The organism is Bacteroides timonensis, assembly GCF_000513195.1.
GTDB classification, from domain to species: Bacteria; Bacteroidota; Bacteroidia; order Bacteroidales; family Bacteroidaceae; genus Bacteroides; species Bacteroides timonensis.
Genome location: NZ_CBVI010000052.1, coordinates 1 through 55,653 on the forward strand (window position 1 = coordinate 1; position 55,653 = coordinate 55,653).

Genomic DNA, 55,653 nt, shown 5'->3' on the forward strand with positions numbered 1-55,653 from the left:
ACTCATGATATATGTATCCGTTGAATAGAACATATAACTTTGGTGCAAGTGTTACATTTTAAGTAAAAGGAGATTATCGTATGAAAAAGCTAAGAAATATATTGATGTGTGTTGCTATAGGAGGTCTGTTTGTAGGATGCCAGGATTTGGATATTCCTCCTAAGAATATTCTGTCGGGAGAAGATATATATAATGAAGGTGGTATTACAGCCTATATGGCAGGTTTGTATAGTCAGTTGCCGATGGAAGATTTTAATATGTCAAATGATGGTGATTACAATGGTTTTTATAACTGGAATTGCATTATTTGGGATATGCTCAGCACGGGTGAAACTGTAAATCGTAACAATACAGGTATTTATATTCCCCAAAAGGGATATTGGAGTATGGGTTACAAAACGATTCGCCAGGCTAATGATCTGATTGCTAATCTGCCTGCATATGTGGGAAAGCTGAAAGGTGCTGAATCATGGATTGCTGAAGCAAAGTTTATTCGGGCTTATGTTTATTTTGCGATGGTAAAACGCTATGGCGGTGTACCTATTTTGGAAACACCACAGGAAATGACTGATGATGAGAAGGCATTGTGGGTAGCGCGTAGTAGTCATGAAGAGTGTATAGACTTTATTCTTTCAGATTTAGATTATGCCATTGAGAATTTAGGTAAAACCAAAGTGGCAGGCCGTGCAAATAATACTTATGTAGCAGCAGCTTTCAAGTCGCGTGTTGCTTTGTATGCTGGCTCTGTTGCCCGTTATGGACAAACATTTAATTATTCAGGAAGTGAAAGTGGCAAAATGCTTACTGGTATTCCTGCAGGGAGAGCCAATGATTATTTTATGCAGGCTTATAAAGCATCCAAGATTGTAGAAGAAGGTGGTTATAAATTATATGAAGGTAACTCTGATAAAGAAGCCAACTTCCGTGAGATATTTGCGAATGCTGATAAGAGTGATGAATCTATTCTTATCCGTCAGTATAGTAAAAATGACTTTGTTCATAGTTTTGATGCTGTATATTGTCCGCCTCGTATGACAGCAACTTATGGTGACCGTTATAATGTAACATTGGATTGGGTAGAACTGTTTGATGGTCTGCCTATTGATCCTGCAACAGGATACTTGAAAACAACGGATGACGATGGTAATTATATTGTTTACAATGATGTTAAAGACTTATTAGACAATGCAGAACCTCGTTTAAGGGGCTCTATCTTATTACCTGGACATACTTATAAAGGAGTTGAACTGGATATTCGTTTTGGTATAATAAAGGAGGAAATTGATCCGTCTACACCTATTGCCAAGTTTATAAAGGATGATGGACAGACTACCGCCAATTATACAAGTAATGATTGGTTCAAGAATAACGTTTTGACAACAGCCGAGAATATAAAAGAACAAAAGCCTTATGAGACTTCTACAGGTGCGAAACTTAATAAGAGTGGAATGGATGGTCCGGCTAATGGTGGAACGAGTAATACATTGACAGGCTTTCATGGGGCTAAATGGTTGAATTTGAACTGGACTATTGCCGAAACACAGTTGCATAGTTCCACACAATCTTGGATTGATATTCGTTATGCCGAAATATTATTGAATCGTGCCGAAGCTGCATTGGAACTTTACCAGAATGGTGTTACTAGTATCGATGAAAAAGATCTGCAACAGGATGCTTACGAATGTATCAATAAGATACGCTCAAGAGCTGGTGCTGAGTTGCTGACCAGCCCTGCAGAATTATCCAATGTATCACGTGATGGTATTGAACGTGGACAAGGTATCCGTTCGTTTGTATTTGCTCCGAATGAAGGTATGCATATCATTCGTGTAGAACGTTATAAAGAATTGGCTTTCGAGCATAAAATTTATTGGGATCTGCGTCGTTGGTTTACTTTCGATTCACAGATTTATCAATATCGCCGCAGAATGCTGTCTCCATTCTTGTTTGCCAAAGGAGCAACAGTAAATGAAGCTGGCAATCCGGTGGGTAAGTATATTTTTGACACCCGTGTTTGTGAAAGAGCTAATAACTCATTGACATTTGCTACTAAAAATTACTATGATAAGATTCCTGATGGTGAACGTAAGGTAAATCCGTTACTTGAGCAAAATAATCAGTATTAATTAGAAAAAGGAAAATAGTATGAAAAAGATATTTAATTTGCTGTTAGTTACTGCATTAGTTTTAGGCTTTTCATCGTGTGAAAAGGATAATTATGATGCACCGGAAGCAGGTGTCTTCGGGCAGGTCGTAGACCATAATGGTAAACCTCTGCAAACAGCTATGGGACAGGGAAGTATGAAGATACAGATTACGGAATTGAGTTATGCGGGTGGTGATGAATCGATTGTTGTGACGAATCAGAACCTCAATATGAGGCAGGACGGTTCATATTCCAATTCTAAACTGTTTGCAGGTACTTACCGTATGATTCCGTTGGAAGGCGCATTTTATCCTTATGATGCAGAAGGAGAAACGGTGGAACTGAAGAACGGGAAAATGGCAGAACGTAACTTTACTGTTACTCCTTATCTGGAAGTAGAATGGGTTACAGAACCTTACTTGACTTCTGATAATTTTTTGAAATGTGCAGTGAAATTTAAGAGAATAGCAAAAGAAGGAATTGCTATGCCTGATGTAAACAACATACAATTGTATATTTCGCATACGCAGTATTGTGGAACAGAATCTGACGGAAATTATACTCCCGGTTCTGTGAAAATAACTAATGATCAGGAGGGCACAACTATCGAGTTAACTTCTAAAGCTGCTATTAAATATTCCAATACTTATTGGGTAAGAGTAGGTGCGTGCTGTAACGACACTTACAAGAAGTATAACTTTACTGATATCAAGAAAATCGATCTGAAATTGAATTGATTAAATAAGTAGGTAGGTAAGTAAGGAGGGTATTTGTTTCCGTAATAAGTGCTCTCCTTCTTTTTTGAACAAAATTTTAATACTGCTTTTGGTCAGAAGCTCTTTTGTGATATACCCAGTTCGTACTTTCTTCGCTTCTATACGCAACTAAGAATAGCGAAGCAGGTACGAAGCAAGTACTAGGAGGGTATATACATGATACGAAGCGGCTCATTTTGTTCTATTTGTCGGTTACAAATCTGATAAAGGGATATGCATCTTGTATCGAAGCTGATTATCATGGCAACATAACATAATTTAAAAGTTTATTGGATGGTTTGTAATGGTACCAGCTACGATTAATTGCTTTTTAATGTCTAATTAATTATTTATTTCACTTTCTGTTAATGAGTCGAAGCTACATTTGCAGAAAATAATACTATATTGTAATATCATGAAGAATTTCTATACAGCCTTTTGGATTGTCGCATGCCTTTTGATTTCATTATCCGGATATGCGCAATCTGAATGGAAAAATAATTTTTCCGATCAGGGAGAAATACTGAAAACAGTGGGACGGGGTGAATGTAGCATTGCAGACGGGGTGTTCCGTTCAAAAGGCTCTTATGCTTGTTTCGGTGATCCTGCGTGGAAGAACTATACTATGTCCTTTAAAGCTCGTGCTCCCCAAGAAGCGGAACAAGTTCAAATCTGGGCAGGATTTCGTGCCAATAATCGTTTTGATCGTTATGTAGTTGGTATAAAAGGCGGATTGCAAGATGATTTATACCTGATGCGCATGGGATATATGGGTACGGATGAATTTATGGGCGTTCGTCCGTTAGGATTTCATCCGGTACCGGGTCAATGGTATCAGTTAAAGGTAGAAGTCTGTGGTAGCCGTATTCGCGTTTTCTTGAATGATGAGAAGGAACCACGGATGGATATCACAGATAAAAACAGCAACTTGGCACCTTCCGGTCCTGTGACTTTGGGAGGCGGTTGGATTGAAACAGAGTTTGACGACCTCGTTGTTACTCCGTTGGAAGAAGATGCATTGAAAAATGTGAAAGTTGCAGAATATCGCAAGGTGGCAACACCGCAAGAGAAAGAAAGCAAGCGCCAGCTTGAAAGAGCAAATTATGCGCCTGTGAAAGTGAATAGACTGGAGGAAGGACGCACGGATATTTCACTGGATGGTAATTGGCTCTTTATGCCCGGATATCAGTTGGACGATAAGGAGAAAGCGGTATCCACGGCTACGGACGATAAGAATTGGCATGTAATGTCTGTGCCTAATTTCTGGAACCCGATTCGTATCTGGCTACATGGGGAAACCATGCCTTCACCTACGGGACCTCAGCCCAAAGGTGTTTCAGATACCTATTACCAGCAGGAAACCGATCGTTGCGAGGGTTATACATTTGATTATAGAAAAACGAACGCTGCCTGGTATCGTCAGTGGATAGAGCTACCGGCTGGTGTTGAAGGCAAAAATATGACTCTGACTTTTGATGCTGTTTCAAAGGTAGCAGAGATTTATATTAATGGAGAGCTGGCAGGTTCGCATATCGGCATGTATGGTGAAATACAGGTTGATGGAAGTAAGTTACTGAAGCCCGGCAAAAATCTGGTAGTAGTAAAAGTGACCCGTAAGGCGGATGGAAGTGCTTCTGAAAACGGTAGTGCTGCTATTGATTTCTTCTATTCTTCTGTTCGCGAAAGTGAAAAAGAAGGCGGAAAGGTTGCCGTGAAGAATAACATCCTGAAAGATATAGCACATGGATTTTATGGTGATGAGCCTGCAGGTATCTGGCAGCCGGTAAAACTTACTATCACCAACCTGGTGAAGGTGGAAGATGTCTTTATTAAACCTACTCTGGAGGGAGCTACTTTTGACCTGACTGTAAAGAATCATAGTGGTAAGAAGAATCAGTTTGATCTTTATACTGACATTGTGGACAAAGAAACCGGCTCTGTGCTTTACAGTAGTCTTTCTTTGCAAAAACTGGTGCTGAATGCTGATGAAGAAAAGATGTTCACTTACAGTGTGAATGGACTAAAACCTCGTCTCTGGACACCTCATCATCCTAATCTATACGATTTCCGTTTTAGGCTGGTTACTGCCAAAGGTGTTGAATTAGACTGTCTGTCAGAGACTTCCGGATTCCGTACTTTTGAAGTGAAGGAAGGCTTGTTCTTCCTGAACGGTAATCGCTACTGGCTGCGTGGTGGCAATCACATTCCGTTTGCCCTTGCTCCGAACGACTTGAATCTGGCTAATACTTTCATGCAACTGATGAAGGCCGGCAACATAGATGTCACCCGTACCCACACCACTCCGTGGAATAAACTTTGGATGGGAGCTGCTGACAAAAATGGTATCGGCGTTAGTTTTGAAGGTACCTGGCCTTGGCTGATGATTCATTCCACCCCGTTGCCTGATGCAAAACTGATTGAAATGTGGAAGGAAGAATTCCTCACCTTGCTGAAAAAGTATCGTAACCATCCTTCACTGCTTTTCTGGACGGTGAATAATGAAATGAAGTTCTACGATAATGATAATGATCTGGAACGTGCTAAGGAGAAATACCGTGTGATTTCGGATGTGGTAAAAGAAATGCGTCGCATTGATCCTACACGCCCCATTTGCTTCGACTCCAACTATCAGGCAAAGGGCAAAAAGGAAAAGTATGGTGCTGACTTTATGAATAGCATAGATGATGGCGACATCGATGATATGCATGCTTATTATAACTGGTATGATTTCTCACTCTTCCGGTTCTTCAACGGAGAATTCCAGCAGAGGTTTAAGATGCCCGAACGTCCGCTTATCAGCCAGGAGATGTCAACCGGATACCCGAATAATGAAACCGGACATCCGACCCGTTCTTATCAGTTGATTCATCAGAACCCTCAATCTCTGATAGGCTATGAATGTTATGACTTCTCAGATCCTAAATCATTCCTTAACGTGCAGGCGTTTATAACCGGAGAATTGGCTGAAGCGCTCCGCCGTTCCAACGATCAGGCATCGGGTATCATGCATTTTGCCCTACTCACTTGGTTCCGTCAGGTTTATGATTATCAGAATATTGAGCCATATCCTACGTATTACGCATTGAAGCGTGCTTTGCAACCTGTGTTGGTAAGTGCTGAGTTATGGGGACGTAATCTTTATGGTGGAGATAAACTGCAGACACGTATTTATGTAGTGAATGACCGCGAGGATGGTACAGCCCTGAAACCTACTTTGTTGCGTTGGGAAGTACAGGATGAAACCGGAAAGAAACTGGTTTGGGGTAGTGAGGAACTCCCGGCTGTGAAGCATTATGGACGCTACTATATTGAACCGAATATCCAATTACCGGTTAACTTGCCGGCCGACAAGGTGAAAGCTAAATTGGTATTGAAGTTGACTGAGAATGGCTTACCGGTATCGGAAAATGAATATAATCTGCTGTTGGCCCGTAAAGACTGGAACATCAATCAAGTAGCAGAAGGTAAAAAAGTGCTTCTTCTGGATAAAGATGGCATGAAAAACAAATTTGATTTCCTTCATATAAACTATCAGGCGGTTTCTACTATAAAAGAAATGATGAATCCGAAACTGAAAGCTAATCTTTGCATTATTTCCGGATTGACCGAGTGTACGAACGAAGAAAGAGAAATGCTTCGCTCTTATCAGTCAAAGGGAGGGAAGTTGCTTTTACTGAATAGTAAAGAAGTTGCGAAGACTATTTATCCTGAACATATCACGAGTTGGATTATCCCGACAGAGGGTGATATCGTGAATATGGAACGCAATGATGCACCGGTGTTTGATGGTATTGATGTATTGGAACTGCGTTATTTCAATAATAATAAGAGAGAAATTCCTTTGGCTTGCAATGCTACCCTGAAAGTAAACCGGAATGAAAACCTGATAGAATTGGCAGGGCAGATGAAGATTCATGCTTATATCGACGGTGGAAAGCCGGAAGATCGTATTCGTAAAATCGATTCGATGCGAGGTTTAACCTTATTGCAGATAAAGGATGGAAAGGGATTGGCTACAGTTTCTACCATGTGTACGGAGAAGGCTGATACCGACCCGATAGCTGGAAAGCTGTTAGTGAACATGATAAATGAATTATTGAAATAGCAAGCAACGAATAGTTTGATACGATTCTGATTTTACTGATACAATCAAAATACTATGGTCAAGAAAATTCTGATATCCTTTTGTTTGAGTGCTGTAGCCCTGGTGGCTACAGCACAAAATGAACCCTACAGAAACCCGGATTTATCACCTTCCGAACGGGCGTGGGACTTGTTGAAACGTATGACTCTGGAAGAGAAAGTCAGCCAGATGAAAAATGGCTCGCCAGCCATTGAACGTCTCGGAATACCGGCATATGACTGGTGGAATGAAGCACTGCACGGAGTGGCGCGCGCCGGAAAAGCAACTGTTTTTCCTCAGGCGATAGGCCTTGCCGCTACCTTCGACAATCAAGCTGTTCATGAAACCTTCTGTATCGTATCGGATGAAGCCCGTGCCAAATACCATGATTTTCAACGTAAGGGTGAACGGGATGGTTACAAAGGATTGACGTTTTGGACTCCGAATATCAATATATACCGTGATCCGCGTTGGGGACGAGGTATGGAAACTTATGGAGAAGACCCGTATCTGACCTCTCTGATGGGATTGGCCGTAGTGAAAGGCTTGCAGGGTGATGGCACCGGAAAATATGATAAGACACATGCTTGCGCCAAGCACTATGCCGTGCACAGTGGTCCGGAATGGAACAGGCATAGCTTTGATGCCAAGAATATCTCCCAGCGCGATTTATGGGAAACCTACCTGCCCGCTTTTAAAACCTTGGTGACGGAAGGGAAAGTAAAAGAGGTGATGTGCGCCTATAACCGCTATGAAGGAGAACCGTGTTGCTCTAACAAGCAATTGTTGATTCGTATCTTGCGCGAGGACTGGGGATATGATGATATTGTGGTTTCAGATTGTGGGGCTATCGGAGATTTCTACTACCCTAATCATCATGAAACCCATCCTACGGCTGCTGCAGCTTCGGCTGACGCTGTTGTTTCAGGGACAGACCTGGAATGTGGCGGCAGTTATTCTTCTTTAAATGAAGCGGTACGGAAAGGATTGATATCAGAAGACAAAATCAATGAATCGGTTTTCCGTTTATTGCGCGCTCGTTTCCAGTTGGGCATGTTTGATGATAATACACTTGTTTCGTGGTCTGAAATACCATATTCGGTTGTAGAGTCAAAAGAACATGTAGCCAAGGCTTTGGAGATGGCACGTAAGAGTATGGTATTGCTGACGAACAAGAATAATATCTTGCCATTGAGTAAATCTGTTCGTAAAGTAGCCGTGCTGGGGCCTAATGCCAATGACTCCGTGATGCTTTGGGCAAACTATAACGGTTTCCCTACTAAATCTGTTACCATCCTTGAGGGCATTAAAAGTAAACTTCCCGAAGGAGCTGTATATTATGAGAAAGGTTGTGATTTTGTAAATACACAGACTGTTTTTAGCTACTTCGATTGTTGCTCGTATGACGGGAAGAAAGGCTTTAAGGCAACCTTCTGGAATAATAAGGAATTGGAAGGTGAAGCGGTGGCTGTCGGTCATTTTAGTGAGCCGCTGAACTTTGGTAATGGGGGTAACACCGTATTTATGCCGGGAGTAAATCTGCACGATTTCTCGGCGCGCTTTGAGTCGGTATATACCCCGAAGGAGTCCGGCGAAGTTTCTTTCATTATTTCTGCGGATGATGGTTCCCGACTGTTCATTGATGGGGGAGAGGTTTACTCTGAGTGGCATAATGGAGCTACAAGAGAGAAAATGTATAATCTGAATGCAGTGAAGGGCAAAGCCTATAAGGTTGTATTAGAGTATTTTCAGGCTGGCGGAGAAGCTTCATTGAAATTTGATATAGGTATTAAGAAAGAAATAAATTATAAGGAAGTGGCCGATAAAGCGGCTGAAGCTGAAGTGATTATCTTTGTTGGCGGACTTTCTTCTTCACTGGAAGGTGAAGAAATGCCGGTTGACCTTCCCGGATTTAGAAAAGGTGACCGCACCAATATCGATCTGCCTCAGGTGCAGGAAGAGATGCTGAAAGCTTTGAAGGCAACGGGTAAACCGGTTGTTTTTGTATTGTGTTCCGGCAGTACGCTGGCATTACCTTGGGAAGCGGAAAACTTGGATGCGATTATTGAAGCATGGTATCCCGGTCAGCAGGGAGGAACAGCCGTTGCAGATGTCCTGTTTGGTGATTATAATCCTGCCGGACGCTTGCCGCTTACTTTCTATGCATCGAGCAGTGATCTGCCCGATTTTGAGGACTACGATATGAGTAATCGTACATACCGCTATTTCAAGGGGAAACCTCTGTTTCCTTTTGGACATGGATTGAGCTATACCACTTTTGACTATGGTAAGGCTAAGGCGGATAAGACAACACTTCGGGCAGGTGAGGGGCTGACTTTAACCATACCGTTGAAGAACATCGGTAAACTGTCAGGAGATGAAGTAGTGCAAGTCTATCTGCGTAATCCCGGTGATAAGGAAGGGCCGATTAAAACGCTGAGAGCTTTCCGCAGGATTTCTCTGAAAGCCGGTCAGGCGGAAGATGTTCTGTTTGAATTGCCCGCCTCAACGTTCGAATGCTTTAATCCGGCAACCAACCGGATGGAGGTTCTTCCCGGTAAGTATGAACTGCTCTATGGCGGAACTTCGGATGAGAAAGTGCTACGGAGACTAATAGTTACGTTGAAGAACTGAAACGCGATCTTTTGCAATGATATTTAAAGGCTGTTTGAACAATCTTTAACTACCTATAGGTAATCTGCTGACTACTACGTGGTAGTTGGCAAACTACCTATAGGTAATTGGGTAACTACTTATTGGTAGTTTCATCACTTATCCCGCACGATTTGTAATAGAGTAAACTTTTTAACACTAATATTTATGAAGAAGTATTTCCTTTTTATGTTCTCTTTCCTTTTTGTCTTTTCTGCTAATGCCGGAGAAGGAAGATATACCCTCCCATTGACGGGAAGTGGCTGGTCACTATGGCTCGATAAGGAAGCGAGCTGGCAGAATGACCGCCTTTATCTTCCGCACGAGATAACTGACTTGTCTTTGCTGCCTGAGAATCAGCCTACAGGTGGTTGGCAAGCTCTGGATGACAACCCTAAGGCTGTGTCTGTCGAAGTACCGGGTACGGTAGAGGAATATCTCACCGTTTCTGATAATCCCCGTCCGGAAGATTTCCGGGGAGTCAGTTGGTGGTATCGTAAGATTACGATTCCTGCTGACCAGAAGAATAAACGCTTTATTATTTACTTTGAATCAGTCAGGATGCGTGCAGAAGTTTATCTTGACGGTAAACTTGTGGCTTACGACCTGATTGGTGAGACTCCTTTTCGTGTAGACATTACCGATGAGGCCAAGCCGGGGACAGAACAATTACTGGCAGTACGTGTCACCAATCCCGGAGGTAATTTCCACTGGCAGGACTTCGATATACTGAAATGGGGAGAGTATAATATCCCCCCTGCAAGAAGTTTCAGCGGAATTATCGGCAGGGTCAGGCTGGAGAGTGTGAATCCTGTGTTTATTTCTGATATCTATATGCAGAATACTCCTGAGTTGACTAAGGTGAATGCCATTGTTTCTTTCGCTAACGAAACGTCTTCTGATGCGAAGCGGGATATTGAACTTACAGTGAGTGAAAAGGCTAATCCGGATAAAGTTGTGTTCCGGCAGACGTTGAAAAAGGTTTCTTTTCCTTCGGGAAATCATGAGGTGACAATACCTGTAAATGTTCCTGATGCCAAGCTATGGGACCTCTCTACTCCAGAGTTGTATACCTGCAATATTCAGATAAAGAAGGGGAAAAAGATACTCGATCAGGATAAGAAGAATTTCGGCTTCCGTTGGTTCGCTGCAGATGGTGTGGGAAAGGACGCGGTGCTGCGTCTGAACGGTCGCCGTGTGATGCTGAAAAGTGCGATCAGTTGGGGATACTTTCCGGTTACGGGATTGATAGCAACGACCGAGATGGCCGAAAAGCAGGTTCTTACAGCTAAGAAGTTAGGCTTGAACATGTTGAATTTTCATCGCTGCATAGGTAGTCCGGTGGTTCTTGAAAAAGCAGATGAGTTGGGATTACTCTATTATGAAGAACCGGGTTCATTCCATTCGGCCAACCACGACCCGTTTATCCGTACGATTGTGAATGAGAAACTGAAACGCATGGTTCATCGTGACCGCAGTCATCCGAGCCTCGTAATCTTTAATCTGATTAATGAATTTGGCGGTCGGTTGTCACAGGACAAGGAGCTTGTTGCTAAGCGTATGGATGATATGCGTGAGGCACATGCCGTAGACCCCAGCAGAATTATGACGTTTACGTCCGGTTGGGCAGGCAGTGAAGATAAAGAAGAGGATTCCAAAGCACACATGATGCCGTTTGACACGACGTTATACCGCAAGGGATGGCACGATAACCACCGTGCCGGAGGACCGGAGACTTGGGTGGAAAAATACTATAAAGGGCCGAAGGATAATCTCATGTATACCGGCAACCGCACGGAAGTCTTTCTGCGAGGTGAAGAAGGAGCGATATCTACTCCTCCCCGCATCCGGTTGATAAATGACGAAGTGGAACGCACCGGTAAAACCGGTTGGGATGGTCTTTTCTGGAAGAGCCAGTATAAGGCTTTCACTGATTATTTTCAGAAGAAAGGGCTGGCGTCCCACTTCGGCACTCTTGATGACCTGACACGTTCTATGGCTAATGTGTCATTCGAACATCAGGGCAGGCGCATTGAGGGGATGAGAATGCAGAATCTGGGTGATGCCTACATGGTGAACGGCTGGGAAGCAATGCCTTATGATAACCATTCCGGCATTGTAGACATCTACCGCAATCCCAAAGGGGATGCTTCTATATTGGCGTACTATAACCAACCGCTGTATGTAGCCGTTGCTTCGCGCAATCAAGTTGTAAAACTTCCGGGCAGTGCAATCGTAGATTTCTATATTGTGAATGAGAAGAACCTGAAAGGCAACCATGCTCTGGAGATAAAAGTGGTTGCCCCCGATGGAAAAGTGGTTTATACCCGGACTGAAAAGGTCAACATAGAAGGTGGTGAAACGTTCGGCCAGCTTTTGTTGGAGAATGTGGAGATTCCTGTAAACAGCAAGGAAGGAACTTACCGCATACTGGCTGATATAAAAGCTGATAATCAGCAGATATGCGCCCAGGGGCACGATGAAGTAGTAGCTGTAGGCTGGCAGGCAAATGACCTGGCCGGCAATGGGGCTTATTATGGGAGTGAGAATGATAAAGTGGCCGCTTTCTATAAGGCGACTACCGGGAAAGAACTTCCGGCCTTTACTTCCGAAACCGGCAAACTGGACTGGCTTGTTGTGAACCGTTCATCGTTGGATGAACCTGTTGTCATACCATCAGGCTTTTTCAAGGATAAGAATGGAAATTCTACTTTGAAGGCCACTTGGTATAGTGATCCGGCTATGAATGTTGTAGCTTCCATTAAGCCGGATACGGAACTTAACCGGACTTTTGTAGGCGGGGCACAGCCTGATGAGTCTGTTCCTGCCAATCAGCCTTTCTCGGTGATATGGGAAGGGGATATATGTCCGCCTGAGTCCGGACAGTATCTGCTGGGTGTTGAAACCAATTGCGGCGTGCGTATGTACGTTGACGACAGGCAGTTGATTGATGAGTATAATAATTCTTCTCCTATGAAGCAGGACAGGCCTGTGGTTATGGAGGCCGGAAAACCGGTGAGGGTGCGGGTGGTATATAGCCAGACACGCCAGTCCGGTCAGATACAATTAAAATGGTCTCGGCCGAGCGCAGCCGCCATTGCTCCGCAAAAGTTATTCGAGCGGGTGAAGAATGATGGCACCACTTTAATCTTGCTTGGCTCTACCGAAACTTGGATGAAGGCTGTGGCGGAATATACGAATACGGTATATAACGGCTATTACAACGTCGGGAAGAACTGGATTGGCGGAATCCATTTTGTGAAGGAGCATCCTTTGTTTGCAGGGCTTCCGGTGGACGGCGCCTTGGACTGGCCTTACCAGTCGGTGGTGAGGAATGGCGACCAGAGGTTTGGCTTCCGTATGCAAGGAGAAGAATTGGTAGCCGGCTCTTATCGGAGCACTCCGTTTGAGTTGGGCGCAGCCGTAGGAATCATTCCTTGTGGGAAAGGAAAGGTTATTTTCTCTTCACTGGATATTGCAGACAATCTGGATGATTCGTCGGGGCCTGCTGAAGTGGCCAAGAAAATATTGTGTAACTATATCAAATACTCTTTCCATGAAAAGAATTTCTAAATCGGGAGTGGCGACTATACTGATGCTGCTGGCGTTGCTTCCTCTGAACATTGCCTGTTCGCAGGCACAAAAAGAGCAAGCGCTCCAGCAGAGTATCAAGACCACTTATCCGACAAAGGACTGGGTCATATCCGACTTTGTTGTGACCGACCCTGCTTTCGGCGCTAAAGCCGAACCGGGATTTGACAACAGGGCTGCCTTTCAGGCGGCTATTGACGCTGCGTATAAAAGCGGCGGCGGGGTAGTGTATATACCTGCCGGGAATTATGAATTCCGCAGTACACAACTCGGCACAAAGAATGTCAGAGTTCGCCAAGGCCGCTCGGAAAGCAAGAAAGATTTCCACTTTGAATATGTTTTGCGCCTCCATCCCGGAGTGCAACTCCGTGGCGACTGGGCCAATCCGGAGGTCAATAACGGAAAAGTCCTCGGAACCATTCTTGAAGTGCGCGTAGGCGAGGATGCACCGAATTATGATGGAAATGTGGAGAGCTGGTGGAACGACGGACAGGCGGGCAATGCACTCCGCACGACCTATACAAGCATAGCTGACAGGTTCATCGAGATGAATGCGGGCACCGGAGTTACCAATCTCTCCATCTGGTATCCTGAGCAGGACATCAATGATGTGAAACCCTATCCGTGGACATTGTTCCAGACCCAGGGAGATTGCGCTACGATAGAACACGTCACTCTCGTCAACTCTTACAACGGCTTCAATTCTGCGCCGAGTGAGTTGCACTATGTGCTGGATAGTTATATCACAGCCCTTAATAAAGGTGTTGAAGTGCACGTATGTACCGATATCGGGCGTATTGAGAATGTCAGGATAAGTCCTGAGTATTGGGCTAAATCTGGTCTTCCGGGAGCACCTTCTCTGGCTGACGTAACAGCCTATACAAAAGCGAACGGCACGGGATACCAGATGCACCGTTCAGACTGGGAATATGTTTCTTATCTGCATGTATCAGGTTACAAGACAGGCGTATGGATTGGACGTGAACCCGGCTTTGCCGATGCCCCGAACGCTCAGCTGTATGAGGTGCATGTAGATAATTGCGGGAATGGATTGTATGTGGAAGATGTCAATCCGTATGGCATACTTATATCCAATTCTTCTTTTGGAGCCGCCGGAGGTGGCAATGCCGTATACTTTTACAAGGATTTCAGCACCTCGGTACAATTCAACGGCGTGGATTTCAGCGGACCTGTTGTAAGCGATGGCAGCGATGGAGTAGTGTCGTTTGAAAGCTGTACGTTTAGCGAATACGGAGATTATGCCCTTAAGATAAACAGCGGCAATGTATTGCTGTCTCAATGCGATTTCAAGAAGAATGCCGGACATGTATATCTGGGTGCTGATATGCATACGCTGAAGTCGGTTAATTCGGGCTATAAATGCAATCTGGAAGTTGATAATCACAGCACTTCGGCTAAAGTGGAAGTGGTTGCGGAGAAGAAGTACTCTTTTGACCCCATACCTAAGAACGTAAAAACAAATATAGACGTACACCCGAGGCCGGCATCGGACAATGTCTTGAAAGCAGACCTGGCAAGGGCGACGGGTTTCAATAATAACCGTCCTGCGAAAGATGTATCGGCCGAATTGCAATCTGCGCTTGATGCGGTGAAAGCTGCCGGTGGCGGTACGCTCTACTTGCCGGCGGGGAGGTATCTGGTGGACAATCCTGTCAAAGTTCCTTCGGGAGTTGAATTGCGTGGCTCGTGGGATGTGCAGCATCACACGCAAAGTGGTGGAACTGCCATATTTACCAACTATGATGGCGGAGCTGCCGGAGAAAAAGGCGCTTCGCTGATACAACTTGAAGCCAATGCGGGCATCAGGGGCATCACGCTGGCGCAGCTCAATATCGCTTCGGATGGTTATAGCCTTGAAAACCTGCGGAAGACCCCGTTCCTGATACAGGGACAAGGCCCCAAGGTGTATATCATCAATGTAACCATCGCTGTAGGCGACAAAGGCGTGGACTTGGCTTCGCATGACACCAGTGGCCACTATGTCGATTATCTGGGTGGCGTGCCTTTAAGGGCAGGCATCTGGGTCGGTGGCGGAGCCGAAGGCGGGTTCATCCGCAATATGCAGTTTAATCCTCACTATGGGTCGAGGCTTCCGGAGGGAGGACAGGGCTATCCGGAGGTATTTATGATGCGGTTTGTGCAGTCCAATTGCAGTGCGCTTAAGTTTGCGGATGTCAAGAACCAGACTATCTTCAACAATTTCGTTTATGGTTCGGTGTACGGGATACATTTCCTGAAAGATGCAATAACCGGCAGGTATCCGGGAGAGATGACCGTTATAGGACATGGTTCTGACGGATGCACCTATTCCTTGTTTGTAGAAGATGCGGATAAGGATACTAAAATCGTTGCGGTTAATTCGGAGTTGGTCAATACTAAGATTCCCAATGAGCCGGTGCGGTCGTATGTCCTTATGGGAGATGAAGTTAACACCGGTAAGGTTCATCCTGATGCCAAACTTGTGTTGTACAACAGTGCCTTCTGGGGAAGTCCTGTTTTCGGGGCGATTATAAACAACGGCATTGTGTCGTTCCAGCAAGCCAATTTCACACGTTCCGGTGCGCAGGGAGTAGACGTCAGGGGTGGCAAAGCGCACGTGTATACTTCTTATTTCGCCCAGGAAATAGCAGGCGCGGCCGCCGGAGACGGAGGGTATGCGAGACTGGGCGTACAGGGTAAATCAATAGAACTCACTAATAACTATTATCTCTCCGGATTGCGGTTTAATAAATCGGGAGAGGGGCTGATTTATGGTTCTGACAAGAAGTAGATGGGGCTTCAGACCTGCTCCTAAATAAGCTATTCACCACAGAGTACGCAGAGTACACAGAGGTTATAATTATCTATAAATTAGAAATATAAAAACTCTGTGTACTCTGCGTACTCTGTGGTGAAAAGAATCATAACCCGTCAAAAACGATTCTTTTGTTCGTTGGGGAGACTGCTTTCGTACTGTCAATTATAAGCTTAAAGATAAATTACCACCCGTTTTTGTCCGAAGATTTTGATTTCTCAAAAAAAGAAGAAAATACAAGGTTGTAATTACTTGTATTTCAGGTATTTAAAAAGCGTATATCTCACATAACGACTGAGATACCCTCACATAACGACTGAGATAGCCTCGCATAACGACTGAGGCTGCCTGAGATAACGACTGAGGGTACCTCAGATAACGTCTCTGATCAGATGTAAAAATAGAAGATAAATTTCAGGTGCCGGTTCAACTCATAACCGTACAGAAACGAATCAAACAAATAATCACTTCCCGACACGTTGGAAACAGAAATTATGCTTACCTTTGTGCGTAAGCAGAAAAAACTAAAGTCATGGAACAGAAAGACAAGTATATACGTTTTGACTGGGCGGTGAAGCGTTTGCTACGCAACAAAGCCAACTTCGGCGTGCTCGAAGGCTTCCTCACCGTGTTGCTGGGCGAGCCTATCCGCATCGTCGAGATACTGGAAAGCGAGGGCAACCAGCAACGTGAAAACGAGAAGTTCAACCGTGTGGACATCAAGGCGCGCAATAGCAAGGATGAAATCATCATTGTTGAGGTGCAGAACACGCGCGAAATATACTATCTGGAGCGCATCCTCTTCGGCGTTGCCAAGGCCATCACGGAGCATATCGAACTGGGAGAACTTTACTCGGAGGTGAAGAAAGTGTACTCCATCAGCATTCTCTATTTCGACATTGGTAAGGGCAACGATTACTTGTACCACGGCCAGAACTCCTTTGTGGGCGTGCATACGGGCGATTTTCTGGAGGTCACCACCAAAGAGAAGAACGCTATCGTGCGCAAGCTGCCTGCCGAAATCTTCCCCGAATACTTCCTGATTCGTGTGAATGAGTTCAATAAGGTGGCCGTCACCCCGCTTGAGGAGTGGATAGAGTATCTGAAAACCGGTATCATCCGCCCCGATACGAAAGCTCCCGGACTGGAAGAGGCACGCCGCAAACTGATTTATTACAATATGGACAGGTCGGAACAACTGGCGTATGACGAACACATCAATGCCGTGATGATTCAGAATGATGTGCTGAGTACGGCGGCGGAGGAAGGAAGACAAGAAGGAAGACAACAAGGACTGGCAGAAGGGCTTGAGCAAGGAAAGCAGGAGAAAAACATAGAGAATGCCCGCACGATGAAAGCCTTGAATGTCTCCCTCGAGGTCATCCACCAAGTGACGGGTTTAGCCATCAAAGACATAGAAGAATTATAAATAGCAAGATACTATTCATTTTCGTCTCGCCCGATTTTCGTTTTATGAGAAGCAGGCGGGGCGTTCTGTTTTCCGATGTAGCTTTTCTTACATACACCCTAGGTAGGTTTATGTCTCTGTCTCTATCTCTAAGATGCAAGCCTTACAGGCTTAGGAAATACACGTTGGCAAATCATCATTTCATTCAAAACCGCACAGAAACGAAATAAAGGCTGTATCCGGTTCACGGTACAGCCTTTATTGACGTTTGTCGGGAGATAATTATTATGCAATCTCTTTAATAGGTATTAAACGATCCCGGTAATTACCCGAGCGGATCTTCCTCCAAATCTCCGCCTCCACCGGTGTTTCCTCCCTCGCTTCCTCCGCCTTCGGGAGCTACGCCGATATAAATCGGTCGTTGCAGTTCGAAAGTACGCGGCTCTTTAGTGTTGTAGTTTCCGGTAGAGAATTGCGTAGACTTTCACCTTCTGGCGGTCCACCGGGGCGGAGAGTTCCTCTTCCATGATGACGCCGCTGGCCATGGGTTGCACGTAGCACAACTGCGTGGCGATGTTGTAGCCACTGGCGGCTGCGGTGGCCACGGCCTGCGCATGTAGCCTGAAAAGTTTTCTGCATGGCAGAGTACACGTGAAACTTGAATGAATCAAATAATCTTAAGGAATAATTAATAGGGCAGGGGGCAAATCATGATTAAATCCTCATATTAATTGAAAATTAAGTGTAAGCTAATTGTAATATAACTGAAGCGTTAATCTGTCGGGCTTACATTTGCGAAGTGAAATAATAGACAATGGCAGAGGCATAGGTAGAAAGTTTTTTAATATATAGATATAAATAATAGTATTTTATGAGAGTTAAGTTATTCATAGCATTGGGTATGCTTGGTATGAGTTTATTCACTTATGCCGGTTCCGGACACGCCGCGGAGACTTCTTATCCAAGTTACAAAGGATTGATTATGGCAGGATACCAAGGTTGGTTTCGCGGCCCGCAGGATGGAACCAATCAAGGCTATGGTCATTATGGGACCGGAAAGCAATTTGACGAGAAACATTGCACTATTGATGCATGGCCTGATGTCAGTGAATATGAAAAGACCTATGAGACGTCTTTCAAGCATGCCGACGGAAGAAAGGCACGTGTATTCAGTTCAGCGGACAAGTCTACTGTCGACCTGCACTTCAAGTGGATGAAGGAGTATGGCGTAGATGGGGTATTCGTGCAACGCTTTTTTAGCTACACCCGTGGAGACCAGCAAAACTCGGTACCGAACCGTATTTTAGCGAATGCCTTGGAAGCAGCTTCAAAGTATGACCGCGCCATAGCTGTCATGTATGATTTGTCCGGGTTGAAAAAGTCAGGTGAGGATTGTTCCTTGATTATGGAAGACTGGAAAAGACTGGTAGACAATCAGAAGGTAACGAATCAGGCGGGGAAAAAGACTTATCTGCATCATAATGGAAAGCCCGTGGTAGCTATATGGGGAGTCGGTTTTCCCGACCGCCCTTATAATATCAGGAACATCGGTTTAGACCGTTTGATTGACTTCTTGCAGAATGACCCTGTTTATGGTGGTTGCACGGTGATGTTGGGAGTTCCTACTTTCTGGCGTAATCTGGAGGCTGATTGTATCAATGACCCCTATCTGCATACAGTGATTAAGAAAGCGGATATAGTTCTGCCATGGACTGTTCAGCGTTTTTCTCCTTTGTTGCATAACGACATGGACCGCTTCCGTGACTTGGTGATTGAAGATATCCGTTGGTGTAAGGAGAATGGCGTAGATTATGTTCCTGCCGTAACTCCCGGATTCAGTTGGCACAATCTTAGCAAACTGGAGTTCCCGGATGACGTGAAGCCTGTTGGCAGTATTCCCCGTCAGGGAGGACGCTTCTATTGGCAACAGCTTTCTACTGCAATGCTGGCGGGCGCCGAGATGATTTATGTGGCCATGTTTGATGAAGTGGACGAGGGAACCGCCATCTTTAAATGTACGGGAGACCATCCGGTTAGTGATGTGGCCAAGTTTATTGATATGGACGGACAGCCTTCCGACCATTATCTGTGGCTGACAGGCGAGGCTGCCCGCATGCTCAGGAAAGAGATTCCACTGACGTTTAAGATGCCCGTAAGAGAATAACCGTATGAAACGATCTTGCTTTATAATAGTCCTGTTTGTATCTTTCTTGCTTTGGGCGGGCGGGGTACAGGCACGAATAACATTACCGTCCTTTTTTTCGGATGGGATGGTGTTGCAGCAACAAAGTTCAGTTGCCATTTGGGGAAACAGTGACCGGAAACAGCAAAAGGTTACTGTAAAGACTTCGTGGAATAATAAAAAATACACAGTAACGACTGATGAATCGGGTAGCTGGAAAGTAAAAGTAGAAACACCGGTATATGGTGGTCCCTACCATATTGAGATGAATGACGGCGAGACGGTACGAATTAATGATGTATTGATTGGTGAGGTCTGGCTCTGTTCCGGTCAGTCTAATATGGATATGCGTGTAGGCGGTCGTTACAGCGATCCGGTGATGGGGTCGTTGGATGCGATTGTGACCTCAGGAAATCCCGGAATACGTATGTTTACAGTAGGAAGCAAAATGACCTCCGAACCGTTGACTGATTGTAAAGGTGAGTGGCAGGAAGCCTCATCGGAGACAGTTCCCGAGTTTTCGGCTGCGGGATACTTTTTTGCACGTAAACTGAATCAGGTGTTGGGTATTCCCGTGGGCATTATCCATGCCAGTTATGGAGGTTCACGGGTGGAAGCCTGGATGAGTAAAGAAGGCGTGGCGCCTTACAAAGACTTGCCGGATGTGCATAATGCTTCTATTCTCTATAATGGGATGTTGAGTCCTATGGTCGGATATGGCATTCGGGGATGTTTATGGTATCAGGGGGAAGCAAATGTGGATGCACCTGATTTATATACGCAGTTGTTTCCCTCATTGGTGAGCGACTGGCGTCAACAATGGGGAATAGGGGAATTTCCTTTCTACTATGCCCAGATTGCTCCGTTCAATTATAATAAAGGAGAGGGGAAAGGCAAGAATTCGGCTTACCTGCGTGAAGCGCAAGTGAAATGCCTTCATCTTATTCCTTCTTCGGGTATGGTTGTGCTGACGGATGTTGGCGATGACCGCACTATCCATCCTATGGAGAAAGAAACGGTGGGCAATCGGTTTGCTTATCTGGCCTTGGGGCGTACTTATGGTAAGAAGGGCTTTCCGGTAACGGGGCCGTTGTATAAATCTATGCAGACGGAGGGCAACAAGATTATCTTGTCGTTTGATGAAATGGGCAAAGGGCTGACTACTTATCGGCAACCCTTGAATGGCTTTGAAGTAGCCGGTGAGGATAGAGTATTCCATCCGGCCAATGCACGTTTTGGTAAAGATGCACAAACGGTTGTTGTCTCAAGCCCGGAAGTGGAACAACCTGTCGCGGTGCGCTATGCCTTTAAGGATTATGTAAAGGGTTGCCTTTATAATATGTCCGGGCTTCCGGCAACTTCATTCAGAACGGATAACTGGTAATAAGGGGAATATCATGAAAAACAAAAATGATTTATTTAAAATAGCTTGTGCCGTTCTGTTCCTTTGGGTAGGAGTAGCCGGGAAAAGCTGGGCACAAGAGACAAAGAAGGGCTATTGGAATCTGCGTACCCAACTGACGCCCTTACGCTTGCCGCCTCCGCCACCCGGTTATAAACCGGAGTATCTGGACCTGAATGGAGACGGGAAACCGGATGCTATTAAGTCTTTCACCCACAACGATATACCCATCTTGTGGATGGATGATGATGGCAATATGAAAGAAGGGGATCTGGAAGGTGATATGGTGAATGATTGCCTGTTGATTGACCGCAACAAGGATGGCATTTATGGAGGTCAGGGCGACTTGATTATCGACTGGGTGGATACGGATGGAGACGGGAAAGCGGATATGCAGATTGTTGTAGAGTATCCGAAAGAACGTACGGGAGAGGTATGGCCCAACGGGCATTACATGATTATGCTCGATCTGGATCATGACAATGTCTTCAATTATATCAACTGGAATAATTTTACCCTTCAGTGCTGGGATCGCAGTGGCTTGTCCGATTTCTATGAGGATTACAGCGGTCGTACGGCTTTCATGAAGATACATACTTCCACGTATGATATGAAGGATTTGCGCTTGAACTGGGAGAACCCTTTCCTGTTCTATGATCCGGATAAGGATAATAGGACAGAAATGGCTATCCGTTTATTAGATTCTCCGAAAATTCATGATCCGAATGCCCCCTCTAATAGTTATGTGAATCGTCAAGTGGAAGGTCGCGTAGACTGGGTTTCGCTTGCTGTAGATATTGATAACGATAATACTACCGGTAATGAGTTTGACTTTGATTTCACTATTGGTTTCCAGGGAGAAGGATTCGATTATATGGATCAGGTTCACCCCATTAGAAACCTGCGTGGAATGCCAGAAGCTGATAAGTTCTTTATGGACCCCCGTTATCGCCAGTTGACGGAACTGATTTATCCCGACCATGACAGTGCGCAGGAACTCATCTTCCAGCGTGGCAAATGGAACCGCATAAACTTTGTATATGATGAAGATGACGATTGCAGCCGTTGGGAACGTGTAGAGTTCTATGATCCTAAGGATCCGTTTAAAGTAGGATGGAATAAAGGTGGAATAGACAATAATAAACAGAGTGATGCCGCCGGTGACCGGGGTGAGTGGGATATGGACAACTCTGGAAATGCCCGGCTTTATATCAGCCGTTTCGACGGACGTCTGCATCTTTATGGAGCGGAAACCGGTGTTTGGCGTATTGATCAGAATGCGGAATACCTCCAGGGATGGGACCGTATGTGGATGGACTTCCGCGACCCGAAGCGCTTTGCTACTGTACTTTATAGTGACCGTGACAACAATGGTTTCTTCGATCATATAGAGTATGATCTGGATGGTGACATGCAGATGGAGACTGTGATAGACTTCAAGGAACTGGGTATTGACGACACCTGTGAGGTGATTGATATTTCAAAATTTACCTATAATGATTATGTAGCGTTAGGTAAACGGATGTCTGAAGGTATCTGGAAAAAGGCGGATCAGGCGGTGCAAGTGGCGCGTCAGTATGGAGTAGAGCCTCTTTGGTATGCCAAATGGATGCAAGCCTCCACTACTCGCGAGAAATATAACCGTGGTTACTGGTTGCAATTCTACTTATACAAAGATTTGGAGAATCTGTTTATCCGTCAGAGAGATGAGGCGAAACTTCGTTTGTTGAATCAGGCTTATTATTCCGGTGACTGGTCAATCTTGGCAAAGAAAAACGCAGAAGGTTTCTACTTCTTCTCAGAGGAAGATATGGCGGCTATCCGTGCATCGGCCAAAACCCGTTGGGGAAAGAAAATCATAGCCGATTTGGAACAGAAGGTGAAAGAAAGACGTAAGCATCCGCTGGAAGTACCTAAAGAAGAAGGCGGACATTTTCATGATTACTTCTGTCCGGTACATAATCTGCAATTTACTTTCCGTTGGGATAAGCCTTTGGCACAATATTGTTCGGCTTGCGATAAAGAGTGGACTGGAAACAATCGTTATGACTGGGCGTGGATTTATGAAGTACATATGCTGAACAGAGATTATATGTATCAGTGTATGTACCTTTATCTGGCCACCGGAAAACGACAATATGCTGATTATATCCGTACCATGTTATTGGATTATGCAGGTAAGTATGTCGGTTGGTTCGAGCATAATTCCGGCAGGAAAGCTACGGATCAACATAGTGGAAAGGCATTTGCTCAGAGTCTGGATGAAGCCAACTGGGCTACTAAAGTGGCAATGGCCTATATGGCTATTAAACCTGTTTTGTCGAAAGAGGAGGTCAAAGCGATAGAAGAAGGATATCTGCAACCTGCGGCTACTTTATTGTTGCATCGTCCGGCGGGGGCTAACTGGCAGATGTGGCATAATAGTGGATTGGCTGCCTTAGGCATTGCTTTGGAAAATGACTCTATTGTCGATGTAGCAATCAATAAGGATAAGTATGGCTACCATTACCTGATTGGAAAACATAAGAATAGTGATGGCTGGATAAATGAGGGGTCTCCCCATTATCATTATTATCCGTTGGAAGCCTTGCTGTTCACGGCTAATGCAGTAAAATGCCGGGGGATAAAACTGTTTGATAAGGACTTACACGACATGTTTGTGGAACCGGTGAAGGGCACTTATCCCGATTTGTCTTTTCCGGCACATAGCGACGGATGGTATGGAGCTAATCTACTTTCTCAGTCGGCACTGTACGAGATTGCTGATGCCCGTTATAATGACCCGTTGCTGAAACGGGTGTTGGAACTGACCTATGCACAGAAGAAACGTCTTGATCCGGAGGCTCTGTTGAACAACCAGACTATAAATGCATCAGATGAAAAAATGATTCAGCAAAGTTACTCATTTGATGCATCAGGATTCTGCCTATTGCGCAGTGATGCACGCACGGTAGTTCTGAAATTCGGTGGTGAAGGCATCGGGCATGGACATCCTGACAAGCTTTCCATCACAATTCATGATGGCAAGAATGAACTGGTTTCCGACTTTGGAACTTCCGGTTATGGAGTTCCTGATTATCTGAAATGGTATAAACGCAGTCTGTCGCATAATACGGTGACGGTGGATGCAAAAGATCAGAAGAGAAGTGTGGGCAAACTGTTGAAATTCACACCTCGTCCTGACGGTGGATATGCCGAAGCTGAAACGGTTACCGCTTATCCGGGAGTTGATATGAAGCGTAGCCTGGATTTGAAAGGAACTCAGTTGCAAGATGTATATACTTGTATTTCCGATTCTTCTCATCTGTATGAGTATGTGATTCTTTTCAATGAAAAACCTGTTTTAGAGGGGCAGCCGGTGGCAACAACACTCACGGGCAGTGAAGTGCATGAACGGATTCATAATACTTATTCTTATCCTTATCAACCGGGATTCACTTGCCGGACTCCGTCGGCTACTGTCCGCCTGAATGTATCTGAGGGAGAAGTAATGGAAGTGGTGTTGGGGGAAGCCTCGGGAATACCCGCAAACCCGACCGTAAAAGACGGACCGGGAGCGGGAGATGTAGCGGTAAAGCCTTGCTATCCGTTGATTATCCGTACAAAAGGTAAAACGATGAAGGTAGAGGCTGATTGGAATCTTATACACTAATAGAATCGTATAAAATATAAACTTATAATTTTATGAAGAACAAACTCTGCATGCTGTTACTGGCTACGGGGATCGGATTGTTTTCTTGTACAGAAAAGGAACTTCCGGAAGAATATACCGATAGCGTAAATGTATTTATAGGAACCGGAGGACATGGACATACTTTTCCCGGTGCTACTTTACCTCATGGAATGGTACAGTTAAGTCCGGATACCCGTCTCTTTGGCTGGGATGCCTGTTCGGGCTATTATTATGACGACACTTCTATCATGGGGTTCAGTCATACCCACCTTAGCGGAACCGGTATCGGCGATTATGGCGATATACTTTTTATGCCGGTAGTAGGAGAGAAACCATTGATTGCCGGAACGGCAGAAAATCCGGACGAAGGTTATCGTTCCCGTTTCTCGCATGAACAAGAGAGTGCCCGTCCGGGATATTATCAGGTTTTGTTGCAGGATGATTCCATCAATGTGGAACTAACGGCTACTTTGCGTGCCGGATTGCATCGGTATACTTATCCCAAGGCAAGTGATGCCCGCCTGATTCTTGACATGGAACCTACCATTCACGGACATCAGCACCCCGTTACTCAAATTCGTGTGGTGAACGACTCTACTATAGCCGGAATGAAATATACGAAAGGCTGGGCTAAACACCATTATGTGTATTTCTATGCTGTATTTTCAAAGCCCTTTGACTATAAGTTGTATTCAGGAACCGAATACCAGCCGGATAGTACCTCTGTTACCGTCAATACGGCAAAAGCTGTGATGACTTTCAGGAATCTTGCTGCGGATGGACGTGTGTTGGCTAAAGTCGGCATTTCGAGTGTGGATGAAGAAGGTGCGAAGCGGAATATGGAAGCGGAAGTTCCGGATTGGAATTTTGAAAGAATAGTGCATCAGGCGAATACTGCCTGGAATGAAGCCTTAGGCAAGATTGATATTGAAACTTCGGACAATGACAACCGTACTGTTTTCTATACTTCTTTGTATCATGCATTCATACAGCCGAGTCTGGCATCGGATGTAGACGGTCGTTACCGCACCATGGGGCATGAGATAAAGCAAGATACTTCTTATACCAATTATACGGTGTTCTCACTATGGGATACTTTCCGTGCGGCTCATCCGCTTTACACGATTGTAACGCCGGAACAGAACCAGGCATTTATCCGTTCGTTACTTCGCAAATATGATGAGTCAGGTATTCTGCCTAAGTGGGAATTGGCTTCCAATGAGACCGGAACGATGATTGGTTATCATGCTGTTTCTGTTATTGCAGACGCCATGATGAAGAAACAATGCGATTTTGATGTGAAGAAAGCATTGGAAGCCTGCATACGGTCTTCGGTATATGACACTACCGGCATTACGCCTATGATGGATCGTCAGATACTGAACGGAAAGGTTATGCCGATTTCAATTAAGTATAAAAACGAATTGGGATATATTCCTTGTGATAAAGTGGGCGGTTCCGTTTCACAAGGTCTGGAGTTTGCCTATAATGACTGGCTGATTGCACAAATGATGAAGGAATATAACCGTAAAGACATGTATGATAAATACATGAATTTATCTAAAGCCTACCGTGCTTATTTTGATCCGGAAACGAAGCTGATGCGTGGTAAGTTGAGTGATGGGAGCTGGATTACTCCTTTTGATCCTTCTTCTGTGCAACGTCCCAGTAATTATGTAGAGGGAAATGCCTGGCAATGGGCATGGTTTGTGCCACAGGACGTAGAAGGACTGATGGAACTGGTAGGCGGCAAAGAGGCATTTGAAGCACATCTGGATACGCTGTTTACCACAAGTTCCGAACTGACCGGTGATCCGAATGCGGCTGCCGATGTGACCGGGATGATCGGGCAATATGCACATGGCAACGAACCGAGCCATCATATTCCTTATCTTTATAATTATGCCGGTGCACCTCGCAAGACGCAAGCTTTGGTAGATCATATTCTTCGTACGCTTTATCATAACGATCCTAACGGACTCTCCGGAAATGAAGATGTAGGGCAAATGTCGGCTTGGTATGCACTCAGTTCTATGGGCTTCTATTCGTTCTGTCCGGGACGTCCGGTCTATGAAATTGGCCGTCCTTTGTTTGATAAGGTAATCATTCATTTGAGTAGCGGAAAAGATTTTGTGATCCGTACTAAGAATAATAGCGTAGAAAATAAGTATATTCGCTCCATGAAACTGAACGGTGAAGAATTGAGGGAACCGAGATTTTCTCATTTCGACCTGATGGAAGGTGGTGAACTTGTATTAGAAATGGAAAAATAGAAATGCTATGAAAAGAAGAATCGCTTTATGTATTGCTGTATCGCTTTGTGCGGGTGTGTATGCGGGCAATAATCCCGGTATATATAAGAAAGGCTGGATTGATTTTAATAAGAACGGGGTGATGGATGTCTATGAAGACCCTTCGGCACCCTTGGAGGCAAGAGTCAAGGATTTGTTGTCGCAGATGACAATGGAGGAAAAGACTTGCCAGATGGCTACGTTGTATGGCTCAGGCCGTGTACTGAAAGACTCCCTGCCCACAGAACAATGGAAAAATGAAATCTGGAAAGACGGTATAGCGAATATAGACGAACAGGCCAATGGCTTGGGGAAATTCGGTTCTTCTTTGTCCTATCCTTATGTGAATAGTGTAGAGAACCGACAGACCATCCAACGCTGGTTCGTAGAACAAACCCGCCTTGGGATACCTGTTGACTTTACCAATGAAGGTATTCGCGGGCTTTGCCATGACCGGGCTACCATGTTTCCGGCACAGTGCGGACAGGGAGCTACCTGGAATAAAGAACTGATCAGTGAAATAGCCAAGGTGACAGCCGAAGAGGCAAAAGCGCTGGGCTATACCAATATCTATTCCCCTATTCTGGATATTGCACAAGATCCCCGTTGGGGACGCGTAGTGGAGTGTTATGGCGAAGACCCTTTCCTGGTGGGAGAACTTGGAAAACGGATGATTAAAGGACTTCAGCAAGAAGGGCTGGTTGCCACTCCCAAGCATTTTGCCGTATATAGTATTCCTGTTGGAGGACGTGATGCCGGTACCCGTACCGACCCGCACGTAGCTCCGCGTGAGATGAGGACCCTTTATATAGAACCCTTCCGAAAGGCTTTTTGCGAAGCCGGGGCATTGGGAGTGATGAGTTCTTATAATGATTATGACGGCGAACCGATTACGGGCAGTTATCATTTCCTTACTGAAATTCTTCGCCATGAATGGGGCTTCAAAGGTTATGTAGTGTCTGATAGTGAAGCGGTGGAGTTTCTCTATTCCAAGCATAACGTAGCTGCCGATGCTGTAGATGGAGCTGCCCAGGTAGTAAATGCAGGATTGAATGTGCGTACTAACTTTACTTTGCCCGAGAACTTCATTCGTCCGCTTCGGCAGGCTATCAGCGAGGGAAAGGTTTCCATGCAGACGATTGATAGCCGTGTGGCTGATGTGTTGCGGGTGAAGTTTGGGATGGGGCTGTTTGATAATCCCTATAAAGGAGATGCAAAACATCCTGAAAAGGTGGTACATAGCAAGGAACATCAGGCGATATCCATGAGGGCGGCTTTAGAATCCATCGTTTTATTGAAGAATGAGAATAATATCCTGCCACTCTCCAAAGATTTGAAGAAAGTAGCCGTGATTGGTCCCAATGCGAATGAAGTGCAAAATCTGATTTGCCGCTATGGTCCGGCTAATGCTCCGATAAAGACGGTATATCAGGGGATAAAAGAATATTTGCCTGATGCAGAAGTTCGCTATGCAAAAGGAACAGATATTATTGATAAATATTTTCCGGAGAGTGAGCTTTACGAAGTACCATTGGATCAGGAAGAACAGGCTATGATGGATGAGGCTGTAGCCTTGGCAAAGGAATCGGACGTAGCCATCATGGTATTGGGAGGAAATGAGAAGACGGTGCGTGAGGAATATTCCCGTACCAATTTGGATTTGTGTGGACGACAGGAAAAACTGTTGCAAGCTGTATACGCAACAGGCAAACCTGTAATCCTGTTACTGGTAGACGGACGTGCCGCCACCATCAACTGGGCTGAACGTTATATTCCGGGTATTGTACATGCCTGGTTCCCGGGAGAATTTATGGGAGATGCTGTGGCACAAGTACTTTTCGGTGATTACAATCCGGGAGGAAAACTGGCGGTAACTTTTCCTCGTTCGGTAGGGCAGATACCTTTTGCTTTTCCTTTTAAACCGGGTTCTGATTCGAAGGGGTTTGTACGTGTTACCGGTACGCTTTATCCCTTCGGATATGGTTTGAGTTATACTACTTTTGCTTATAGTGATTTAAAGATAGAGAATCCGGTCATAGGTGTACAAGGTAGTGTGAAGCTGAGTTGTAAAGTGAAGAATACGGGAAAAATTGCCGGGGATGAAGTAGTTCAGCTTTATCTGCATGATGAGATGAGTTCTGTAACTACATATGTAAAAGTACTGCGTGGCTTCGAACGTATCCATCTGGAACCGGGCGAAGAAAAAGTGATTGATTTCGTACTCACCCCGCAAGATCTGGGATTATGGAATAAGGATAATCACTTCGTAGTAGAGCCGGGTACGTTTGCTGTAATGGTGGGAAGTTCTTCACAAGATATCAGATTACAAGGAAAGTTTGAAGTAAAATAATTCATATCTTTGTTGTGCGATATAAACCATAGTCTTTAATCATCATGAAATGGCAACTTTGTAAATAGCTTCGTTTAGTATGATAGGGCAATAGTTAAGTCTGTTGCCCAATTTAATTGTGACCGTTTCCGTCACAAGATATTAAAATACTAAACATACAAAAAGAAGTAATTACAATGAATACGAAAACATTTCCACGTACCAACGATTATCAGACTATCTATCTGAATACCATTATCAACAATCCGAATATTATAGTTGGTGATTATACCATATATAATGACTTTGTAAATGACCCGGTTCAATTTGAGAAGAATAATGTCCTCTATCATTATCCTATCAATCAAGACCGCTTGATTATCGGAAAATTCTGTTCCATTGCCTGTGGGGCAAAGTTTCTTTTTAACAGTGCCAACCATACATTGAAATCCCTGTCCAGCTACACATTTCCCTTGTTCTTCGAAGAATGGGGATTGGATAAGAAAAATGTAGCCTCAGCATGGGATAATAAAGGGGATATCATTATAGGCAATGACGTCTGGATAGGTTATGAAGCCGTAATTATGGCAGGCGTGCATATCGGAGATGGAGCTGTCATCGCAGCCCGGGCAGTGGTAACTAAAGATGTTCCTCCCTACACCATAGTAGGAGGAACACCTGCCAGGAAAATACGGATGCGATTTGAGGAAGAGACAATCGCCAGACTGCAACAGATACAATGGTGGAACTGGTCTGTTGAGAAGATACGTCAATCCTTACCCTATATCATGGATGGAACGGTTGACAGACTTATCTAATTCCTCTCTTTGTATCAGAATCATATCTCCATCTTTCACCTTATGTTTTTGGGGTGGTTTGTTGCCTGAAATCGTAATTATACCATCTTCGAACATACGTTTCGCCTGATTGGCAGAGAGTGAGAAGCATCTTCTGATTAATGATGATAATTTGAGATCAAACTCAAACTCGCACTTGATGTAGATTTTGATAACCTCATTGGATAGATTCAGTAAATCTTCCAATGAGGTATCAGGAATGACTTCATATTCTACGCTACCATAATCCAGTCTCAGATTATTCTTTCTCTCCATTTCAGTAGAAAAAGCATACTTCCAAGCCGTATCTTTATCATTCATTGAAAAGCTATGGAATAATGTCTTGTCAATCAAATCCGGTTTACTGCGTGATAACAAAGTGAGGTTACAGGTGTTGTCGCACTTCACGCATCTGTAAATCAACCATACATCTATGTTTTTCTTTTGAGCATTCATCCTGAACTTATCGCTACAATAAAATCGGTCACTATCGCAGTGACTGCACTTCTTAATTAATAAAGGGGTATTCTTCACCTTTACTTCCCATGTAATTGTTGTCTCCATAAATAAACTATTATCTTTCTTTGCGGGTTAAGTAATTTTTCGGCAAAGTTGGATATTAGCTATTTGCATAATTCACAAGATGTCACAAGACGCTGTGAAATATTCTTTGTTTACCTGTCAAGTTCGTCCATCATTCGGGTTATTTTCTCTTTCAGTTTATCCAGAAATTGTGTCCTGCTCTTCTTCCTGTTCCTGATTTCAAGAAATATCCGGTAGAAATCACCAATCTCAATATCAAAGAGAGTTTCGCAACAGAAAGCGATGTCTTTCAGGCTCGTATTACCATTGTTAAAGCACTTTCCGGCATATAGTGCATAAATGAATTCTACCAATGAAACCTTACTTTCAGTCCATTGCAATAGTTTGCTTTCTATGATGGAGGTAAACTTAAGATGCAGTTTTTCCGATAATGCATCAATCTCTGTGGAGAGATAATGAGTGAGTTGCTTATTTGCTAAGATCTCTGCTACGCTGGAATCATGCAAAGTGGAAAAGGAAGTATCTCTATCCAACGAGTGGCAGTGGACATCAGCAAGGATATCATAATGCTTTCTCATGAAATACAGATGATCAGAGTCAGTTTTACCGGCTTGATAATAGTTATAGAAATTATTGTCCGAAGAGACGTTCTTCAGACTTTCGTATTCCTCCTTCAGATACTTATATTGAGCTGACGGTGATTTCCCAATCCGGTTCTTTTCAATCTGATACAGGCGGATATAAAATATCAGTAGACCGGATATCTGTGGTTTCCGGACTTTAAAGAAAAGAACCTCTTCCTCGGGATTAATGAACTGATAGTCCTCAATGGTTGCTTTTAGCCGGGCGAGTGAAGTCTGTATGAAGCCGACTATTTGTTTTATCTTATCAAGAATATCAATATCTTGTTGCTCAATTCTTTTGATTTCTACTTCTATATCTTGCTTAATGTTCTTTACGAAATTCTCCATTCGCATTCAGCGCATCCATAACTTTCAGGCGGTTGCTGCGAAACCTGCTAAAAGTCTGAATAGCAAATTACAATTGCCTTGCAGAGGCAATGTAGTTAATACTAAAAATGATAAAATGAAAAACCTGTCTGAATATGAATTATTCAAACGAAAGAAATTAGCCTGTGGTTTATGAGGCTAATATTAAGCGATAACAAATTTAAGAATTGTGCCCAAAATATCTGCTTTTAGAATTCGGGGCAAATATAGTTCTTTTTTTTATATATCCTCTGAATCTACAGTCAAAATGTAGATTCAGAGGGTATTGAGTCTAAAGAGTGTTGAATTGAACTATCAGAATATATATTGTACACCAAACTGGTATCCGATATACAGTTGTTGCAGTTTGGTAGACTCAGTCTTTTTCCATAAGGAATGGTTCGGGAATATTTTGCTGTTGCTTACATCTTTGGTCATCATATAGTTTATGCCTACCCCTCCGAACAGCTCAATATGCTTCCCGATTCTGAAGGACGGAATGAGTGAGTATCCAGTATTCAAAACAGGTTCATCCGAATCGTTTCCAATGGTTGAGGCTTTAAGTTCATTGTTAATCCTGAACCAGGAGGTAACGGGGATATGAGCGCCGAAACCACCTTCAGCCACCAATGAGTTATTCTCAGTTTTATGGTTATATCCAACGCCTATAATGCCATAAGTGTATCTGCCGCCCGAACGGAATGTGGCTACCGTACTTCCCAATGCATCATAAGTGATGGCAACCGCCATTTCACCATTTTTAATGATGTTGATTAATCCGATGGGGCAGTCACTCTTATCCGCTATATTGACCAGTCCGGCAAATTGTACGCCATTGACCTCTTTTGCAATGTTGACTAATCCGGCAACCTGCAACCCGTTTACCTCTTTGGCGATATTGACTAATCCGGCGAATTGGAATCCGGTCATTTCAGAAGCTGTATTTGCCAACCCTGCTATCTGGAAACCACTGAACTTATTCTTATTTATATTAGCCAATCCTGCAGATTGCACTCCCTGTCCGTTGTTTCCTACATAGTTTGAAAGTCCTGCCATCTGAAAACCTTTGGCATCATTCAGAATAATGTTTGAGATACCTCCCCAAGTGAATGCCTCCTCGTTTCTGGAAATACCTACAAGTAAGTTGAGTGAAACAGTATTCGTATACTGATGCGAATAGGCTCCATTGGTACTCAGGGGCGGGACAAAGCTCAATTGAAATACGGTTCTTTTGTCTTCATTGGATTGGGCAAACAATGCGCTATAAACTAATACGCAGAGTATTAAAACTAAAATCTTCTTCATCATTTTGATTTTCTTTGTTACTAATCTTTATTTTTCTATCATCTTGATTTCGGTAACAAAGGTAAGTTTAATAATTCTTCCTTAGAGAGTTTGTAGACGAACCATACTGTTTCTTATGACGAAATGATGAATATGAGCGATCAACTTCTTTTCCTATTATATTCATACCGCTTCATTAAGTTTGCAAAAATATTGCCCGGATTTCACATATGCTTGTAAAAAAAAGACATTATAACGGATAGCTTGTTTCATCTATTTGGAGTTGTGTTTCAAAGGCAATCGTGGAAACAACTTCCTGAACCGTACCAAATGTGTCGTAATATTACTTCCGGCTATAATAAATGTCACAGCCAGAATAATCAATACAATTCCGCAACACAATCTGGGTGTCAGACTTTCCCCGAAGATCGTTACTCCGAAGAATACAGCCGTTACAGGTTCCAAAGCTCCGAGAATGGCTGTAGGGGTAGAGCCTATATATTGCACGGCCTGTGTCGTACAGAGGAAGGATATGGCTGTAGGGAAGATTGCCAATGCAATCAGGTTCCCCCATAAATACCATTTGTCGACAACATGCAGGCTTTGCCCGAAATCTACGCGGACTAAAAAGAGCGACAAGCCGAAAAGCAATACATAAAAAGTAACTTTAAGCGTTGCCACATCTTTTAATATCGGTCGGTTTACTCCTACGATATAGATAGCGTAGGAGAGGGCCGATGCCATGACTAACCCAACGCCAACTAAGCTAAGCGTTGTGCCGTCTCCTCCTTTGTAAAGTAACCCTATACCGCTTAGAGCCAGAAAGATACATAAGACTGTTTGTAATGTGACTTTCTCCTTGAAAGCGACAGCCATAATCAGTGCCACCAAAATTGGATAGACAAACAGTATCGTCGAGGCAATACCGGCTTCCATATAGTTGTAGCTTTGAAACAGGGTAAGGGAAGATATGGCGACCAACCATCCCAGTATGACTAACGGCAATATTTCTTTCCGTTTCAGACTAAAACTTCTGCCTCTTGCTTTGAGCATAATCCCCAAGATGGGAATGGCAAACAGATATCTGAAGAAAAGAACAGAGTCCGGATTCATTCCTTCTTTATATAACGGAAGAGTAAAGAGGGGATTCATGCCATAAGTGGCGGCAGCAACGGCTCCCAATATATATCCTTTGACTTTCGTATTCATAAACACTAAATAATTTCTTAGTTCTGGCTTTCTTTTTTAGGGGGGAGCAAAGGTAAATCTTTTCTTTATATATTATTATTACAAACCTCTTAATTTTTGCTTTTCGTTTTTCTTTGTTATTAATCTTTTTTATTTTCACTCTTTTAATTCTGAAAGCAAAGGTAAGCTGAATTAGTTTGTCGTCGGGAGTTTGTAGACCAAAACATCCCTGTTTCTGATGACGAAATAGAGTAAATTAGAGGCTAACATGCTATTTGAAATAGAGTTTATTCACCGGTTTCCTGTTTGGTATTGGCACCGGAAATCAGTATTTTATATATTTTTGCTGTATAAAGCCTTCCTATAGGGATACTTTTGGGATATCCTTTTAGTTTGATTTCCCGTTTTGAAAACTGCTCTACTTTGTCAAGGGCTATGATATATGAACGATGTATGCGCAGGAAAGTATTTTGGGGTAATAGCTCTTGAATGTTTTTCAGGCTTGTGTGAGACAACGTATAACCACCGCTTAAGCGGAATATCTTAGTGTAGTTCTCCATTGCTTCAATATAGAGGATGTCCGATAAAGGTATGGATATATTGCTATATTCTTGTTTGACTACAATATTTTCCGGTATCCTGCTATTATGAGCTTTCATTCGGCGGATAGCTTTATTCACAGCTTTTTCAAATCTTTCGTATGCGAAGGGTTTATGCAGGAAATCCACGGCGTCAAGTTCAAATCCGTTGAGGGCATATTGTGCATGGGCAGTGGTGAAGATGAAACAACACTCGTATGGTAGGATGTGGGCTATGTCAAGTCCGCTGATACTGTTCATCTCAATGTCCAGAAAAACGAGGTCCGGTTTGAGGCGTCTGATCTCTTCCAAACCAATGGAAGGTTCGCTGAAAGTTATCAGTTCCAAATCACCTCTGCGCTCGCAGAACTGTTTGATAACGAGCAGAGCGATAGGTTCATCATCAATGGCGATACAGCATATCTTTTTCATTGCAGTTGAATCATAAGGTGAACTTTGAATTGTTGGTTTTCTCTTTGGGTGGTCAGTTCGAAGCGTCCGGGATAATATAAGTTCAGTCGCTTACGGCAGTTTTCTATTCCGATGGTCAGGGTTTTGCCTTCTTGTTTCTCTCCCATGATGGTGTTTTCGGTTTCGAATAGGAGTTTATTGTCTTTAACGAGAATACGGATGAAGATTGTGCAGTCAATATCTGAAGATGTACCGTATTTAAAAGCGTTTTCAACGAAAGTAATCAGTACCATCGGTGGAATTTGTACTTGTTCGTCATCGGTTTGGGTTTCAAATATGATCTGTGTATGTTTATTTAGGCGCAGCGATTGCAGGTCAACGTACTGGTGGATGTACTCTATCTCGTTATTCACGGAGATGGTGTCGGAGGTAGTCTGAGAATACATATATTTCAGAATATTGGAAAACTTGATAAAAGCTGATTCCGTTTTGTCTGATTTGGTGAGGACCAGTCCATAGAGGGTATTCAGGGTATTAAAAAGAAAGTGTGGGTTGATTTGTGCTTTGTAAAGAGCCAGTTCAGCTTTATTCTTTTCTGCTTCAATTTCCTGTTTGGAGAGAATTTGCCGGAAAAGCTCGAATATAAGTTCGATAGACAGACTGAATCCTGTAACTACCAGAAAGAAAAACCAAACAACCTGTGTACGCATGTCCACCTTCGCTTTCTGTATCAGTGGAGGCATTGTGTCGTGTGGTGGTGGAAATGGGAAATGAGTCAGCAGTATGGTAATGCAGACGAGGATTGCTACCAGCAAGATGATGGATCCGAACTTGTGTTGCATGAATAATTGAGGGATTCTTGCTTTGCGATAAACGAAGTAGAGGCCGTAAAGATAGGCAATCAGTGTCAGCATGAAAGCTGTATGATGTACTATCCATTTTTCCACCGGTACCACCATGATAATAGGAGGTATGATAAGTAGGCAGAAAAGCAGGTCTATATAAATTGGTATATTGGCATGTCTCATATTTTAACTCCTTTCAGAGTATTTTGTATCTTCTTTGCAAAGGTAAAACTTTGTTCTGAAATCCTTACCACCCCTTCTTTGTCGTTTGTCACCACATTTTTGCCCTTCGTCATTACATTTCTTTTTTTCCTTTGCTAATTTATAGATTTGACCATTAATTGTTCTGTGAAAAGGAACATAGTATGTATTATTAACTATTATTCGTAAACGATTACAATGAAACAAATGACCATCTTAGCCTTGGTTTGTTTGACATTGCTGTGCTCTTGCGGGAGTTCTCAGCAGGAAAATGCAAACACTACTACGTACAAGACGCTCACCGTAGCGCAAAGCGACCGGACGCTGAAATCCGGCTATACGGCTACTCTCCGTGGACGGCAGTATGTTGAGATTCGTCCACAAGTGAGCGGTGTTATTACTGATATCCGCATTAACGAAGGAGATGCTGTACGCAAAGGACAAACCCTTTTTGTTATCGATCAAGTGCCATATAAGGCTGCTTTGGAAACGGCTGTGGCCAATGTAAGGAGTGCTGAAGCCAAGCTCGGTACGGCAAAGTTGACTGCTGATAGTAAAGCTGAACTTTACAAAGAGCAGGTAGTATCTGAGTTTGATTTTCAGACTGCCCGTAACGGATTAGCTGAGGCAGAAGCCGCATTGGCTCAGGCGAAGGCGCAGGAAATTAATGCCCGTAATAATCTTTCTTATACCGAGGTAAAAAGTCCGGTAGACGGAGTAGCGAGTATGATTCCTTACCGTGTAGGAGCATTGGTGAGCAGTAATATAGTCGAACCGTTGGTTACTGTTTCGGATGATAGTGAGATATATGCTTATTTTTCTATGGCAGAGAACAAGGTGCTCGATCTTATACAGCAATATGGCTCTGCCAGACAGGCTATGGAAAATATGGCTGAAGTGGAACTGACAATGAGTAACGGAAAAAGTTATTTGCATAACGGGAAAATAGATGCTATGAGTGGAACTGTGGACGAGGGCACCGGTGCCGTGAGTCTGCGTGCCGTTTTTTCAAATCCGGAACAGTTGTTGCGCAACGGAGGAAGCGGTACGGTAGTTATTCCATCGATAAGAAAGGGATGCATTGTCATACCTCAGGTTGCTACGTACGAAATTCAAAACCGTGTGTTTGTCTATAAAGTGGTTGATGGTAAAGCACAATCCACTCCGGTTGAAGTGTTTAGACTAAATAATGGTAATGAGTATATTGTAGAGTCAGGATTAAAACCAGGTGATGTTATCGTTGCCGAAGGAGCAGGATTGATGCGTGAGGGAACAGTTATTCAGAGTGAGTCTACCAAAGAATAGAATACCGTTATGAAAATCAGAACATTTATTGACCGTCCTATTTTGGCGGGAGTTCTTTCCGTTGTCGTCCTTATAATGGGATTGATAGGACTATCTCAATTGCCTGTAGAACAGTTTCCTGAAATAGCACCGCCTACAGTCAGTGTTTCGGCCAACTATACCGGAGCAAGTGCAGAAACAGTTCAGAAGAGTGTGGTTGTACCTCTGGAAGAGGCGCTTAACGGTGTGGAAAACATGATGTACATGACTTCCTCTTCCACCAATACCGGTGCAGCAAAAATTACGATTTATTTTCGTCAGGGTACCGATCCCGATATGGCTACGGTCAACGTGCAAAACCGTATTGCTACAGCCCAGGGATTATTGCCTGCAGAGGTGACCAGAAGTGGAATCACCGTACGTAAACGGCAGACGAGCAATATTAAGGCACTGGCACTTTACAGTTCTGATGATTCGTTTGATGAGAGCTTCCTGAACAATTATCTGAAAATTAATATCGAGCCTCGTCTTTCGCGTATTTCGGGAGTGGGTGAGGTAAACGTGATGGGAGCGGACTATTCATTGCGTATCTGGCTTGATCCCGGAAAGATGGCGAAGTATGGCTTGGTTCCATCTGATATAACGAAAGTACTTGATGAGCAGAATTTGGAGTCGCCGACGGGGACACTTGGAACAGACTCTCAAAATGCCTTTCAGTATGTGCTGAAGTATCGTGGTCGCTATGAAGAGGAGACTGATTATGAGAATCTGATCATTCGTTCGCTGTCTGGTGGTGAGGTGCTCCGGCTGAAGGATGTGGCATGCATAGAATTAGGTTCCAGTAGCTATGCTTATATAGGTGAAGTGAATGGACATCCCGGCTCCAATTGTATGATTGCCCAGACATCGGGTTCGAATGCCAATGAGATTATCGAAGAAATAGACAAGGTGACAGCGGAGATTTCCAAAACCCTGCCTAAGGGGATGGAACTGGTAGACCTGATGAGTTCAAAGGACTTTCTGGATGCATCTATTCATAATGTAATCAAGACATTGATTGAAGCTATCTTGCTGGTGGTACTTGTGGTATATGTATTTTTGCAAAGTCTACGGTCTACGTTTATTCCGGCTATCTCCATCATAGTGTCCTTGGTCGGAACCTTCGCTTTTCTTTATGCAGCAGGTTTTAGTCTGAATATGTTGACACTTTTTGCATTGGTACTGGTGATAGGTACGGTGGTGGATGATGCTATTGTTGTGGTGGAAGCCGTGCAGGCTAAGTTCGACGAAGGGTATAAATCTGCTTATCATGCAACTATTGATGCAATGGGAGGAATTACTTCGGCATTGGTGACGACAACTTTCGTTTTCATGGCGGTATTTATTCCCGTATGTTTCATGGGAGGAACTACGGGAACATTCTATACTCAGTTTGGTCTGACCATGGCAGTAGCGGTGGCTATTTCTCTTGTTAATGCACTGACTCTGAGTCCCGCTCTTTGTGCATTAATCATGACCCCTCACACGATAGCTGCGAAAGGTGAGAAAATGAGCTTCTCATCACGTTTTCATATTGCTTTCGACAGTGCTTTTCACCGTTTGGTACTAAAATATAAGTCTGGAGTTTTTTTTATGTTGAAGCGTAAATGGCTGGCTGGAATCTTATTGCTGGTGGCTTGTGCCGGACTATTCCTCCTTATGAAGACTACTAAAACCGGTCTTGTCCCGCAGGAAGATATGGGAACTATTTTTGTGGATATACGTACTTCACCCGGCAGCAGCCTTCAGGAAACCGGAATTGTGATGAATGAAATAGACAAGCGGATCAGTGATATTTCACAGATCAGAATGTTTGCTAAAATAACAGGTAATGGTATGATTAGTGGGCAGGGAGCTTCGAACGGCATGTTTATCATTCGTCTGAAAAACTGGAAAGAACGTAGCGGAAAAGGAGATGACATAAATTCCGTGATTAATGAGATATATCGGCGTACGAAGGATATTTCTTCTGCCCAGATAATGGCTTTTGCTCAACCGATGATTCCGGGGTATGGTGTGAGTAGTGGTTTCGAGGTATATGTGCAGGACCAGAAGGGAGGTTCTGTAGACGATCTGTTGAAATATACCCGGCAGATGATTGAGGCACTGAATGCACGTCCGGAGATAGGGTATGCAAGTACATCGTTCGACACCAAATATCCGCAGTTTCTGGTGGAAGTGGATGCCGCTCTCTGTAAACGTAACGGTGTGTCGCCTTCTGAAGTACTAAGTGCACTGTCAGGCTATATCGGCGGAAACTATGCTTCGAATATGAACCGTTTCTCGAAGTTATATCGTGTGATGGTGCAGGCTTCGCCGGAATATCGGTTGGATGCTGAAGCATTGGATAACATGTTTGTCCGCAATTCGGATGGAAAGATGTCTCCCATCGGGCAGTACCTGACGTTGACACGTGTGTATGGAGCTGAAAGCTTGTCGCGTTTTAATCTTTTTTCTGCCATATCGGTCAATGGCTCTCCAGCCTTAGGCTATAGTTCCGGACAAGCTATCGAGGTGGTGCGTGAGGTGGCTGAACAGACTCTACCTGCCGGATATGGTTTTGAATTCGGAGGAATGTCTCGTGAAGAAGCTTCCACCGGAAACACGACAACACTGGTCTTTATTATTTGTGTGGTCTTCATTTACCTGATTCTGTGTGCACTCTATGAAAGCCTCTTTATTCCGGTTGCAGTTATTCTCTCCATACCATTCGGCTTGGCAGGCAGTTTCCTTTTTGCCAAGATGTTTGGACTGGAAAACAATATTTATTTGCAAACAGGCTTGATTATGCTGATTGGTTTGCTGTCTAAGACGGCTATCCTGCTTACGGAATACGCCTCCGAACGCCGTCGTCAGGGCATGACTATTGTACAGGCTGCGGTGTCGGCTGCCCAGGTGCGTTTGCGTCCCATTCTGATGACATCACTTACCATGATATTTGGTATGCTGCCGATGATATTCTCTTCCGGGGTAGGGGCTAATGGAAATATATCTATCGGCGTAGGTACGGTCGGCGGTATGTTGATCGGTACTGTTGCCTTGTTGTTTATCGTACCAGTCTTATTTGTAGCGTTCCAGTATCTGCAGGAGAAATTGATGCCGGCTCGTGATTTAGCTGAATTGGAAAAGGAAGACCATTAATTAATGAAGAAATATATGAAGAAAATAATGATATGTTTATTCCTGTCAGTCGGATTGAGCAGTTGTCACGTATATCAGACTTATAAGCGTCCTGACTCTCTGCCGGTTGATAGTCTTTACAGGCAATCTGTTGCAACAGGAGATACTGTTTCGCTAGCCTCCCTTTCGTGGAAGGAACTTTTTACGGATTCTTGCTTGCAGCAACTCATTGAAACCGGAATCCGTAATAATACTGACCTGAATGTCGCCCGTTTGAAGGTAAAGGAGGCAGAAGCACTGCTGATGTCTTCCAAACTGGCTTATTTGCCTTCTGTTTCGCTTACGCCGCAGGGTACGTTAAGCAGTGTGGCAGGGGCAAAACCTTCCAGAAGTTACAATCTGGCCACATCGGCGGATTGGGAACTGGATATCTTTGGAAAACTGACGAATGCCAAACGGGGAGCAAAGGCTTTTTATGAGCAGAGTGAAGCCTATAGGCAAGCAGTACAGACACAGTTGATAGCTACTGTTGCTAATAGCTACTATACATTGCTGATGCTTGATAAACAGCTTGATATCACTCGTCGTACGGCGGAAATATGGGATGAGAACCTGCGTGTCATGAAAGCTTTGAAGAAAGCTGGGCAGGCTACGGAAATGGCTGTTGCCCAGACTGAAGCAAGTAAATTTTCTGTAGACGGCTCTATTCTTTCACTGGAACAACAGATAAACGAGATGGAAAATTCTCTCTCTACCTTATTGGGAATGATACCCAGCTCCATTGACCGTTCGGTGTTGGACGGACAGAGCTTTCCGGAAAAACTTGCAGCCGGAGTACCTTTGCAGTTACTGCAACGCCGTCCTGATGTTCGTCAGAAAGAGGCCGGACTTGCAGAGGCTTTCTATGCCACAAATCAGGCACATGCGGCTTTTTATCCTTCTGTTATGTTAAGTGGCTCGGCCGGCTGGACTAATTTGGCAGGAGGTGTTATCACTAATCCGGGACAATGGCTACTCTCGGCTGTAGGGTCATTAGTGCAGCCATTCTTCAATCGCGGACGGAACATTGCTAATTTGCGGGTGGCCAAAGCCCAACAGGAAGAGGCGCTGCTCACTTTCCGGCAAAGCTTACTCGATGCCGGTGCGGAAGTAAATGATGCACTGGGGCAATGGCAAACAGCTCGGAAACGCCTGAGAATCTCTGAACAACAGATTTCTTCTTTACAATCTGCTGTCCAAAGTTCCGAGTTGCTGATGCGATATAGTTCGCAAAACTATCTGGAAGTTCTTACTGCCCGCCAGACTCTTTTGCAGGCGGAACTATCTGCTGCCGCCAACCGGTTTGATGAGATACAAGGCGTTATAAATCTTTATCATGCATTAGGGGGAGGGGTTGAATAATGCCTATCTTTGCGACGTTAATCATTCGTTCAATATGAAACTATAAAGATTATGAGATTATTGGTATTTCCTGCTAAAGGATTTGAAACCATTGAGTTCAGTGCTTTTATTGATGTTATGGGTTGGGCGAAGACCGACTTTGACTGTGATATAGAAACCGTTATCTGTGGTTTGAACAGTAAAGTTGTGGGTTCTTTCAATGTTTCGGTTTTAGTAGATAAAACCATAGAAGAGGTTTCTGCGGATGATTATGATGCCCTTGCCATACCCGGTGGCTTTGAGGAATTTGGTTTTTATGAAGAAGCTTATAACGAAAAACTTCTGGATTTGATTCGCCAATTCAACTCTCAAAGGAATGGATTGCAACAGTCTGCGTAGGAGCCTTGCCTGTTGGGAAAAGTGGAGTCCTGACAGGCAGGCAACCACCTTCCGTGAGATGATTTTAGTGAAAGAAGCCATGGGATTCTGAGAATAATGTTCGCTAAAGACTTTCTCGCCTCCTCCTGCCATAAAAGGAAAGCCGGAGAAATAGCCAGAACATAGTGTGCCGCGTATTGGACGTTAATGATAAACTTACTTTATCCCTGTCAAAAACTTGCTTTACATTAAAGTAAAAGTTACCTTTGCCGTAGAGAAAACTATAACCGAAACTTCTGATTGTAAAACTGTACCTTCTGATTGTATAACCGAAAGTTCTGATTATAAAACCGTAACTTCTGATTAAAGTTTGCTGTATGAGTTAAGCAACTTTTCTCCCAATGTAAAGCAAGTTTTCTTTTAATGGCGAACAACTTTTTTATTAATGTCTGATAAACAAAGGATATGGCATACTATGTAATGGAAGAAATGCCCGACATTCACAAGACGGGCGAGCGCGTTCTCTATCCACGCTTTGCAATGATAGACCAGGTTTCCACAGAACAACTGGCACGCAACGTGTCGGAAAGCAGTGGCTTCAATGTGGGTGATATAATAGGAATCGTGAAGCAACTTGCTATCGAAATGTCGCATCAGATGGCAGAGGGACGCTCCGTAAAACTGGACGACATCGGAACTTTCACTCCGGCTTTGATGTTGCGCACGGGCAAGGAGCGGGAAGAAGCGGGAGAAAAAGCGAAGCATCGCAATGCACAGAGCATCGTGGTGGGCAAAGTCAATTTCCGTGTAGACATGAATCTGGTATATCGCATCAACGGTCGCTGTCTGTTGGAGCGGGCACCTTGGAAAGCCCGTCGTTCTTCGCAAAAGTATGCTCCGGAGCAGCGCTTGGCACTGGCGGTGAAGTATCTGGAGTCACATTCTTTTCTTACTGTCAGCGAATATCAGCAATTAACCGGGTTGTTGCGCACCACTGCTACGAATGAACTGAAAGAATGGGCGGCCCTCCCGGATTCCGGCATTGACACTGCCGGACGTGGTGCACATAGGGTTTATGTGAAGAAGGGGTGAAAAGAAAGGATGCATGAAATTTGCTGTAAATCAAAATATTATTTATCTTTGCGCCATGACAAAGACATTCAAATCGGATTTGGTTTAATAAACAATCTGTGTTTCTGATACAGATTGTCCCTTCGTTTACTCTCGGATAACTCCTTTCGAGAGTAGTTTTCTATTATTATAATTCAAGTTTAATCTGCGTACAATGATGAAGGCATTGTTATGCTTTCCTTGTATGCAAAATACATTAAGAAAATGAGTAACGAAAATAAAACAATTCACGATTTCGAACTTCAATTAATCTGTGACTTCTTCTCCAATATGGAACGCCAAGGACCCGGAAGTCCTGATGTAACACTGAAAGCACTGAGCTTTATAGATAACCTCACCGACAAATCCCTTATCGCCGACATCGGCTGTGGAACAGGAGGACAGACAATGGTATTGGCCGGACATATTTCCGGGCAGATCACCGGACTCGACCTTTTCCCCGACTTTATTGATATCCTCAATCGTAATGCAAAGCAATCAGGCTTGCAGGACAGGTTGAAAGGCATTGTCGGTTCTATGGATAACCTTCCTTTTCAGAATGAGGAATTAGACCTGATCTGGTCGGAAGGCGCCATTTATAATATTGGTTTTGAACGGGGATTAAATGAGTGGCGTAAGTATTTGAAGCCGGGAGGATATATTGCCGTTTCTGAAAGTTCGTGGTTTACTGACAAGCGTCCTGCGGAAATCAATGACTTCTGGGTGAATGCGTATCCTGAAATAGATACGATTCCCAATCAAGTGGCCAAGATACACAAAGCTGGTTATCTTCCCGTCGCTACATTTATTTTGCCGGAGAATTGCTGGACAGAGCATTACTTTGCTGCAAAGATTGAAGCTCAGAAAATCTTCCTTCATAAATATGCGGGAAATAAGATTGCTGAAGAATTCAGTTCGCTTCAGTTTGATGAAGAAGAACTGTACAGCAAGTATAAAGCCTTCTACGGCTATACATTTTTCATCGCAAAAAAGATAGAACAATGATTTATTTGAATAATTACGGTTGGAATGACAAGTTACACCAACTAAAACAAGAGTCTACATACAATTCCCTTACACATGGACGTATATCCATCGTACACCGTACATGCTACGAGGTTGTTTCAGAAAACGGTCTGTTTCAGTGTGAACTGACGGGGAATATGATGTATGGAAAATCAGACTTTGAACTCCCTTGTACCGGTGATTGGGTACTTTTTCAACCATTCGACGAACATAAAGGGATTATAGTGGATATGCTGCCTCGTGAACGGACGCTATATCGCAAGAAAAACGGAACGGTTGCCGACAAACAGGCCATTGCCTCGTATGTCGACAAGGCATTTATCGTGCAAAGTCTTGATGATAATTTCAATGTTCGCAGAGCCGAGCGTTTCATGGTTCAGATGCAGGAAGAGAATATCAGTCCTGTATTGGTGTTTAACAAGGCTGATTTAGGGTTTGATAGGCAGAAAGTCGAAGAACAGATCAGGCACATTGCCCGTCAGATACCGGTGTTTTTTACAAGTATCCATCAACCTCAGACGATTCTCCAATTGCGGGAGTTTATATCGGCAGGCGAAACGGTTGTGTTTGTCGGTTCTTCGGGGGTAGGGAAAAGTTCTCTGGTGAATGCGCTTTGTGGGGAATCGGTATTGTTAACGTCTGATATCAGCCTGTCCACGGGAAAAGGAAGACATACTTCCACTCGTCGGGAGATGGTATTGATGGATGGTTCAGGGGTATTAATCGATACTCCGGGTGTCCGGGAATTTGGCTTGGCTATTGACGATCCTGATTCTCTTGCAGAGGTGTTGGAGATTTCCGATTATGCCGCATCGTGCCGCTTCAAGGATTGCAAGCACATCAGCGAACCTGGATGTGCCGTTTTAGAGGCGGTAAGTAGTGGTATATTGGACCGTAAGGTTTATGAGAGTTATCAGAAACTTCGACGGGAAGCGTGGCATTTCTCTACTTCCGAACATGAAAAGCGTAAAAGGGATAAATCCTTTTCAAAACTCGTGGAGGAGGTGAAGAAACTTAAATCGGATCGCTAATCTCTATTTAGGCAGTGCAGTATTCTTTTAGTAGAATAGCTGCACTGTTTTATATCTAATCAAATCCAGTTAATCTTTTACTCCCATTTGTCAAAGCATCTTTTCTTCTATAATGGTAGTAGGGATGTTTTATCTCTGTTTCCTATAAAAGCCGCACGCATTACCTTTGGGACGAGTAGAAATTGTCGTACCTTTGCATCCGTTTTTAGAAAAGAAGAATCACGATGATCAATAAATATGAAGAACGTCTGGGAACCGAGCGTATGTTGCCACTGGTTTTCAAGATGGCGCTTCCGGCAGTAGCGGCACAATTCGTCAATTTGCTTTATAGCATTGTCGACCGTATCTATATCGGACACATACCGGGCATCGGGACGGATGCATTGGCAGGCGTAGGGGTAACAATTTCTCTCGTGGTATTGATTTCTTCTTTTTCAGCAATAGTGGGCGGTGGTGGTGCACCGTTGGCTGCCATAGCCCTCGGGCAGGGTGACCGCCAGCGTGCCGGAAAGATATTGGGGAATGGCTTCACACTGCTGATTCTATTTACTTTAATTACTTCCTTCATTGCCTATACTTTCATGGAGCCTATCCTGCTCTTTACAGGCGCTTCGGAACATACATTGGGCTATGCGGTCGATTACCTTTCCATTTATTTGCTGGGAACTGTTTTTGTAGAGATTTCCACCGGACTCAATTCCTTTATCAATGCGCAGGGGCGTCCTGCCATTGCCATGTACTCTGTCTTAATCGGAGCTTTATTAAATATCATTCTTGATCCTATTTTTATCTTCTGGTTTGATATGGGTGTGAAAGGTGCTGCTTTGGCTACGGTGATTTCACAGGCTTGCAGTGCTGCGTGGGTATTGTCTTTCCTATTCTCCCGGAAGGCTTCTCTGCCTTTGGAGAGGCGCTATATGAAGTTGAACCGGGGAATTGTTGTTGCGATGCTGGGACTGGGAGTATCTCCGTTCATTATGGCCAGTACAGAGAGTTTGGTGGGCTTTGTACTGAATAGTAGCTTGAAAGATTTTGGAGATATTTACGTTAGTGCGTTGACGATATTACAGACTTCGATGCAGTTTGCCAGTGTGCCGCTGACGGGGTTTGCGCAAGGCTTTATTCCGGTTGTAAGTTACAATTATGGGCATGGGGATAAACAGCGTGTGAAGGATTGTTTCCGTATTGCACTGATCACCATGTTCTCTTTTAATCTGATTCTGATGTTACTTATGATCCTGTTCCCGTCAACGGTTGCATCTGCTTTTACAAGTGATGAAAAGTTGATAGAAACGGTCCGTTGGACTATGCCTGTCTTTTTGGGTGGTATGACCATTTTCGGTTTGCAACGTGCCTGTCAGAATATGTTTGTTGCATTGGGGCAGGCCAGGATATCCATTTTTATCGCTTTGCTCCGCAAGGCCATTCTGTTGATTCCGTTAGCACTGATACTGCCGCATTATATGGGAGTGACCGGAGTATATGCGGCTGAGGCTATATCCGATGCTACGGCTGCAATTTGCTGTACGCTGTTGTTCTTTTGGCAGTTTCCTAAGATTTTGGGGAAGATGAAATAGGGCAGGAGGAAGCTTCCCGACTATTTTTAAATTGATAATTGAGAGACTTTGTAAGTGCTCATATAATAGTAGTTATTGCATGAAAAATGGATTAAATGATAAAAATCAGGAGTTGTTTTCACGCTAACTATCAAAGCAATATGTAACTCGAACTATAGAAGAATTAACTGAGTGATGTGTCACAAAAAAGATGGTGAAATTCAGGTTAAGATAACAGAGAAATATCTGCTGTAACTGCGCCCCTAAAACCAAAGTAGGAAGAAAACCCCTTCGTTTCCTTCCTACCCGATTCTTTATTTCAGAAGTTTTTTATTATGTAACAAAGACTTGTTTCATTCTTCCTTGTTCTTTCTTTACGGTACTATCGCTGTCTCCGTCACATTTACCGTTACCGTCACCTTCTTTGCCGCATCCGACAGATTCTGTATTTCAAAGGTTGCCGCCGCATTGGCTGGGAATGTCGTGGGGAAATCTTTTGCATTCTGATCCAGCGTCAAGGTATAATCTATAGCTTCGGTAGCATGTCCCACCGCCTTGTCCGCTTTCAGCCATGTGGGTAGTCCGGAAATCCGGCTTCCCCCTTTGGCGGTCACGGTCAGCTTCATGGACGAAGTAGTGCCCGCATTTTCCTGTTTCTGCATATTGAGCACTCCGGTTATCACATCCGGCGCTTCACTTCCAGCAACGTAAGAATTAACTCCGGCCGGTTCCGACGGAGTGCCTGTCGCTGCGGCAACTGTAGGTACTTTGACTGCTGCCTTTACTGAAATCTGGCTCTCCTCACGTCCCGCCTTGCTGCGCAACACGATGATGGCTTTCGGGAACAGATTGCCCGTATATTCCGTATTTTTAGACACTTTGCAGGTATAAGCAACCGATCCGGTACGGGTTACCACATCTTTTGTGATTGCCGTCTTCAGCCATTCGGCGCTTCCGCCCGCAGAATTTGTATAGACAATACTACATTCCGCTTCCGAATTACTGGTGAAGGGGATGTTGAAATATTCGGTTTCATCCGGCGAGACGGTGGCTTTGTTGTTGTCCTCAATAGCGGTTGCCCCAACTCCTGCCAGCGTTCCGATAGACAGTTCATTTTCCGGTTGATACTCGAAATCTCCTCCATCCGTCCAGTCTGAGACAGTGATGTTCACATCCAGCTTGAACGGGTCGGCATCGGTGATGCGAACCGTATAGCGGTGGTTGGGCTTCATTTCGATGTAACCGCCCGTACCCGCTACCGATTGTTCAAAATTCACCATGTAACTCACCTCCTGCGGCACGTCCGTCATGTTCAGAGCATACTTTCCCTTGATAATCAGATATCCCTTGTCGGCAATCGGGCTGGGATAACTGTAGAAAGCCCCTGTCTGTGTCCCTTTATTGGCATTGACACCGTCAAAGTCACGGTCGGGATAGGTGATAAGCGTTTTGTCAGGATCGGCATCTTCCACGGGAACTACCGGGAAGAAAGTAACGCCTTTGCGACCGTGTCCCATCGATACACCGGTGATGGTGAGATGTGACAATTTCTCATCATTGATAATATCGAAACGGGAGACGATACGTGACAGCGTCATATTGATGCGGGTACGGGACCCCATACTGATATCCCGCAGGTCGAGTGCGGGGCTGTAGGAACCTACCATCGGCAGGGGTGTCAACAATATGTCCGTATCCGTGGCAGGGTCCAGCAACGGAGTGGTAAAGGTGAGAAAATCCGTTTCAGTGGGAATACCCGCTTTAGTCACAATGTTATAGTCCGCACCCGGGGAACTCTGTTCCAGTGGGGTGAAGACGGTGTATTCCGCTCCGGCTTTCAGCAATTTCGGCTGGTTGGCGATGCAGTAGAACTTGGTGAACAGGCCTTTCTTGGGGCGAAGAGTAGCGAGTGCCACGTTGCTGCCTTCCACAGTCAGGATGATTTTGGTCGCGTTGGGAATGGTGGAACCATCTGCACGGTAACAGAACCGCTCCTGATAGGTGTACGGGCCTTCCTCCTTGTCCGAGGAGAACACATAGATGTCCAGTGAGGTGATTTCATTCTCTTCGGTGGTGGCTATGGCATCGTCGGCACGGGTATTGGTGCCCGCCGTCTTTATGCTCAGCTTGTTCTGGAAGCCGAGGATAACTTCGCGTCGCGTCGGGTCACCTGCCAGCGGATCATCGCCGGGAGTGGTTGCCGGCAGCACTTCCGCTTCACTGCAACCCGCAAGTGAGAGGGCAAGCAAGCCTATCACCCATACGGAAAACTGTTTTCTATTTTTAATCATAATCTTATCATTATTTGTTTGTTATTTCACTTGGCTTTCGCAAATTACCCATATGTTATTGAAGCTATCTCAGTTCCCCTCCTCCAGTCGGAGGAGGAGAATTAGAATACTTTTGCTTATCAATAATACATACTTTGCGAAATTTATAGTACTGAATTAAGGGACAGGGGCAGCCGGACTAACCAGTACCGTCACATCCTCCATACCTGCAATATTGTTTTTCAGCACGATAGGAGCAGGGGTGAAGTCCGTCACATTACTCTTCACGGTCAGGGTGAAAGTCTGGGTGCCTGTGGCATCCGACGGAGCGTTTCTTGCAAAGGCAGTAGTTTCGGCAACTGTGAACCAAGACGATAACGTATTCGCCGTTACACCCTGCGGAGAAGTCACCTTCACTTCAATGGTACTGGCAGCAGCGCGAGCTACGTCGGTAATCTTGTATTCGCTATAAGCGGCTCCCCCTGCATTTGCCAACTCAATCGCCGTGATGGCCGGGTCAAGCAACTCTACCGTCAACTCCAGTTTCTTTGCCTCGTCCCCCAGATTAATAATCTCAAACTTGCTGTCCGCATCACTGGTTGCCGTCACATCTTTCAGCATAAGCGTATAGAACTCCTCTACCGGAGTATCAACGGGAACATCCGTGGTGGGAGTGCCTGTCGTGCTCGGCGTAGGCCCCGTCTTACTCTTCGCCACTTCCAGCCATGGAAGCTGATTAGACAACACTAGCTTTGTGCCGAAAGGACAACTTGCTCCCAACGTGATGCTGCTCTTGCTTGTCTTGTACATGGTGAGCTTGTTATTATCCTTATCATACAGGTTAAAGTTCCCCGTATCCGCATCCGGTGTCGCAAAGTCCAGTACCGGCGCCGTGGCGGGCGGAACAATCGTTAGCGTGGTGTACACTGACTCATCCTGCGAAGCCGATTCATTGGCCAGGGTCAACGTAATGGGAACATACGGACTGTTGGCAGTCAGTGTATATTTAAAGGTCATGGTGCTGGTAGTCACCCCGTCCACCACTTCCGATTGGTAACTGGCGTCGTCGTGTTCCAACCAAGCTATTGGCCATCCGGTTGTCGTGCTGAACTTCGGCTGTACCTTTCCACTTGCCGTGGCTGTCAGTGTGATGGTTTTCTCCGTACCGTCGGCAGTCACGCTGATTTCTTTGGTCGTTACGTCTTTATCCGTTCCTTCCACATTCAGGGCGGTCACCACCGGCGCAGCATTGTCGGGCTTGATGATAACCCCGCCGCCACTTGTCCAGTCTACAATTTCAAAGAACGCGGTGATGGTGGCTTCCATCACTTCCTTGATGTGCAGGGTGTAGCGGGTATTGGCTTCCACATCCATGAACTTGGGATCACCGCCTCCATCGGGTACCCGTTGTATATCAAGATGGTACTCCACCGGAACCGGGTCTTTCTGCATCGGATTCTGGTATTTGCCTTTGATGATAAGGAACGCCTTGTCCGTATCTTTCAGCGGATAGGTGTAGAGGGCACTCTCCGTCACACCTTGATTAGCTTTGGGCAACATCAGGTAGCTTCCTTCCACTATGGGGTACTGAATCAGGTTGGTGGCACGTTCACCTTCGGGAATATCGGTCAGCGTGCCCGGCATCACGGTAGACTGATGACGTCCGTTTCCCAGCGATACACTTTCAATAATCAGCCCCGTCTTGGCGGATTCATTGTCGATGTCGAAACGGCTCACGCGGCGTTTCAGTTCGATGTTTACCGTGGCTATGTTGCCCAGTATCTTCGTTGTGCCGCTTCCGGTCATCACCAGCGGAGTACCCAACGGGGTGCTCGCCGTTGTTAGTTTGGAAGTGAAGTACTTCTCGAAGTCCTCTGCTTTCGTACCTGGGATTTCGATGGCTCCGCTAGCGGCGTTGGTTGTCACCGCCGTCAGTGGATCAATTGCGGTTCCGTCAGCCTTGTAAAGCGTCGTACTATTCGCTACGCAATACAGTTTCAGATTAGGAATCCCCTTTAGCTCTGTGGGAAAGATGGAAGCCTTGCGGGCGGTTCCGGCACCGCTCAGCTTGAAAGTCTTTGCCGGAGTGTTGTCTTCCGCTGCGGCTTTCCACGTTTCCAGATACTGGTAGTCTCCGCCTTCCGTGGTAGCTGCAAACACGTAGATATCCAGGTTGTCAATCTGGTTTTCACTCTCGGAAGCGATGGCGCGGGTGTATTCTTGCGACTCTCCTCCGCCACTGAATACGAGACGGATCTCTTTGCCTTGCGCTCCTCCTGTGGGAGTGTCGTCGATGCCCAACTCATTTTGGCTGCATCCTGCAAGCAGGGCCAGCAGGGCGGACATCCAAAGCATGTTTTTCTTTTTCATCATTTGTCTATATATTTATTTTAAAAAAGTAATCTTATTCTGAGGCGTTTCCCGGGCTCTACTGCTACGCCACCCGTAGCCGGTCAGCTACGCCGGTCGTAGACGGTCACCTATGTCACCCGTAGACGGTCAGCTACGCCTGCCGTAGCAGTACGCCCATCAACTACCTATCCTAACGGGTTCTCATCCAAACCGCCGCTGCTGCCGCCATCGCCACCGCCTCCGTCGGGTGCCTTGCCTATATAGATGGTTTTCATCACACTGCGCGGAACTTTCAGCATCGTCTTGCTGTTGCCGCCGAATTGTGTGGTTACTTTCAATTCATACGTGCCGTCCGCCAGATCGGCGGGGATGATGAACGTCAGCTTCGAGGGGTCGTTTGTCACCCAAAGGTCTTCGGCAACTTTGGTCTCCGTGCCCTTGCTGTTCTTCAGGGTGATGCCCACCGCCGGGTCGGTTCCCACCACTTTCAGCTTGCTGCCTGTGAGGGTGAAGGCGCGTCCGGCTGTGGCCGAGGCATCCTGCGCACGGGTGGAGGCATCCTGTACGCCGCCGATGTACATGGCGCTGCCCTTCTCGCCGATGATGCCCACTGTAGTTTCCTTGATGGCTTCCCGTAGGTCGGCGCCTACGTTGAAGTTCACCACGATGGAGTTTTTGGCCGGGTTCCAGGTGGAGTTTTCTATTACGCCACGGAAGCTGACGGAGGCGTAGTAGAGGCCGGTGTTCACGGTCATGCCGGTCATCAACAGCCGCTTGATGACGCGCTTTTGCAGGTCGAAGACGTGACGGATGGTTTCTTCGCGCAGACCGGAGTCTTCCGCTTTCAGTTCGGCAATGATGCGGTTCTCGTCCGCGCTGCCGATGGAGACGGGTACGAGGATCACGTCCTCCTTGTTGTCCACGGTCACGGTGTTGTCTGCCAACTGTCCGTTGATTTGATACTTGATTTCGTTTGCCATAATCTTTATTTTTTTAAATGAATAATATCGGTAAAACCGGAGTTTTGCCGGGTTGATAAATCGAATAAATAATGGCATGGGGAATGAGTCTTCCGCAGAAAATCCGTGGAGGAAATTACACAAAAAAATCATTCCAACATGCTAAAGAACGAAAGCTCGTTTGACATGTTGGAATGATTAAAATATAAGGGGGAGGCTGTTTAGCCTTTAAGCGTCAATAAGATTCAACTATCCACTTCTCGATATTCCGGGTTTTCGGGCTGAAGTTTATTCCTATCTTAAGGAGTTTCCGCCCGTCGCTTGCAAAAGGAAGTGCATATTGCTTGTCGTTGATTTGCTGCAAAGCCTCTTCGGCAGTGCCATCCAGTTTGAACTCCATTATATAAATGAATTTGTCCGTCTGCAACACGAGGTCTACGCGGCCATTGTTCGTTTTATACTCCACTTGGGTATAGAAGCCTACCAACTTGAAGACGATGAAGAGCACATTCTCGTAGTGCAGTTCCTGCTCGCGGATTACTTCGTAAGTGGTATCGGCAAAGAAACTCTGCAAGCGACGGAAGAAGGAGTCGTAATCGCCCGAGCGTATTTCACGGACAAAATTCTGAACCTCAAACGGGGTTTCCACTTTGCTGACATTGGTATAGAAAGGCACAAGGAAACGGATGAAACCTTCTTCTACTTCTTTGTTGGGAAAACCTAAATGATACACGCCGAATTCTTCATCATACCCCTTAATGGTAAGATATCCGCTCTGATAAATCACCGGAATGGGATTCGTGGATTCAGAATCTACGCTGTTCAGCACCTGGATGTCAGTTTCTTCGTGCGCCATCCGTTCCAGGTCATAGTGGTGTTTTTTCAATAACTTCACCAGGTAAGTGGGAGTACCGGTTTCAAACCAGTAACTGTTGAACTCTTTGCGTTTGAAGGCGTTGAGTAGGCTGAACGGGTTATAAATACCAATAGAATTGTGCGTGAAATGGTAACCGTCATAGTTCTCCTTGAGTTCAGCACAGATTTTATCGTATGTCACTCCCCGGGCAGCGGCAAATTCGTGCAGTTCGGCTTCCAGGTTCTCGTGAATCTCCCGTTCGCTGATTCCGCAGATTTCAATGTATTCGTTCCACATGGAAATATCATCCAGATTATTCAGGTCGCTGAATACGCTGACTTTGCCGAACTTAGTTACACCTGTCAGTAGAGCGAATTTGATATAACCGTCCTTCGTCTTGAGTGCTCCATAGAAAGGCTTCAGGGTATTGCGGAATTGCTTTTGCAGTTCCTCGTTTCCAATGGCTTGCAGCATGGGTTTGTCGTACTCGTCCACGAGGATAACTACACGTTGTCCCGTCTGCTCACAGGCTCGCTGAATGATGCCGGCAAAACGCAGGGAGAAAGAAGTTTCAGTCGGGCGGGTGCCATACAGACTTTCCCAATATGCCAGATTGTCATTTAGGATTTTCTCCAGGCTTTCCAAAGTGTCATACTTCTCTATATTGAGGTCCAGGTGCAATATGGGGTGCGTTATCCAATCCTTTTCCAGCTTTTCCACGGCCAGTCCGTTGAACAGTTCCTTCTTTCCTTGGAAGTAGGCTTCCAATGTGGAGATGAGTAGGCTCTTGCCAAAACGGCGCGGACGACTCAAAAAATAATAGCTGCCGGTCTTTACCATTTTGTACATCAAGGCTGTCTTATCAACATAGAAATAACCGTCTTGACGAATCTTCTCGAAATTCTGAATGCCGATGGGAAAAATCTTATCGCTCATATTCTTCTACTTTTATACATCAATCAATTTCTTCAGCTCCTTTAAATATTCGTCTACGGAAGCCGCTAAAGGCAAGATATCTTCTTGACCAATGCTTATCCAGTCATCGTAATCGCCAGACTGGCGCAACTCATACACTTTACTGTACAAACGCCCCATTTCTCGTGAAACAATACCTGTACTAATAAAATATTGTCCAAACAGGCGGATAACTCCCGAATGAGTAGAAGCGCTATATCCATGCTTTATTAGCAATGCAGTAGTCATGTAATAGCAGGCATAATACATACGGTTGGCGGCTGCATACCAAAAATTGTTGCTGATAATACCTTTCGTCTCTTCCCAAGTTTCAAGAGCTCGGTTCATACGGTTCGTCATCAGCGCCTTTTTTTCTTCTTCACTCAGTTTCATAATTCAACTCCTTCCTCTTCTACATTTTTAAAAAATGGCGTACCTTTTCGTTTCATCCATTCGGATAGTGTATAAAGCTTCATACTGAAATACTCTCCAAAATTCCAGCCCAACTCCACGAAAGGGTAAGCATAAGTGTCGAAATCAGAAGGAGTTATCTTGTCCTTGTCCAGAAGTAACAACATATCCCAGTCGGAGTCGGCAGTAGCATCGCGGCGCGCCTGCGAACCGAAAAGAATCAGTTTGCCTGAGGGTAATACTGTTTCTTTCAATTCCTTGATTTTATCTATAATCTTTTCTGTAGTATGGGCCATAATCTTATTGTTTTTGATGAAGGCTTTACAAAGATAATCATAATTTCCGTTCTTGGCATTCCGAAAGACAGGTTTTTACGTTTTCATCAAGAGTGCTTTCTAGTTTAAACTAATTCAAATCCAGCACGGTTATGAGTTTTGTGATAAACAAGATAGTGCTGCTTATAATTTGCCCGTTTTACCTAAACATACTTTGGCTAATCTTTGACTTTACTGAAACGTACTTCGGCTAATTTGTAGTTTTACCTAAATACGATTCAGTAAATTCATAGATTTTGCTTTATAAAAATCATTCCAACATGTCAAAGAACAAATGTGCTGTTACCAGCTATGTATATCTAAGCGAATATTCCTCGCTCAAGCGGATTGCAAATCCTTATACTCATTGA

32 protein-coding genes and 1 pseudogene are annotated in these 55,653 nt (G+C 44.6%); 21 read left to right on the plus strand and 12 right to left on the minus strand.

Annotated elements, in window-relative coordinates; all coding sequences use genetic code 11:
* The first annotated feature begins 80 nt into the window (after positions 1-80).
* From BN161_RS10940 to BN161_RS11000, 13 genes are all read left to right on the plus strand, one after another.
* Positions 81-2,126 (plus strand): RagB/SusD family nutrient uptake outer membrane protein, encoded by a 2,046-nt coding sequence (locus BN161_RS10940; protein ID WP_044265975.1) that lies wholly within the window; start codon positions 81-83, stop codon positions 2,124-2,126.
* A gap of 19 nt (positions 2,127-2,145) precedes the next feature.
* Positions 2,146-2,883, plus strand: a complete 738-nt coding sequence (locus tag BN161_RS10945; RefSeq protein ID WP_044265978.1) for a DUF3823 domain-containing protein — start codon at positions 2,146-2,148, stop codon at positions 2,881-2,883.
* Positions 2,884-3,316: 433 nt separating this feature from the next.
* Positions 3,317-7,006: a glycoside hydrolase family 2 protein gene (locus tag BN161_RS10950; protein ID WP_044265981.1), complete on the plus strand. Its 3,690-nt coding sequence runs from the start codon at positions 3,317-3,319 to the stop codon at positions 7,004-7,006.
* A 54-nt stretch (positions 7,007-7,060) separates the two neighbouring features.
* The gene (gene xyl3A, locus BN161_RS10955) at positions 7,061-9,658 is read left to right on the plus strand and encodes a xylan 1,4-beta-xylosidase (protein WP_044265982.1); all 2,598 of its coding nucleotides are present in this window, start codon (positions 7,061-7,063) and stop codon (positions 9,656-9,658) included.
* 186 nt (positions 9,659-9,844) lie between these two features.
* On the plus strand, positions 9,845-13,249 hold the full coding sequence (locus tag BN161_RS10960; RefSeq protein WP_052356233.1) for a PA14 domain-containing protein: 3,405 nt from the start codon (positions 9,845-9,847) through the stop codon (positions 13,247-13,249).
* Complete coding sequence (locus BN161_RS10965; protein WP_044265987.1) at positions 13,233-16,058, plus strand: glycosyl hydrolase family 28-related protein; 2,826 nt, start codon at positions 13,233-13,235, stop codon at positions 16,056-16,058. Before BN161_RS10960 ends, BN161_RS10965 begins: the two co-directional genes overlap by 17 nt.
* 556 nt (positions 16,059-16,614) lie before the next feature.
* Entirely contained in the window at positions 16,615-17,511 is an 897-nt protein-coding gene (locus BN161_RS10970; protein WP_044265990.1) for an Rpn family recombination-promoting nuclease/putative transposase, read from the plus strand.
* A gap of 850 nt (positions 17,512-18,361) precedes the next feature.
* Positions 18,362-19,654 carry a glycoside hydrolase family 71/99-like protein gene (locus tag BN161_RS10975; RefSeq protein WP_044265993.1) on the plus strand — a complete coding sequence of 431 codons (1,293 nt, stop codon included), beginning with the start codon at positions 18,362-18,364 and terminating at the stop codon, positions 19,652-19,654.
* A gap of 4 nt (positions 19,655-19,658) precedes the next feature.
* Positions 19,659-21,056, plus strand: a complete 1,398-nt coding sequence (locus tag BN161_RS10980; RefSeq protein WP_044265995.1) for a sialate O-acetylesterase — start codon at positions 19,659-19,661, stop codon at positions 21,054-21,056.
* Positions 21,057-21,069: 13 nt separating this feature from the next.
* Positions 21,070-24,726 carry a heparinase II/III domain-containing protein gene (locus BN161_RS10985; protein WP_044265997.1) on the plus strand — a complete coding sequence of 1,219 codons (3,657 nt, stop codon included), beginning with the start codon at positions 21,070-21,072 and terminating at the stop codon, positions 24,724-24,726.
* A 32-nt stretch (positions 24,727-24,758) separates the two neighbouring features.
* Positions 24,759-27,020, plus strand: coding sequence for a GH92 family glycosyl hydrolase (locus BN161_RS10990; RefSeq protein WP_044265999.1), 2,262 nt, complete (start codon positions 24,759-24,761; stop codon positions 27,018-27,020).
* A 7-nt stretch (positions 27,021-27,027) separates the two neighbouring features.
* Positions 27,028-29,388: a glycoside hydrolase family 3 N-terminal domain-containing protein gene (locus BN161_RS10995; RefSeq protein WP_044266002.1), complete on the plus strand. Its 2,361-nt coding sequence runs from the start codon at positions 27,028-27,030 to the stop codon at positions 29,386-29,388.
* 176 nt (positions 29,389-29,564) lie between these two features.
* Positions 29,565-30,185: a CatB-related O-acetyltransferase gene (locus BN161_RS11000; RefSeq protein ID WP_044266003.1), complete on the plus strand. Its 621-nt coding sequence runs from the start codon at positions 29,565-29,567 to the stop codon at positions 30,183-30,185.
* Here the strand turns inward: BN161_RS11000 and BN161_RS11005 are convergent.
* The 6 genes from BN161_RS11005 to BN161_RS11030 all read right to left on the minus strand — a co-directional run bounded on the left by BN161_RS11005 (position 30,144) and on the right by BN161_RS11030 (position 36,224).
* Positions 30,144-30,767, minus strand: coding sequence for a DUF1062 domain-containing protein (locus tag BN161_RS11005; protein WP_044266004.1), 624 nt, complete (start codon positions 30,765-30,767; stop codon positions 30,144-30,146). The two genes, BN161_RS11000 and BN161_RS11005, sit on opposite strands and share 42 nt — an antisense overlap.
* 110 nt (positions 30,768-30,877) lie before the next feature.
* Positions 30,878-31,717, minus strand: coding sequence for an RteC domain-containing protein (locus tag BN161_RS11010; RefSeq protein WP_044266005.1), 840 nt, complete (start codon positions 31,715-31,717; stop codon positions 30,878-30,880).
* Positions 31,718-32,050: 333 nt separating this feature from the next.
* Positions 32,051-33,043, minus strand: coding sequence for a hypothetical protein (locus BN161_RS11015; protein ID WP_044266006.1), 993 nt, complete (start codon positions 33,041-33,043; stop codon positions 32,051-32,053).
* Between the two features lie 249 nt (positions 33,044-33,292).
* Complete coding sequence (locus BN161_RS11020) at positions 33,293-34,228, minus strand: DMT family transporter (protein ID WP_044266007.1); 936 nt, start codon at positions 34,226-34,228, stop codon at positions 33,293-33,295.
* Positions 34,229-34,494: 266 nt separating this feature from the next.
* A complete protein-coding gene (locus tag BN161_RS11025; RefSeq protein ID WP_044266008.1) occupies positions 34,495-35,217 on the minus strand; it encodes a LytR/AlgR family response regulator transcription factor in 723 nt (240 codons plus the stop codon).
* Complete coding sequence (locus BN161_RS11030) at positions 35,214-36,224, minus strand: sensor histidine kinase (RefSeq protein ID WP_044266011.1); 1,011 nt, start codon at positions 36,222-36,224, stop codon at positions 35,214-35,216. Before BN161_RS11030 ends, BN161_RS11025 begins: the two co-directional genes overlap by 4 nt.
* A gap of 216 nt (positions 36,225-36,440) precedes the next feature.
* Here BN161_RS11030 and BN161_RS11035 point away from each other — a divergent pair, with 216 nt between their 5' ends.
* The 8 genes and pseudogenes from BN161_RS11035 to BN161_RS11070 all read left to right on the plus strand — a co-directional run bounded on the left by BN161_RS11035 (position 36,441) and on the right by BN161_RS11070 (position 47,187).
* Positions 36,441-37,547, plus strand: coding sequence for an efflux RND transporter periplasmic adaptor subunit (locus BN161_RS11035; protein ID WP_044266014.1), 1,107 nt, complete (start codon positions 36,441-36,443; stop codon positions 37,545-37,547).
* Between the two features lie 9 nt (positions 37,548-37,556).
* Positions 37,557-40,706, plus strand: coding sequence for an efflux RND transporter permease subunit (locus BN161_RS11040; protein ID WP_044266016.1), 3,150 nt, complete (start codon positions 37,557-37,559; stop codon positions 40,704-40,706).
* A 15-nt stretch (positions 40,707-40,721) separates the two neighbouring features.
* Positions 40,722-42,086 carry a TolC family protein gene (locus BN161_RS11045; protein ID WP_044266040.1) on the plus strand — a complete coding sequence of 455 codons (1,365 nt, stop codon included), beginning with the start codon at positions 40,722-40,724 and terminating at the stop codon, positions 42,084-42,086.
* 51 nt (positions 42,087-42,137) lie between these two features.
* Positions 42,138-42,508 (plus strand): annotated as a pseudogene (locus tag BN161_RS11050) (DJ-1/PfpI family protein); the annotation flags it as partial.
* 400 nt (positions 42,509-42,908) lie between these two features.
* A complete protein-coding gene (locus tag BN161_RS11055) occupies positions 42,909-43,535 on the plus strand; it encodes an HU family DNA-binding protein (RefSeq protein WP_044266018.1) in 627 nt (208 codons plus the stop codon).
* A gap of 210 nt (positions 43,536-43,745) precedes the next feature.
* Positions 43,746-44,558 (plus strand): class I SAM-dependent methyltransferase, encoded by an 813-nt coding sequence (locus tag BN161_RS11060; protein ID WP_074435122.1) that lies wholly within the window; start codon positions 43,746-43,748, stop codon positions 44,556-44,558.
* Complete coding sequence (gene rsgA / locus BN161_RS11065; RefSeq protein WP_044266021.1) at positions 44,555-45,610, plus strand: ribosome small subunit-dependent GTPase A; 1,056 nt, start codon at positions 44,555-44,557, stop codon at positions 45,608-45,610. The genes BN161_RS11060 and rsgA overlap by 4 nt, the downstream gene beginning before the upstream one ends.
* A 224-nt stretch (positions 45,611-45,834) precedes the next feature.
* Positions 45,835-47,187: an MATE family efflux transporter gene (locus tag BN161_RS11070; RefSeq protein ID WP_044266023.1), complete on the plus strand. Its 1,353-nt coding sequence runs from the start codon at positions 45,835-45,837 to the stop codon at positions 47,185-47,187.
* Positions 47,188-47,540: 353 nt separating this feature from the next.
* Here the strand turns inward: BN161_RS11070 and BN161_RS11075 are convergent, their stop codons facing one another.
* The 6 genes from BN161_RS11075 to BN161_RS11100 form a co-directional block, all read right to left on the minus strand.
* Positions 47,541-49,457, minus strand: a complete 1,917-nt coding sequence (locus BN161_RS11075; RefSeq protein WP_044266026.1) for a fimbrial protein — start codon at positions 49,455-49,457, stop codon at positions 47,541-47,543.
* A gap of 156 nt (positions 49,458-49,613) precedes the next feature.
* Complete coding sequence (locus tag BN161_RS11080; protein ID WP_044266029.1) at positions 49,614-51,809, minus strand: fimbrial protein; 2,196 nt, start codon at positions 51,807-51,809, stop codon at positions 49,614-49,616.
* A gap of 164 nt (positions 51,810-51,973) precedes the next feature.
* On the minus strand, positions 51,974-52,768 hold the full coding sequence (locus tag BN161_RS11085) for a DUF4469 domain-containing protein (protein ID WP_081743677.1): 795 nt from the start codon (positions 52,766-52,768) through the stop codon (positions 51,974-51,976).
* Between the two features lie 214 nt (positions 52,769-52,982).
* Positions 52,983-54,539, minus strand: coding sequence for an ATP-binding protein (locus BN161_RS11090; RefSeq protein ID WP_044266031.1), 1,557 nt, complete (start codon positions 54,537-54,539; stop codon positions 52,983-52,985).
* 12 nt (positions 54,540-54,551) lie between these two features.
* On the minus strand, positions 54,552-54,950 hold the full coding sequence (locus BN161_RS11095; RefSeq protein ID WP_044266034.1) for a HEPN domain-containing protein: 399 nt from the start codon (positions 54,948-54,950) through the stop codon (positions 54,552-54,554).
* Complete coding sequence (locus tag BN161_RS11100) at positions 54,947-55,264, minus strand: nucleotidyltransferase domain-containing protein (protein ID WP_044266037.1); 318 nt, start codon at positions 55,262-55,264, stop codon at positions 54,947-54,949. The genes BN161_RS11095 and BN161_RS11100 overlap by 4 nt, the downstream gene beginning before the upstream one ends.
* Positions 55,265-55,653 lie beyond the last annotated feature (389 nt).

Coding starts and splice junctions, on each gene's coding strand:
- BN161_RS10940 (WP_044265975.1), top strand. CDS start 81: ATGAAAAAGCTAAGAAATATATTGATGTGTGTTGCTATAGGAGGTCTG.
- BN161_RS10945 (WP_044265978.1), top strand. CDS start 2,146: ATGAAAAAGATATTTAATTTGCTGTTAGTTACTGCATTAGTTTTAGGC.
- BN161_RS10950 (WP_044265981.1), top strand. CDS start 3,317: ATGAAGAATTTCTATACAGCCTTTTGGATTGTCGCATGCCTTTTGATT.
- xyl3A (WP_044265982.1), top strand. CDS start 7,061: ATGGTCAAGAAAATTCTGATATCCTTTTGTTTGAGTGCTGTAGCCCTG.
- BN161_RS10960 (WP_052356233.1), top strand. CDS start 9,845: ATGAAGAAGTATTTCCTTTTTATGTTCTCTTTCCTTTTTGTCTTTTCT.
- BN161_RS10965 (WP_044265987.1), top strand. CDS start 13,233: ATGAAAAGAATTTCTAAATCGGGAGTGGCGACTATACTGATGCTGCTG.
- BN161_RS10970 (WP_044265990.1), top strand. CDS start 16,615: ATGGAACAGAAAGACAAGTATATACGTTTTGACTGGGCGGTGAAGCGT.
- BN161_RS10975 (WP_044265993.1), top strand. CDS start 18,362: ATGAGAGTTAAGTTATTCATAGCATTGGGTATGCTTGGTATGAGTTTA.
- BN161_RS10980 (WP_044265995.1), top strand. CDS start 19,659: ATGAAACGATCTTGCTTTATAATAGTCCTGTTTGTATCTTTCTTGCTT.
- BN161_RS10985 (WP_044265997.1), top strand. CDS start 21,070: ATGAAAAACAAAAATGATTTATTTAAAATAGCTTGTGCCGTTCTGTTC.
- BN161_RS10990 (WP_044265999.1), top strand. CDS start 24,759: ATGAAGAACAAACTCTGCATGCTGTTACTGGCTACGGGGATCGGATTG.
- BN161_RS10995 (WP_044266002.1), top strand. CDS start 27,028: ATGAAAAGAAGAATCGCTTTATGTATTGCTGTATCGCTTTGTGCGGGT.
- BN161_RS11000 (WP_044266003.1), top strand. CDS start 29,565: ATGAATACGAAAACATTTCCACGTACCAACGATTATCAGACTATCTAT.
- BN161_RS11005 (WP_044266004.1), bottom strand. CDS start 30,767: ATGGAGACAACAATTACATGGGAAGTAAAGGTGAAGAATACCCCTTTA.
- BN161_RS11010 (WP_044266005.1), bottom strand. CDS start 31,717: ATGGAGAATTTCGTAAAGAACATTAAGCAAGATATAGAAGTAGAAATC.
- BN161_RS11015 (WP_044266006.1), bottom strand. CDS start 33,043: ATGATGAAGAAGATTTTAGTTTTAATACTCTGCGTATTAGTTTATAGC.
- BN161_RS11020 (WP_044266007.1), bottom strand. CDS start 34,228: ATGAATACGAAAGTCAAAGGATATATATTGGGAGCCGTTGCTGCCGCC.
- BN161_RS11025 (WP_044266008.1), bottom strand. CDS start 35,217: ATGAAAAAGATATGCTGTATCGCCATTGATGATGAACCTATCGCTCTG.
- BN161_RS11030 (WP_044266011.1), bottom strand. CDS start 36,224: ATGAGACATGCCAATATACCAATTTATATAGACCTGCTTTTCTGCCTA.
- BN161_RS11035 (WP_044266014.1), top strand. CDS start 36,441: ATGAAACAAATGACCATCTTAGCCTTGGTTTGTTTGACATTGCTGTGC.
- BN161_RS11040 (WP_044266016.1), top strand. CDS start 37,557: ATGAAAATCAGAACATTTATTGACCGTCCTATTTTGGCGGGAGTTCTT.
- BN161_RS11045 (WP_044266040.1), top strand. CDS start 40,722: ATGAAGAAAATAATGATATGTTTATTCCTGTCAGTCGGATTGAGCAGT.
- BN161_RS11055 (WP_044266018.1), top strand. CDS start 42,909: ATGGCATACTATGTAATGGAAGAAATGCCCGACATTCACAAGACGGGC.
- BN161_RS11060 (WP_074435122.1), top strand. CDS start 43,746: ATGCTTTCCTTGTATGCAAAATACATTAAGAAAATGAGTAACGAAAAT.
- rsgA (WP_044266021.1), top strand. CDS start 44,555: ATGATTTATTTGAATAATTACGGTTGGAATGACAAGTTACACCAACTA.
- BN161_RS11070 (WP_044266023.1), top strand. CDS start 45,835: ATGATCAATAAATATGAAGAACGTCTGGGAACCGAGCGTATGTTGCCA.
- BN161_RS11075 (WP_044266026.1), bottom strand. CDS start 49,457: ATGATTAAAAATAGAAAACAGTTTTCCGTATGGGTGATAGGCTTGCTT.
- BN161_RS11080 (WP_044266029.1), bottom strand. CDS start 51,809: ATGATGAAAAAGAAAAACATGCTTTGGATGTCCGCCCTGCTGGCCCTG.
- BN161_RS11085 (WP_081743677.1), bottom strand. CDS start 52,768: ATGGCAAACGAAATCAAGTATCAAATCAACGGACAGTTGGCAGACAAC.
- BN161_RS11090 (WP_044266031.1), bottom strand. CDS start 54,539: ATGAGCGATAAGATTTTTCCCATCGGCATTCAGAATTTCGAGAAGATT.
- BN161_RS11095 (WP_044266034.1), bottom strand. CDS start 54,950: ATGAAACTGAGTGAAGAAGAAAAAAAGGCGCTGATGACGAACCGTATG.
- BN161_RS11100 (WP_044266037.1), bottom strand. CDS start 55,264: ATGGCCCATACTACAGAAAAGATTATAGATAAAATCAAGGAATTGAAA.